Source organism: Novosphingobium sp. (genome assembly GCF_031424035.1).
Taxonomy (GTDB): Bacteria; Pseudomonadota; Alphaproteobacteria; order Sphingomonadales; family Sphingomonadaceae; genus Novosphingobium.
Genome location: NZ_JANPGP010000089.1, coordinates 1 through 52,564, shown reverse-complemented (window position 1 = coordinate 52,564; position 52,564 = coordinate 1). Strand labels below are relative to the sequence as shown.

The window sequence follows — 52,564 nt, the reverse complement described above, 5'->3', positions numbered from 1 at the left end:
ATCGCTGCTGCAGGCGATCAAGCATGACGGCGAGGTTGCGATGAGCTGCCAGTTTTCGCTGCTGGTTCGACGGGTGCGGTTGCAGCAGGCTGCTGCCTCCTTCGTGACGCCGGTGCCCGCAACGCAGGAGTGCCACTGTCCACAATTCAAATCGGGACTGTCCCGCGATGGCACGCAAGCCGCACAGAACGGGGCTTGACGAATCGCATCAAGCGTTAGCGATCAGGCAATGATATCGGGGATCAGGTAGTCCTCGATCAATGCGATCTGGTCCTTCAGCTTCAGCTTGCGCTTTTTCAGGCGGGCAATCTGCAGCTGGTCGTTGGCGCCCGCAGCAGTCAGCGCATCGATGGCCGCGTCCAGGTCACGATGCTCGATCCTGAGCATTTCCAGCCGCTTGCGCATTTCCTCTTCGGTCACGCCGCCTCAATCCCTTCACCAGTGCCGACGAAATGACCGGCGAATACGGTTAACCGCCCGCCGCGTGTCCGGGGCGATTGCTCCGGTATAGTATCGGTTACGCTTCGCAAGATAATGGTAATGTGCTTTCCTGACAATCGCACTGCAGGACAACACCGGTCCCGAGTCGGTCGGAGAGGAAATCTGCAGTGACACCCGGAGAAAACGGGGGAGCAACCAAGGAGTAGCTCATGGAACAGTCGCATGCCAGTGCACTACAGCTGAAACACGAAGGCCTCGAACGCCGCATCCAGCAGGAAATGAGCAGGCCTTTGCCTGATTTTACCGAAGTCCAGGCGCTCAAGAAGCGCAAACTCCGCATCAAAGAAGAATTGTCGCACTGATCGGCGATCTGCGGATAAGGTGGTCGGCCGGGATGGATCCATCCCGGTCGGAAACCGCAGCCATCCGTTTCAATTCCCGCCATAGTAGGCTAGCAGCGCATCATGCTTGATGCGATTGCTTCCGCACGGACCATTCTGACCCGCCTTCACGAGGTGATGGCCTCGCGCAGCGCCGCGCAGGCGAAGCTCAACACCGTGGTCGATGTGATCGGCGGCGGCCTCGATAGCGAGGTCTGCTCGATCTATCTGCTGCGTGAAGGCATGCTGGAACTGTTCGCCACCAAGGGGCTGTCGCAGGATGCCGTCCACGTCACGCGCATGTCCATCGGCGAAGGTCTGGTCGGCACCATCGCGGGCAATGTCGAAACGCTCAACCTGGCCGAGGCGACCGCGCACCCGGACTTTTCCTATCGCCCGGAAACCGGTGAAGACAAGTACCACTCCTTCGCCGGCGTGCCGATCGTCCACCGCGAACGCGCCGTCGGCGTGCTCTGCGTCCAGCACGCCGATCCGCGCCGCTATGCCGATGTCGAGATCGAGGCGCTGCAGACCGTGGCCATGGTCCTGTCCGAACTGATCTCCAGCGCCGGCCTCGTCGACGAGGAAGAGGCTTGGGGGCTTACCGCCGCCCAGTCTGGCCCGGCGCAGATGCACGGGCTGGCGCTGGTCAAGGGACTGGCGAGCGGCGTGGCGGTATTCCACCAGCCGCGCGTCACCATCGAACACACCGTAGCCGAAGATACCGAGGCAGAGCGTCAGCGCGTCTACCTTGCTTTCGACCGGATGCGCGAACAGATCGACAAGATGGCCGCGCAAGCCGAATTCGGCGGCGGCGGCGAGCATGACGAGGTGCTCGAAACCTACAAGATGTTCGCTTACGACGAAGGCTGGAAGCGGCGCATCAATGACGCGATCGATTCCGGACTGACCGCCGAAGCCGCGATCGAGCGCGTCCAGCAACACACCCGCATGCGCATGCGCCAGATCGACGATCCGCTGCTGGCCGACCGGATGCATGACCTTGAGGACATGGCCAACCGGCTGATGCGCACGGTCTCGGGCCAGCTCGGCACGGCGGCCTCCAAGGGCCTGCGGCAGGATGCGATCCTGATTGCGCGCAATCTGGGTCCGGCGGAACTGCTCGAATATGACAAGCGCCGGCTGAAAGGCGTGATCCTTGAGGAAGGCTCGCTCACCGCGCACGTGGTGATCGTCGCCCGCGCCATGGGCGTGCCGGTGCTCGGCCGCGTGCAGGGCTTGCGCGGCGTGGTGCGCGAAGGCGATGAACTTTTGCTCGATGCCGACATGGCCATGGCAACCGTGCGCCCCACACCGGCGTTGGAAGAGGCATTCAATGCCCGCTTCGCCCGCAGCCGCGAAAAGCAGGCGGCATGGGCGGCGCTGCGCGATGTCGAACCACGTACCAAGGATGGCGTGCGCGTCACCGTGATGATGAACGCGGGCCTGCGCGATGACATGCCGATGCTGGGCATGACCGGGGCTGACGGCATCGGCCTGTTCCGCACCGAATTCCAGTTCCTCGTCTCCGCCACCCTGCCCGCGCGCGAACGCCAGACCCGGCTCTATCGCGACGTGCTGGAATCGGCCGGCGACAAACCCGTCGTATTCCGCACGGTCGACATCGGCGGCGACAAGGCGCTCCCTTACCTGCGCCATGACGAAGATGGTGATGAAGAGAACCCGGCGATGGGCTGGCGCGCGCTGCGCGTCGCGCTTGAACGCGAGGGCCTGCTCAAGGCTCAGGCCCGCGCCCTGCTCGAGGCTGCCGGCGGACGCACGCTCAACGTGATGTTCCCGATGGTCTCCGAACCATGGGAATTCGATGCCGCCAAGGCCGTGTTCGATGCCCAGCTGAAATGGCTCAAGGGCCAGCGCAAGATGCTGCCGCAGGAAATCCGCTATGGCGCGATGCTCGAAGTGCCGGCGCTGGCGGAAATGCTTGACGTGCTGGCACCGAAGATCTCGTTCCTGTCGATCGGCACCAATGACCTCACCCAGTTCCTCTTCGCTGCCGACCGCGCCAACCCCAAGCTGGCCGAACGCTATGACTGGGTCAGCCCGTCGATCCTGCGTTTCATCGCGCGCGTGCTGAAAAACGTCGAGGGCAAGGGTGTGGACGTTGCCGTTTGCGGGGAAATGGGCGGTCGCCGGCTTGAGGCGCTGGCGCTGATCGGCGTGGGCGTGCGCCGCTTGTCGATCACCCCGGCATCGGTCGGCCCGATCAAGGAATTGCTGACCAAGGTCGACACGCGCGAGATCACGGAGGCCATGCAGGGCTGGCTAGCCAATCCTCCGGCCAGCATGCGCGCCGAACTGGTCGCCTGGGCCGCCCAGCGCGGGATCGACTGCGACTGAGCCAGCACCGTGTAGCGCGACTGGCCAAGCGATTGGCCGCGCGCCTGCCGCACCCTGCCGCGAAGGTCCCCGAGGTCACCTGATTGTAACATCGTTTTGCTTGACAAGACTGCGGTGCAGCCCTTGGTTACCAACTCCTTTGGTCGCAACACTAACAAAATCGGTACGGGATGTCAGAGCAGGAAGCCCAACAGCCGCAACTGCCGCTTGCAGGCGTGGGTCCGCGGTTGAAAGCGGCACGTGAACAGCTGGGAATCACTCGTGAAGGGATGGCCCAGAAAACACGCATCGCCGAACGGTTGATCGCCGCGATCGAAGCGGGGGACTGGGACGCGCTGCCTTCGCGCACCTATGCCACCGGCTTCACCCGCTCTTATGCTCGCGCCGTCGGGCTGGACGAAAAAGCGATTGTTTCCGAAGTTCGCCGCGAGATGGGTCTGGCTGAACCAGTCGAGTACCGCGCCGGCACCGCTTCGCTTGATCCGGGCGACCCTGCCCGCGTGCCGGGATCGAAGTTCGCTTGGGGCCTCGCCTTGCTGGCAATCGTGCTGGCCATCGGCGGCTACTTTGCCTTCCGCACGCTGTTCTCCCCGGCCGTTGTCCTGCCCGAAACGCTGCCGATAGAAACTGCCAGCGCCGAAGTGGTGGTAACCACCGAAGCCTCGGTTCCGGCGATCTATCCCAGCCTGGGAGCAGATGGGACCTTGCTGCCAACTGATGGATCCGGACAGACCGGACAGGCCACCGCGCCGCGCCGCGTGGAATCGCGCCCTTCAGTGCGCCCCGCGACGCGGGCATCGACACCTGCCTCGCCCACCCCGCAGCCGGCTCCCGCACCGGCCCCGGCAGCTGAGCAAGGTTCGGTTCAGCCGCCACCTTCCACCGTTTCGAACTGACCTCCTCTCGACAGGCTGGGTCTGTCAGGGTTAGAAACGTGGTTAAATCTGCCCGTTACGGGCTACCTGTCTTGGGCCAACTGACTTGGGGGCCAACTGTTTTGGGGAGCGTGCGCGCTGCGATGAAAAGCCTGTCTGCTTGGAAACGTCCGGGCCTTGCCCTGATTGCCCCGTCACTTGCCCTGTCCTTTGCGCTTAGCACGGTGCCCGCACCGGCGCAGAACACGTCGATCCAGGCCGGTGCTGATGCCCGCATCAAGAAGCTTGAGGCCGAGGTGAAGGCCCTCCAGCGTCAGGTTTTCCCGGGCGCTGACGGCAAGTATTTCCCGCCCGAAATCAACAAGCCAGCCGGTGCGGTGACAACCACCGGAACCCCGGCGACCACGCCGGTGACCGACCTGCTGACCCGCATGGATGCGGTCGAGCTGCAACTGACGCGCATCACCGCCGCCAACGAGGAAAGCGCCAACCGCATCGCCCAGCTTGAGGCAAAGCTGGCCGCACTGGCGCCTGCTCCGGCGGCGGCAACGACCGTGACGGTCCCTGCTGGAACGACCGCAGTGGTTTCGACCAGTGCTCCGGCCACAACCACACCCGCTGCGACGACACCAGCCGCCAGCTTCCCTACCCCTGCCCCGGTGACTCTCACCCGCCCGGCGGCAACCACGCCGAAGCCCGCAGCGGCAGCTGCGACCCCGGCCGCCAAGCCGGCAGCGCCTTCCGCGCAGCGCGTGGCGGCGGTCAAGGAAGTCGAAAAGCCCAAGACTGCCGATGCCGGGGATGATGAATATTCCTATGGCTACCGTCTTTGGGAAGCGAAGTTCTTCCCCGAGGCGGAGCAGCAATTGCAGCTGTTCCTGACCAAGTATCCCAAGCACCAGCGGATCAGCTTTGCCCGCAACCTGCTCGGTCGCGCCTATCTCGATGAAGGCAAGCCGCGCGAGGCGGCGCAGTGGTTCCTCAAGAACTATCAGGCCGACAAGAACGGCGCCCGCGCATCGGACAGCCTGCTGTACCTTGCCGAATCGATGCGCCAGCTCAAGGACACCAACCGCGCCTGCATCGCCCTCGCCGAATTTGGCGAGACCTTTGCCGCAGAGGCTGCCGGCCGGCTGAAGACGCAATACGAAGCCACGCGGCGCGGAGTGAAGTGCAGCTAAACCACGAAGCCGCCAGCGCCCGGTTCCGGCAATCACTTACTGCCTTGTGGCCGGGCGAGGGCAAGTTGGGACTGGCCGTGTCCGGCGGGCCGGACAGCATGGCGATGCTGCTGCTCGCCGCCGAGGCATTTCCCGATCGCATCGAAGCCGCCACCGTCGATCACCGGCTGCGGACCGAAAGCGGCGCGGAAGCGGCCATGGTGGCTGGAGTCTGCGCCGGCCTTGGCGTTCCGCACGAAATTCTCGCCGTCGAAGTCGAACCCGGCAATGTGCAATCGGAGGCCCGCACCGCGCGCTATGCCGCGCAGGCGGAATGGACCGAGCGCCGGGGCCTCACCGCCCTGCTCACCGCGCACCATGCTGACGATCAGGCCGAAACCCTGCTGCTTCGGCTCAATCGGGGCAGCGGCGCTGGCGGACTGGCTGGCATTCGCGCGGTCGGCCGCGTCCCCGGCACGCGCATCCCGCTACTGCGCCCGCTGCTTGACTGGCGGCGCGCAGATCTGGCGCAGGTCATCAACGAGAGCGGCGTAACCGCCGCCGATGATCCCTCGAACGCAGATCCGAAGTATGATCGCGCCCGGGTCCGCAAGCACCTCACGCAAGCCGACTGGCTCGACATTCCAGCGCTGGCCGCCAGCGCCGCGCACCTTGCCGACGCCGATGCCGCGCTCGATTGGGCGGCGGCGCGCGAATGGTCCGAATGCGTGACAAAGGCGCCGATGGGGCTGGTCTATCGCCCGCAGGCCCCGCGTGCGGTTGCGCTGCGCGTGATCGCCCGCGTGGTGCGCGAACTCGATGGCACCGAACCGCGCGGATCGGCTGTAGCGCGCCTGTTCGACAGCCTGGTTGCCCGCCAGCCGGCCTCGATCGGCGGTCTGGTCGCGCGCACCGGGCACGATGGCTGGTCCTTCACGAAAGCCCCCGCACGGCGGACGTGATCAGCTCTCAGTCAGCGATTGCCCCACGCCGGTCTGCTTGCCCCGCGTGACGTAAACCTTGTCTCCCACTTTGGCCAAGCCGAACAGCTTTTGCGCAAAGGGTGTCGGCACGCCGATGCAACCGTGGCTGGCATAGCCGTTTTCCACCTTGGTACCGTGGATCGCCACGCCATCGGCGGTCAGGTTCATGGTGTAGGGCATCGGCGCATTGTCATAGGTGCGCGAATGGTGATTGGCGCTTTTCCAGTTGATCGGGAACACGCCAAGCGGGGTGGGCTTTTCAGTCGTACCGAGCAACACCGCCGTCGCCGCGATTTCATAGCCGCCGCGGAACACCGAGAGCACCCGCGCTTCAAGGTCGACGGTCATCACCAGCGGGCCATCCGGCACACCGGCCTCGTCCCAGTGCCATTCGCCGTACTTGATCGGACCGGTGATCGGCAGCACGCGCTTGATGACAAAGCGCTGGTCGACCGGTGCGGGCTTGGCCGGCGCTTCTGGCGGTGCTGAGGCGATAGGCTTGGGCGGGGTGGAGGCCGGCTTCTCCAGCGAAATCAACGCCGCTCCGGCGACGACGATACCGCCAACCGCCGCAACCACTGCGCCCCAACCTTTCGCTCCCAGAACCATATCTGCGCCCATTCCTCTGTCTTGCCCAGATGATCAAACGGCAGAAGTGCCGCGAAATCCAGCCCTTCGGCTGCTGCGTCCCTATACGGGACCGGGCGTGGCGATTGGGTTAACTGCTGCGCGGTGTTGCACGTCTTGCCAAGCAGCCAGACCGGTGGCACCCCCGATGCGGGATATCGGTAGGGGCTGACGAACTTTGCGCTGCGAAATTTTTGTCGGATCGGCAGCTTTCTGGCGGGCCGCGAGCAACGATATCGCCCAAGCTCGCCGCCGCGTGCTGATTCAGGCGATGACTTTTGAAGGCGATGCCGCCGGTCTCGGCGTAGCCTCTGCCATCGCCGCGTCCACCGCCACGCAGCGCCGCGTGCTGGTCGATGATTACACCCGCCATGTGATCAACGACACGTTCCTCTCGCTGTCAAAGGACGCCGCGCTCCATGCCGAAGCGCGCTCGACATGGGACATGTTCGACAGCCTGATTGCCTCTGGCGCACAGGTGAAAGTCACCAACCCGGTCGGCGGCAATCCGTTCAACTATGTGCTGCGCAATCACCGCAAGCTGCTGGTGATGGACGATGCCGTGTGGATCGGCGGGATCAACTTTTCCGACCACAATTTCGCCTGGCACGACATGATGGTGCGGGTCGAAAGCGCAGAGGTGGCAAACTGGTTCGCCGGCGAATTCGACAAGGACTGGCACGGGAAGACGTCACCTGCACAAGCCAGCTTTGGCGAAATGGACGCCTATTCGCTCGATGGTCTGCACAATGCCGAAGGCTCGCTGCCTCTGCTGCGCCTGTTCGAAAATGCCCGCCATTCGATCGAGGTGATCAGCGCCTATCCGACTTTCCCCTTCGTCACCGCCATGGCCCACGCGGCACAGCGCGGCGTGGCCGTGTCGATCTATACGCCGCGCCCGAACAACAAGCCGATCGTGCGCGATTACCTGATGGGTGTAGCCGGGCGCAGCGGCATCCGGCTGCGGTTGCTGCCGGAAATGACCCACGTGAAAGCGGCGCTGGTCGATGGCGAGACGGTGGTTGCGGGGTCGAGCAATTTCGATTTCGTCGGCTACCGGGTCAGCGCGGAATATTACGCCGTGCTGCGCGAGGCCGGGATCGTTGCGGATTTCGAACGGCTGCTGTTCGCCCCGGCGCGGGCGAGTTCGGGCGACCCGCTGCCGCAGGACTTTTCGCGCTGGCGCTCATGGCGGGCATCGGTCGCCCTGCGCGCCGCCGATGTGCTGATCCACGGTCTGCGCCACCCGCCGCGTGTGGGCGAATGGGTGCGGCCAACCTAACCGAGACCCCGCGCAGGCGGGGACCTAAGGCGTTAACGGGCGAGGTTGCGATTGCACTCCTGAGGTCCCCGCCTGCGCGGGGATTCCGCTGGGAACTCACCCATGCGCGCCGAACTCGTTGGCGATGGTCAGGCCGATCCGCAGCGACAGCTTCCACGCCTGCTCGATCGGATCGATCGAATCGCGGTGGATCGCCTGATAGCCGCTCGCCCCGCTGTCCGGGTAATCGCTCGGCTCGCTGACCGTAAAGTCGCCTAGCGCGGGCATCGAGGTCGGGAAGGCGCGGCGCAACTGGGCGAGCGCTTCCTCGATCCGCAGGGTGAACACCATTTCCCAAACATCCTCGCGTGCGATGTCATTGGCGCGGCTGAAGCCCGGAACCGAGACGACGCGGATGAACATATGCTGGAACAGCGCCAGCCGCAGCGCCTGCGCCACGCCGAGCGAGCGGCGCATCTGCTCGCGTCCGGCCAGGGGTGCCTCATCGCCCATCGGGTCGATCAGTCGGTGCAGCTTGAGCGCATCGACCCGCAGGCGTGAGGCGAGGCGGCGGAACACGCCGGTGCGGTCATCGGTGGTGAAAGTCTCGGCCAGAAGCAGGCAGGCATCGGCGATCTGCTGTTCCCCGCCGCGATAGGGCCGGCTGGCCCAGTAGGCCGAATTGAACAGCTCGCCAAAGGCCGCGACCGTCTTGATCGAGGCGAGCGCATTGGCCGAACGGACCAGCCGCAGCATCTGCCGCCCGCGAGCGCTCGATTGCAGAAGCGCGCGGATTTCCTCGTAATTGCCCTCTGCCGCCGTGCCGAACCCGGCGATGACATTCACCGGATAGCCGAGCTGCTGGAGCACGGCGTTGTGCGGGATGGCGCGGATCTGGCGCAGGTTCATCGCCCGGTCTGCGGCAAGGTCCGACTGGCGGCGCGACTTGCGGCTGCCCGTATCGTTGAGCAACCCGAGGCCGAAGGCCGTTACGGCGCGCGGGTAGGTCGCCGAATTGAGGTGCCGCTGCTGCACCCGCCGGATGGCGCGGTAGAAATCAAGACTGAGGTCGGTGCGGCGATAGAACGGATCGACCGGCGCATCGGCATCGGCGAGGCTCGGCGCATTCTCGGCCATGCGAGTCAGCGTGGCGAGCGCCAGTTCGGGCGATCCGAAGAACAGGTAGCCATCGCCGCCCTGAAAGCTGACTTCCGGTTCCAGCCGGATGCCGGCGCGTACGAAGCGGCGGCGCGACCATGGCGAAAGCGGCCATTCGAGCCGGTCAGTGAACGATCCCGGATGGGCACCGCGGCCCATCGATTCGCCGTGGGTGTTGAAGATCAGCGCGGCCACATCAGTCATGCCATTGGCGGCCATTGCCTCGCTCAGGCGTCCCTGCAGGCGCTCGATCGCCAGCGCTGCCGGGATCTGTCCGACAAAGCGCCCGGCATCTGAAAAGCCGGTCTGGATCGAAACCCGCCCACGCGCCCGGGCATAGGCCTGATAGTGCGGCTCCGACAAAACCGCATCGAGCAGCCGCCCGCCATGTTCGAGCGCGGTTTCGGTTTCGAACAGCGGCGATACGTCGACCTTGCCGTCAACGCCGAACAGCTTGGCGAAATAGAGCGCAGCGAGCACCGTGCTCGGCTGTTCGCATTCGGCCACCAGCATGCGGATCGGCGTATCGGCATCCACATGGTGCAGGACCTGCGCCATGATCAGGAACTGGCGGATGGCGGTGCTGTTCTCGATCGCCAGCGCGGCAAGGTTCGACCGCAGCGGCTTCACTTCACCCAGCAATTCGCGCAGCCGGGCGAGTGCGGCCTGACTGTCGAGATCGAGCAGGCCTTCGGGATCGATGCGGCGGCGCACCGCGTTCTGCAGCTGCGAATTGTTCACCCGGAAGTGGACCCAGCCCATGCCCAGACCGTCGGCACGCATGGCGGCGGCAGCGGTGAGCAAGGTGCGAGCGAGCGCATCGTCTGCCTCGCCGGCGCGGTATTCCAGCTCGGTGATCATCGGTTCGAGCGAGACAAGTTTGTTACCGTGATCGGCGGTGAAGCGGTTGGCGACTTCAGACAGTGCCGCCGGGTTTGTCAGGTCCTGAGCGAAAAGCGCGCTCATCTCGGCGGCATAGGCGGCGGCGCGGTTCAGTTCCCCGGCGATGTCGCTGGCCGCATCCGCCAACATCACCGCATAGGCGGCGAGGCGCTGGGCCTTTTCGGCCAAGCGGTATCGCAGGCAGGTGTGCCAGCCGATGTCGGTACGGCCGTCCATGTCGTAGCCGACCCAGGTGGCAAAGCGAAACGGCACCGGGCGGGCGGCGCGCCACTGGTCCGGCCAGCGCCCGCGCGCGGTATCGAGCAAGTGGCCGACGATGACATCGCGCGCGGCCTGTCCATTGGCCAGCGCCTTCATCGCCTCTTCATGCTCGTAATCGAGCGTGATGGCATCGCGGTCATGCGGGGCGAGGCAGACGGTCGCCTCGCCAATGTCGCCACTAGCCGCTGCGGCGGCAACCGCGCCGCCTTGTGCGCGGCTGAGCAGAAACGTGGGGTGCGCCGTGAAGACCACATGGGCGGCGGGCCGCTGCCAGCGCGCGGTGAAAGCCTCGAAGCTGTCCGCCTGCGCCAGCGCGTCGATCGCCGCGCCGTTGGCTTCGGCCTCCACCGGGCTGATCAGCCGGTGCAGCCGCCGCGCCCGCGATTGCAGCGAATCGCATTCGAGTTCGCTGACCAGCGTGCCCACCTCGTCGAGGCTGAGCGAACCGTCCTCCAGCCGCCGCGACAGTTCGAGGCTGAGCTGGAATACCGGGTTGAACAGCGGGGTTTCCGCCGTGCGCAGGTGAAGGTGCTGAAGGCGCTCTTCCAGCGCGGCGACGGTAACTGGCCCGCCGGCGCTCATCCGCGCAGGCCTGCCGCTTGGCGGGCGGCGGCTTCGATCCTTGCCACATCAGGCGCACCCTTGGGGATCATCCACGATCCGCCGACGCAGAGCACGGCGTCGAGCGTCAGCCAGTTGGGCGCGGTTTCCGGCGTGATGCCGCCGGTGGGGCAGAACTTCGCCATGCCGAACGGCGCGGCGATGGCGGACAGCGCCTTGATCCCGCCCGAGGCCTCTGCCGGGAAAAACTTGAACCGCGTCAGGCCAAGATCGAGCCCGAGCATGATGTCGCTGGCATTGGCGGTGCCGGGCAGAAACGGCACGCCCGCCGCAATCGCCGCCTTGCCGAGATCGGCGGTCAGGCCGGGCGAGACGATGAATTCCGCCCCGGCCTCAAGCGCGGCATCGAGATCGCGCGGATTGAGCACCGTGCCCGCCCCGACGACTGCGCCCGGAACCTGCTTCATCGCGCGGATCACATCGAGCGCGCAGGGCGTGCGCAGCGTGACCTCCAGCGCGGGCAGGCCGCCGGCGACCAGCGCCTGCGCGATGGGCACCGCGTGGGCGACATCGTTGATCACCAGCACCGGGATCACGGGGGCCAGCTTCATGACCGCTTCGGGGTTGCTCACGACAAATGCTCCTGCACGAAGGCAGCGGCGGCACCGAACAGGCCCGGCTGCGGATGGGTGATCAATTTGACCGGCAATCCGGCCATCAGCGTTTCGAAGCGCCCCTTGGCGCGGAACCGGTCGGCAAAGCCCGAGGCCAGCAGGCTGTCCTTGATCCGCAGGCCAAGCCCGCCGGCGATGACCACGGCGCTCGCGCCCTGAGCCAGCGCGATGTCGCCGGCAACCGAGCCGAGCGCGAGGCAGAACCGGTCGACGGCGGCAGCGGCCAGGCTGTCTTCTCCCGACGCGCCAAGCTGCCAGATCGTCCGGTCATCAAGCGGCGAGATCGCGCGGCCTTCCATGGCGGCGAGCGTTTCATAGATGTCGACGATGCCGGGACCGGCAACCACCCGCTCCACCGAAACGCGCGAATGGCGCTGGCGCAGGCGGGCGAGGATCGCTTCCTCGATCGAATCGAGCGGGGCGAAGGCGATGTGTCCGCCCTCGGTCGCCTGCACGCGGTAACCGCCTGCCCCATCACGCCAGACATGGGCGACGCCAAGGCCGGTGCCGGGGCCGACAATCGACAGCGTGCCCTCTGCCGGCAGCGCGCCTTCCGGCCCGCAGAGGTGGACGAACTGGTCATCGGGCGCCCGCGCGGCAGCATGGCCAACCGCGCCGAAATCGTTGACCAGCGTGAAGCGGTCAACGCCGAGCTTTTCGGGGATCAGCGCCGGGCGGATGATCCACGGATTGTTGGTGAAGCGGATGACGTCTCCGCCGACCGGGCCGGCGATGGCAATCGCGCAGTCCCGCGGCAGGCTGCCACCTCTGCGCGTCGCATAGTCCTCCCACGCGGTCTGGAAGCTGGCGTGGTCGCTGGTGTGCAGCGTGACCGGCTCGCCCAGTTCAATCGCGCCGTCCGGCGACACCGAAGCGAGCGCGAAGCGTGCATGGGTGCCGCCAATATCGACGGTGACGAGATCGACCACCGCCTTAGAGCTCCGCTGCCGCAAGGACCGGAGAGGCGCCGCGCTCTGCGCCATCGGCGTTCAGGCGGTAGAGGCTGTACAGTTCGCGCCCCATGCCTTCACCCGCAGGCGGCGGGCTGGCAGGTTCGCGGCCCGACAGGTCGGCCAGAACTTCCAGGCTGCCCTTGTTGGCGCAAAGCCGCACCACGTCGCCATCGCGCAACAGGGCGAGTGCACCGCCGCCAAGTGCCTCGGGCGTCACGTGGATCGCGGCGGGCACCTTGCCCGACGCGCCCGACATGCGGCCATCGGTGACCAGCGCCACCTTGAACCCCTTGTCCTGCAGCACGCCGAGCGGCGGGGTCAGCTTGTGCAGTTCGGGCATGCCATTGGCGCGCGGCCCCTGGAAACGCACGACGACAATGACGTCGCGGTCCAGCTCGCCGGCCTTGAAGGCGGCCTGCACGCCATCCTGGCTGTCAAACACGCGGCACGGAGCCTCGATCGTCCAGCGCAGCGGATCGACGGCGCTGGTCTTGAAGGTGGCGCGGCCGATGTTGCCCTGCACCAGACGCATCCCGCCATCGGGGCTGAACGGCGCGGCGACGGGGCGCAGGATGGTGTCATCGCCGCTGGCCGCAGGGGTGTCGCGCCATTCCACCACTGTGTCCGCAAGCACCGGCTCCTGCGCATAGGCAGCCATGCCGTGCTCGCTCACCGTCAGCACATCGCCGTGGATCAGGCCTGCGCCGAGGAGCTGGGACACGACAAAGCCCATGCCGCCGGCCGCGTGGAAGTGGTTCACATCCGCCGCGCCGTTGGGATAGACATGCGCGATCAGCGGCACAACGCCGGACAATTCGTCCAGATCCTGCCAGTCGATCGTCACGCCCGCCGCCCGCGCCATGGCGGGCAGATGCATCGCATGGTTGGTCGATCCGCCGGTAGCGAGCAGGCCGACGCAGGCATTGACCAGCGCCTTTTCATCGACGACCTGCGCCATCGGGCGATAGTCCTCGCCTTTCTTGGTAATCGCGGCGAGCCGGTGCACAGCGGCGCGGGTCAGCGCGGAACGCAGCGGCGTATTCGGCGGCACGAAGGCGCTGCCGGGGATGTGGAGCCCCATCAGCTCCATCATCATCTGGTTCGAATTGGCCGTGCCATAGAAGGTGCAGGTGCCGGGCGAGTGGTAGGAGCCCATCTCGCTCTTGAGCAGCTCCTCGCGACTCGCCTTGCCTTCGGCATAGAGCTGGCGGACCTTCTGCTTTTCCTTGTTGGCAATGCCGCTGGGCATCGGACCACTGGGCACGAAGACCGCCGGCAAGTGGCCAAAGCGCAGCGCGCCCATGACGAGGCCGGGGACGATCTTGTCGCAAATGCCGAGCAGCGCCATGCCATCGAACATCGCGTGGCTGAGCGCGATGGCGGTCGCCTGGGCAATCGCATCGCGGCTGAACAGCGACAGTTCCATGCCGGTGTAGCCCTGCGTCACCCCGTCACACATCGCCGGGACCCCGCCCGCAACCTGCGCCGTCGCGCCGACTTCGCGGGCGTAAAGCTTCATCGCTTCCGGGTAGCGACCATAGGGCTGATGCGCTGAAAGCATGTCGTTATAGGCGGTAACGATGCCGATGTTCGATGCCTTGGTGAAGGCAATCGTCGCCTGATCCGCCTCCGCCCCGGCAAATCCGTGAGCGAGGTTCGAGCAGCCAAGGAACGAGCGGTTGCCGTGGGCATCACCCTCACGCGCCATCAGATCGAGATAGCGGGCGCGGCCCACCTTCGAGCGTTCGATGATCCGCTGGGTAACGCGTTCGACGACAGGGTTTAGACTACTCATGCCACGTCACTCCATCGCGCTCGGCAAGGGCAATCGCTGCCGATGGCCCCCACGAGCCAGCGTTGTAAGTCTTCGGCGTGATGCCGTGTTCGGTCCAGCCGGCGCGGATGGCGTCAATCCAGTCCCACTGGGCTTCCACTTCGTCGCGGCGGACAAACAGGGTCTGGTCGCCCTCGATCAGGTCGAGCAGCAGACGTTCATAAGCGATACGTTTGACCGGTCCGGCGAAGACGTCGCTCATCGCGATGTTCAGTTCGACCGGGCGCAGGCGGATGCCTTGCCGGTCAAGCCCGGGCACCTTGGCCATGACCTGCAGCGTGATGTTCTCTTCGGGCTGGATGCCGATCACCAGCTTGTTCGGCACGGTCTTGGCCGCCTTCGAAGCAAAGATCGAGTGCGGCACGCGGCGGAACTGGACGACGATCTCGGTCACGCGTTCGGGCAGGCGCTTGCCGGTGCGCAGGTAGAACGGCACGCCCTTCCAGCGCCAGTTGTCGACATGGGCCTTGATCGCGACAAAGGTCTCGGTGTCGCTGTCCTTGCCCAGTTCGTCGTCGTAACCCGGGACCGGCTGCCCGGAGATGGCCCCGGCGCGATACTGGCCGGTGACCGATTCCTCGCCCGCGACATAGCGCAGCGAGCGCAGGACCTTGACCTTTTCATCGCGGATGGCGGTGGCATCGAAGTTTGCCGGCGGCTCCATTGCCACCAGCGCAAGCAATTGCAGCATGTGGTTCTGCACCATGTCACGCAGCGCGCCCGAGCCATCGTAATAGCCGACGCGCGATTCCAGCCCGACCGTTTCGGCCACGGTGATCTGCACGTGATCGATGTGCGCCGCATTCCACAGCGGTTCGAACAGGATATTGGCAAAGCGCAGCGCCAGCAGGTTCTGCACCGTCTCCTTGCCAAGGTAGTGATCGATGCGGAAGGTGCGATCCTCCGGAAAGGCGCTGGCGACCGCGTCGTTGATATGGCGGCTGCTTTCGAGGTCTGTGCCGAGCGGTTTTTCAAGGCCGATGCGCACCCGGTCGCCAGCAAGGCCGCTGGCCGAGAGCCCGGCAATGGTCGGCTCGAACAGGCCGGGAGCGGTGGACAGGAAGATCGCCAGCCCCTCGCCAATCGGGCCAACCTTGTCCGCCAGCGCAGTGAAGCCGCTGATGTCGTTGGCATCGAGCGGCTGATAGTGCAGCCGGTTGAGAAACTCCGCCATCGAGCCGCGTCGCTCTGCCGGAAGGTACTTTTCCAGCGCCGCCCGCGCGAAATTGCGATAGCCGGCATCGTCGAGATCCTGCCGGGCCGTACCGATGATCTTGAGGTTGGGCGAAATCAGGCCATCCGCGCCAAGGGCGCACAGCGACGGCAGCAGCATCCGCTGGGCCAGATCTCCGGTCGCTCCGAACAGCAACAGGCTGTCAGCAGTAAATGACATTCGTGCGGGGCCCCTCGATCCGGAAGTCTGCAAGGTCATAATTGAAATGCAATCGATTGCAATCCCGCAATACCTAGCGGATTCGGGTTAGCATCGCCGTGACGATCTGGCTAGTCGCGATGCTGCGCTGCGGCACGAAAATTGTCACGCACCTAACAGGCATTGTCAGCGGACATGTCCGCCACATGGCCCCAATCTTGCGCCGCCACCTGAGATCGCCTGGCCCTTGCATTCCCCAAGACGGGGCCGGACGATAGGGCCGCGCCGCCAACCTCCGGCGGCGCGGCTCGTTTTTGTCTGCCTCGAGGCGGTGCGGAAAAACCATCCGGCTTTTCCTGCGGCACCAGCCCGCTCCCCCACCCGGCCACCCATTCCAGAATACCCTGCCGATGGGTGGCCGGGTGGGGGAGCGGGCTGGTGCCGCAAGCCCATCACGGATGTGATGGGCGCACCTAACAAAGACTCCGGGATGGGGAGCGGGATGGCACAGCAAGGAAAAGCCGGATGGCTTTTCGCACTTAACAGGAAATGTCATCAACATGACAAACCAAGTGTCTGGATGAAATCGGCCCGATGATTAGGAGCCGTTAACAAGATGACGCAGCTTGTCAGCAAGATGACAGGCTGTCAGCTTGGACGGGACTTGGGGAATCGATGGCCGGCATCAACATACTTTACGTCGAGGACGACCAGCGCGCGGCTGAGGAGGTGCAGGAACTTGCGCGCTCCAATGGCGATACGCTGATCTGGGAAAGCACGGGATCGGCCGGCCTGCTGCGCGCCGGACGGGACCGGTTCGACGTGATCATCCTTGACCGGATGCTGCCCGATCTGGACGGCATGACCATCCTGAAGCGCCTGCGCGAAAGCGGGGTCGGCACGCCGGTGTTGATGCTCTCGGCGCTGGGCCGCACCACCGACCGCGCCGAAGGGCTGGATGCCGGGGCGGACGACTACCTCGCCAAGCCTTATGAGGCCGAAGAGCTGATCGCTCGCCTGCGCGCCCTGCACCGCCGCAATTCGGGACGCGAACATGCTGCCGTCATCATCTACGGCCAGTTCGAATGCCATACCAAGGCACGCACCGCCTTTCGCGCCAACCGCCATATCGCACTCAGCCCCAAGGAGTTCGAGCTGTTCCGCTATTTCATGGAGAACGCCGGCGAAGTGGTGACGCGCGAGATGTTGCTGCGCGATGTGTGGAAGATGAATTTCGACCCGCAGACCAATGTCGTCGACGTCAACATCGGCCGCCTGCGCCGCAAGCTGGAGGAAGGCTTCGCCAGCGCGGCGCTCGAAACCATCTGGGGCACCGGCTACCGGTTGCTTGAAGGCCGGTAGCACGATGAGCGACGTCCGCTTCCGCGATTCGATCTTCGCCCGGCTGGTGGTCTGGGCGATGCTCGTGTCCGTGGGCGTGACCCTGCTGCTCTGGGCGGTGACCTATACCACGCTCGACCGGTCGAGCCGCGCGGCGCTGGTGCGCGCGGTCGATGTCGATCTGGCCGGCATGGCCGACATTCACGCCAGCGGCGGTCAGAGCGAACTGGCCAAGCGCATCGAGGACCGGCTGGCGCTCGCCACCGACGATGGCAATGCCTCGCACTATCTCGTCGCCAACAACGCCGGCCAACGGATCACCGGCGACATTGCCGCCTGGCCAAAACTGGACGCGCGGCTGTCCGAGGCGGGGTACATCACGCTGTCCGGCAATGTCCCGGCCTATGCCCGCGCCACCCAGCTCGCCCCCGATCTCAAGCTGCTCGTTGCGCGCGAATACGGCTATGATTCCGCGCTCGCCCGCCGGATCAGCTGGGCCTTCCTTGCCGCCGGAGGACTGGCCGCAGCCGTCGTAGGCCTGCTCGGCCGCTGGCGCGCCAACCGGCTGGCGCGGCGCGTCGGGCGGATCAACCGCGCCTTCCGCGAGCCTGACCAGCCCAGCCTCGAGGCCCTGGAAGAAGGCAGCGCCGAGCCTGACGAAATCGGCGAACTGACCCGCCATACCTCCGAGGCACTCGCGCACCTGCGGCGCATGGTCGGCGCGCACCGCGAGACCACCGATCAGGTCGCGCACGAACTGCGCACGCCGCTGATGCACCTCGACAACCGGCTGGTGAAGGCGCTGGCGAAGGCGCAGGACGAGGACGACCGCCGCCTGCTGAGCGATGCCCGGGCCGAGATCCGCCATGTGATTGCCCTGCTCGAATCGTTGCTCGACATTGCCACCAGCGAGGCGCGCAAGGGCGACCGGCTGGGCCTTTCACCCGTCAATCTCAGCCAGCTGGTGAACCGCATCGGCGAGCTTTACGCCGACAGCGCCGAAGACAGCGGCCACGTGTTCACCCGCTCGATCATGCCGGGGATCACCTGCCAAGGCGAGGAGATGCAGCTGACCCGGCTGATCACCAACCTGCTCGACAACGCATTCAAGTATGTGCCCGCCGGCGGCACCGTGCGCCTGTCGCTCGAACAGGGGCCGACGCTTTCGGTGTCGGACAATGGCCCCGGCGTGCCCGAGGATGAGCGCGAGCACATCTTCGACCGCTTCCGCCGTGGCCGCTCGAATATCCAGGCTGGCGAACCCGGTCGCCGCCACAGCGCCGGCCTTGGCCTTGCGCTTGCCCGCGCCATTGCCGAGCGCCACCGCCTGACCCTCAACCTCGTGCCCAGCCCCAAGGGCGCGTCCTTTGTCGTTGCTCCGGAGACCAAGTCATGAACCGAATGCACGCCCTCTCGCTCGCCGCCATGCTCACCGCCAGCGCCTGCGCATCGGCCCCGGCGGTCGGATCGTCCGAAGCCGCCGCGGGCGAACAGATTGTCGCTGTCCGCCTCGCCAATGCGCTGGCTGATGCCGCCGATGCCGAAGGGCGCGGCGACACGAAGACGCTGGCCAAGGCCGTGCAGATGATCGACGGGTCAGGATCGCACCCGCTCGAAGCCTCGCCCAGCGACCCCCTGCCGGCATGGCGCGATGCCGCGCGCGGGGAGGCCACCTCGCCCTATCGCGGTCGGCCGCTCGGCCCGGGCTATCGCAGCGGCAAGCTGGGCGTCGGCGGGCGCGAAAGCTTCAGCCAGCTGTTCCTGTCAGGCACCGGCGCGACCATCGCCCTGTCTGCCCCGACAGGCGACAAGCTGGCCCTGCGCGTGCTCGATCCGCAGGCAAAGCCGATCTGCACCGATGAAAGCGGGCGCGGCGGGCTGTGCAAATGGGTGCCGCTGTTCACCCAGCGCTACACCATCGAAGTGATGAACCGCGGCGCCGGCGATGCGCGGTATTTTCTGGTGGTGCAGTAGACCGACGAAACGCTCGGAACCTCAATCGGTCCGTCATCCTGAACTCGTTTCAGGATCCATCGCGCCTCAAGGCCCGGAGCGCGCGGAAGTAAGCTGACCGAGCCGTTGCGCCTTTTGCCGCTCCATCTGCGCGCAAGGCCAAATGGATCCTGAAACAAGTTCAGGATGACGACTAAAGGGCGGCGGCTGTAGGTCTCTTAACGCTCCTTGGTAGCGCTGAACACCAGATCCGGGTTCTTTTCCTGCTGGTAGCTGACATCCCACGCCGACCGCGCGAGGAACACCGGATCGCCGTCGCGGTCCTTGGCCAGGTTCGACATGTTGAAATCGGCGAAGGTCTTCAGCGCCGCTTCCGCCCCCTTGACCCAGCGCGCGGTATCGAAGGGTGAAGCCTCAAGCATGGCCTCAACCTTGTATTCCGCTTCCAGCCGCGAGATCAGCACTTCGAGCTGCAACTGGCCGACCACGCCGACGATCCACTGCGCGCCGATCTCGGGGTAGAACACCTGAATCACGCCCTCTTCGGACAGATCGTCGAGCGCCTTCCTCAGCTGCTTGGTCTTGGTCGGGTCTTTGAGCTGCACCCGGCGCAGGATTTCAGGCGCGAAGTTGGGCAGGCCGGTGAAGCGCACCTTGTTGGTTTCCGACAGCGTATCGCCCACCCGCAGCGTGCCGTGGTTGGGGATGCCGATGATGTCGCCCGGTTCTGCGGTGTCGGCAATTTCGCGGTCCTGCGCAAAGAACAGGATCGGCGAATGGATCGCCACGGGCTTGCCACTGCCCGATGGGGTGAGCTTCATGCCGCGTTTGAAGGTGCCGGAGACCAGCCGCATGAAGGCGATGCGGTCACGGTGCATCGGGTCCATGTTGGCCTGCACCTTGAAAATGAAGCCGGTGACTTCCTTGTTCGAAGGATCGATGGTCCCGGCGCTGCTGGGCTGCGGGCGCGGCGGCGGGGCGAACGCGGCGATGGCGTTGATCAGTTCGGCCACGCCGAAGTTCTTGAGCGCCGATCCGAAATAGACCGGTGTCAGGTCGCCGTTCTGATAGGCTTCAAGATCGAACGAGGGATAGCCACCCTGCGCCAGTTCGACCTCATCAGCGATGTTCGCCGGCAGCGGCTCCTTGTCGCGTAGCCCAAGAAATTCGCGGCTGTCACCTTCGGGCCGGGCAATCTCGCCCGTGGCAAAATCGAGCACGCCCTGAAACTCGCCGCCCAGCCCGACCGGCCAGGCCATCGGGCAAACATCGAGCGCCAGCGCATCGGCCACTTCATCGAGCGTGTCGAACGGCGAGCGCCCTTCACGGTCAACCTTGTTGACGAAGGTGATGATCGGCACCGATCGCAGGCGGCAGACCTCGAACAGCTTGCGGGTCTGCGGCTCGATGCCTTTCGCGGCGTCGATCACCATGATCGCGGAATCGACGGCAGTCAGCGTGCGGTAGGTGTCTTCGGAAAAGTCCTCGTGCCCCGGCGTATCGAGCAGGTTGAAGGTGATCCCGTCACGCTCGAAGGTCATGACCGAGGAGGTCACCGAAATGCCGCGCTGCTGCTCAATCTTCATCCAGTCCGACCGCGCCCGGCGCGCCGCGCCGCGTGCCTTCACCTGTCCGGCAAGGTGGATCGCGCCCCCCTGCAGCAGCAGCTTTTCAGTCAGCGTGGTCTTGCCCGCGTCAGGGTGCGAGACGATGGCAAAGGTGCGGCGATTGGACACGTTTGGAACAGTTCTTCAGGAGTTACGGGCGACCTGGAAGCCGGCGAAGCTCTGGCTTACCGGCATCATCTCGATCGTGTTGATATTGTAGTGCGGCGGCAGGTTGGCGATCCACACCACGCTTTCGGCAATGTCGTCGCCGGTCAAAGGATCGGCCCCGCCATAAAGCGCGTCGTGCGCTGCGCGGTCGCCGCCGTTGCGGACCATGGTGAAGCCGGTTTCGACCATGCCCGGCTCGATCGAGGTGACGCGCACCCCGGTCCCGGCAAGGTCAGACCGCAGCCCGAGCGAGAACTGGCGGACGAAGGCCTTGGTCCCGCCATAGACGTTGCCGCCGGTGTAGGGATAGGTCGCCGCCACGGACGAAAGATTGATCACTGCACCGCGCCGTTCGATCAGGCCGGGCAGCAGTTTGTGGGTGATCGAAACCAGAGCGGTGACATTGGTGTCGATCATGGTCTTCCACTGGCCCAAATCGCTCGCCTGCGCTGGCCCGGTGCCAAGCGCGAGGCCGGCATTGTTGACCAGCAAGTCGAAGCCCTCGATCTGCAACGCGGCCAGCGCCGCATCACGCGCCGCTTCATCGCGAACGTCAAACACGGCAGGGACGAAAACCTCGCCCAGTTCGCGCGCCAGTTCATCCAGCCGCGCGGCATTGCGCCCGGTGCCGACCACACGCCAGCCGGTCGCGATCAGCCCGCGCGCGCAGGCCTCTCCGATCCCGGCGCTTGCACCCGTGACCAGCGCGGTCTTCATCCGCGCAGCACCGCGCCGATGGCGGTAAGAAGGGGCCTATAGTTCAGCCAATCTGACATCTGAAAACACACTTCCTTCAATTCTCGTCATCCTGAACTTGTTTCAGGATCCATTTGGCCTTTTGCCCCGGAGCACTGCGGGAAACGAAACGGTGAGGTCAGCTCTTCAATGCACGATCCGGGCCCGGAGGCGCGATGGATCCTGAAACAAGTTCAGGATGACGGGACTAGACAATAACTCCGTTGCCTTGGGCGGTATCAGGTTCTTCCGTACCGTTCATTTTGCCTGTCGTCCGCAACACAGCGCCAATCTTTTTGGCTGCGTCGAACACTCGCTGCTGAATCGCAAGAAAGTCCTCTTCAGTGTAGCTCTTCTCGCCCGGCTGCAGCGTGACTTCGATGGCCAGCGATTTCTGCCCTTCCGGCACGCCAGCCCCGCGGAAATCATCGAACAGGCGCGCGGCGACGATGTTCGCCTTGTCCGCGCCCTTGACCATGCGGACGAGATCGCCTGCCGGCACATCAGCACCGACAAGGAACGCAAAGTCGCGCGTCACTGCCTGCAGTGCCGGGGGCGCATAGTGCGCGCGGGCGAAAGTGGCGGCGCCCTTCTTGCCGGGGATGGCATCGAGGAACAGTTCGACCATGGCCACCGGCCCATCGATGTCGAAGGCCTTGGCAGTGACCGGATGGATCATGCCGAAGCGGGCCAGCACATTCTTTGGCCCAAGCCGCAGCGTGGCCGACTGGCCGGGGTGGAACTGGGCGCCTGCCTCTCCCATAAGCTGCAGGTTGTCGACTGGTGCACCCGCTTCGGCAAGCAGGGCGAGCGCTTCGGCCTTGGCATCGAAAGCGTCGAACGGTGCGGCCTTGCCACTGGCCCAGCCGCGCGGGGACTTGTCGCCGACCAGCACCACGGCGAGCGACAGGCGCTCGTCGCTGTGGCCGCTGTCACCGCGCAGATAGCGGCGACCGATTTCGAACAGGCGCAGGCTGTCTGCGCCGCGAGCGACATTGCGGCGCGCGGCGGAAAGCAGTCCGGGCAGCAGTGACGGGCGCATGGCCTTCATGTCTTCGCTGATCGGGTTGGCGAGCGTCCACAGCTCGCCCTCGGCGAAGTGCTCCGCTTCGGCAGGCGGCAGGAACGACCATGTCACCGCCTCGTTCAACCCGCGCGCAACAGCGGCGCGGCGCAGGCGGCGTTCGAGCTTCTGGGCCGGCGTGGCGGTTGGACGGGCCACGCCATCGGTGCGCGCCAAGGGGGCGGAGGCGATGTTATCCAGGCCGTGGATGCGCACGACTTCCTCGACGATGTCAGGCGCGCCGGCTACGTCGCACCGCCAGCCGGGGGTGGTGACGGTCCACACATAATTCTCTTCGTCATTCCCGCGAAGGCGGGAATCCATCTCCGACGTTTCATCCTGGGTAAGCCTGGGAGATGGGCCCCCGCCTTCGCGGGGGTGACGAACGATTGAAAAGCCAAGGGACGTAAGAATGCTCGCCTGCCGTTCATCGGCAATCGGCACCCCGCCCAGCGTCGCGCAGAGCGAGGGATCGTAAGCCACGGCTTTCGCGCCCGAAGGCGGCGAGCCAGCGCGGATCACCTCGCTCGCCTCGCCGCCGCACAGCGTCTGGATCAGCTTGGTCAGGTGCTGCAGCCCGGTTTCGAGGAACTGTGGATCGACCCCGCGCTCGAACCGCTGGCGCGCATCTGAAGTGAGGTTGAGCTTTCGCCCGGTCGCGGCGATGTGCGCCGGATCGAAATAGGCGATCTCCAGCAGAACGTCGCTGGTTGTCTCCGAGCAGCCTGAATGTTCGCCGCCCATGATCCCGGCGATGTCGTGGACGCCAGAGTCATCGGCGATCACGGTCATGCTGGCGTCGAGCGTGTAGGTCTTCTCGTTCAGCGCGACGACCGTTTCGTCATCTGTCGCCTTGCGCGCCACGACCGCGCCGGTGAGGTTCGCCAGATCATAGGCATGGGCCGGGCGGCCATAGGCGAGCATCAGGTAATTGGTCGCATCGACCAACGCCGAGATCGGGCGTTGGCCCGCGCTCTTGAGCCGGTCCTGCAACCACTGCGGGCTCGGGCCGTTCTTCACGCCCTTGATGACGCGGCCATAGAAAGCGGGGCAGCCCGCCGGATCGTCAGTGCGGATCTCCACCGGGCAGGGGAATGTGCCCGCCACGTCGATCGTCTCGATCGGCTTCAGCGTGCCGAGACCGGCCGCAGCCAGATCGCGCGCGATGCCGTAGACGCCCATGCAGTCCGGGCGGTTTGGCGTGATCGCCACGTCGAACACCGGATCGGCGCCGTGGTAATCGGCAAAGGGCGTGCCGATGGGCGCATCGGCGGGAAGCTCGATGATGCCGTCATGATCGTCGCCGAGTTCCAGTTCGCGGGTCGAGCACATCATGCCGTTGCTCTCGACCCCGCGCACGGCGGCGACCTTGAGCACCATGCCATTGGCCGGCACCGTCGCGCCCGGCAGGCCGAGCACGCCGACTAGACCGGCGCGGGCATTGGGTGCGCCGCAGACTACGGTGAGCGGCGCGGCGCCGTTTCCGGTGTCGACGGTCAGCACTTGCAGCTTGTCCGCCTGCGGGTGCTTCTCGGCGGTGAGGACCTTGGCCACGCGGAAGCCGGCGAGCTTTTCCGCAGGGTTTTCGATGCCTTCGACTTCGATGCCGACGGCATTGAGCGCCGCCGAAATGGCTTCGACCGAAGCATCGGTTTCAAGGTAGGACTTGAGCCAGGAGAGCGAGAACTTCATGCTGGTGTCCCCACTCCGCCAGACAATGTCGGCACATCGAGCGCGCCGAAACCATAGTGCTGCAGCCAGCGCACATCGCCATCGAAGAAGGCGCGCAGGTCGTCCATGCCGTATTTCAGCATGGCGAGCCGGTCGACGCCGACACCGAAAGCGAAGCCCTGCCACTCGTCGGGATCGAGCCCGCCGAATTCGATGACCTTGCGGTTGACCATGCCGCTGCCGAGCAGCTCCATCCAGCCGTGGCCGGGCGCATCGCCCGATCCGCCCAGCACGCGGCGACCGTTTTCGATGGCAAAGCCGACGTCGACTTCCACCGAAGGCTCGGTGAAGGGGAAGTAGGAGGGACGCAGGCGCAGGACGATATCCTCGCGCTCGAAGAAGGCCTTGAGGAAGGTTTCCAGCGTCCATTTCAGGTGGCCGAGGTGGATGCCCTTGTCGATCACCAGACCTTCGACCTGATGGAACATCGGCGTGTGCGTCGCGTCCGAGTCCGAGCGGTAGACGCGGCCCGGGGCGATGATGAGCAGCGGCGCGCCCTGCTTCAGCATCGAGCGGATCTGCACTGGCGAGGTATGCGTGCGCAGCAGCATCTCGCGGCCTTCGGCGTCCTTGTCCGGGAAGTAGAAGGTGTCATGCATCGCCCGCGCCGGATGGGTTTCCGGCATGTTGAGCGCGGTGAAATTGTGCCAGTCGTCCTCGATCTCCGGCCCGGTGGCGACGGCGAAGCCCATGTCGGCGAAGATTTCCGCCAGTTCGTCCATCACCTGGCTGACCGGGTGGACCGACCCGCGCGGGGTCTGCGGGGCGGGGAGCGACAGGTCGATGCGCTCGGCGGCCAGCCGCGCTTCGAGCGCCGCGCCTTCGAGCGCCTCCTTGCGGGCACCCAGCGCCGCCGTCACGCTTTCGCGCAGCGCGTGGATCTTCGGCCCTTCGACCTGGCGTTCCTCAGGCGACATCGCGCCGAGTGTCTTGAGCAGGCCGGAAATCGAGCCCTGCTTGCCGAGAAATTCAACCCGCAGTTTCTCCACGGAATCGAGATCACTGGCCGCGTCGATGCGAGCGAGCGCTTTCTGTCCTGTACTTGCGTGGTCCACGGGGATTGCGTCCTGCTGAAACTGGTTGAACGCGGCCCTTTAGAGGGATGGGCGGCGTGGAGCAACCTGCGCGGTGGCGGGAGCAGCCTGCCGGAATGCGCGTTTCAGCTGCCGCCGCCGGCCGGCGTATCCAGCCCCTGCACCGCCTTGCCGGCAAAGCGCGCGCGTTCGCGCATCACGGCGGTCAGGATCGGCTTGTCGAGCAGGCCGTACTGGCGCGGCGACATGCCCATGAACTGTTTGAAATCACGCACGAACTGAGCCTGATCGTGGTACTGGCTATCGAGCGCGCCGATCCATTTCAGGCTGGGATCGAGGACATATTTGGCCAGGCTGCGCAGGAACCGCTGCCGGCGCAGCAGCAACTTGGGCGAAAATCCGAAGGCGCGCTGACAGACGCGGATAAGCGTCCGTTGGCTGATCCCGGCCCGCTCGACGAGCGCGGCGACGCTATCGACTTCCGGGTCGACCAAGGCCGAGTGAATGGCAAGGATGCGCGCTTCGTCTACCACGGGCAGGTGCTGGCGATCGAGGAAGAAGGCGCAGATCCGTTCCAGTTCGGCTTCGTGGTCGGCGGGGCCGCGGAAAAGCCCTTTGGCCAGATCGGAGAATTCGGTCAGCGCCGCGTCGTCATGGCCGTCAACCAGAACATCGGCCCACAGCGCGGCGTCAGTGCGGAAGAATTTCGCCCAGCCGAGCGGCAACACGCCGATGCCCCACATGCGGAAGGCGCGGTCAAAGCCGAAGCGCACGGCCTGGCTGCTGGGACCGGTGAAAAAGAACCCGGTTTCGCCGACCTGGGTGCCGGAGCGGTTTTCCGCCACCAGCTTGCCGCCATTGACGATGCGCATATTGGCCCATTCGGGGTGGAGGTAGTCGAAATGGTCGCTGACTTCGTCTGCGGAAAACTCGACACAATAGAAGGTCGTGAAATAGCGGCGCAGTTCTTCGGGTGGCCGAAAGAAAAAGGCCGTTACTCCGCCACTATGCGACACCTGTCGGTTACCCCCGGTTCTGTACAGTCTCCTTGCCCAATTGTTTCACCGCGGGCAATCGCAGCCGGGGGGCAAGCAACGAAAAAGGCGCGGAAAAAGCCGAAGCCTTTTCCGCGCCTTTTTACATGCCTTGCGGCAATCAGCCATTTCAGGCCGGCAGGGCAGCCTTCGCCTGAGCGATCACGGCAGTGAACACGCCCGCTTCGTTCATCGCCAGATCGGCCATGGTCTTGCGGTCGAGTTCGATGCCAGCCAGCTTGGTGCCGTGGATGAACTGCGAATAGGTCAGGCCTTCGGCGCGGACCGCAGCGTTGATGCGCTGGATCCACAGGGCGCGGAAGGACCGCTTCTTAACCTTGCGATCGCGGTAAGCGTACTGGCCAGCCTTTTCGACTGCCTGACGCGCAACGCGGATGGTATTCTTGCGACGGCCGCGGTAGCCCGCTGCCTGTTCAAGAAGACGCTTATGCTTGGCGCGGGTGGTAACACCCCTTTTGACACGTGCCATAGTTCAGAACTCCTCAGCTAAGCCCGTAGGGCGCCCACTTCTTGATTACCTTCGCATCAGCGTCGGAAATCGTGTCGGTACGACGGTGCTGGCGGATGTACTTGGCATTGTGGCTCATCAAACGGTGGCGCTTGCCAACTGCTCCGTGCTTGATCTTGCCGGTAGCAGTAAGCCGAAAGCGCTTCTTGACGCCGCTCTTGGTCTTCATTTTGGGCATTTTGGTCTCCTGTTCGAAAACACGTCCGACTCGCCCTGGCAGCCCTTACAGCCAGGCGAGTCATCGAATCCGTGTCGATGAAGGGGGCGCGGTTAGAGACAAACGCGCAGAATGGCAAGCCAGAGTCTGGACCCGCGGCGCGTACCGCACCCCGAAAGTGCGATCCGCTCACCTTGGCGAGCGGATCGGAACTTCAGATATCGTCGCCAAGCGCACCCTTGATCTCGCCCTTGATCTGCTGGCCCTTGCCTTTCAGCTCCTGTTGTTCGCCTTCCTTGCGGGTGGCTGGATTGTCGCTGTGCTGCTTGATTTTGCCAGCGGCTTCATTGACGTTACCTTTGACCTTGTCGACCAGCTTGCCCATTTCGATATCTCCGAGTGCGATAGGCCGAAGTGGCCGTTGCACGGGCTTCAACCGCCGCTTCGCGGTAAGGTTCCGCCTTTACCGCCAACGGTTCAGGGTTTGAGACGGATCGCGCCCAGCCAGTCCATCTTGCCAATCGCCACACCCTGACCGCGCAGGACGGCGTAGGCCATGGAAGCGTGGAAGTAGAAGTTGGGCAGCGCGAAGGACAGCAGGTAGTCCTCCACGGTGAACGGCATCCGCCGCTCGCCGAAAACGAATGCTGTGTCGTTGGCCGCGATACCGTTCACGTCTTCCGGCGTCACCGCCTTCAGCGCGGCAATCGCATCGGCAAGGGCACTGGCAAGGGCATCCAGACTGGTCGGCGCCGGCGTCATATCCGGTCCGGTCTCCCCTTTCTTCACTCCCGCGATGGCGCCGGCGGAATGCTGGATCGCCGCCATGACCTGCTTGGCAAAGGGCCACATGTCTGCCGCCAGCCGGCTGTCACACAGCTCCGCCTCAGCAGACCCTTGCACCTTGCAGTGCTCGCGCGCCTTTTCGACAAGGCCAGCCAGCGGCCCGAGGATCTGCAGGAACGACGGCACAGTGGCCTGATACAACGATAGGGTCATGGCATTCTCTCTCCTGAAAATTTTCGCGTCAGTCGCTCAGTGCGCGCAGGCCAGCGCCTCGATCACGTCCTCGACCCGCGCTGGATCGCCAAGCGCCAGCACGTGGCCGGTCGATCCGGCGTGGAGCGGATCGCCGTTCCAGTCGCACATCGTGCCACCCGCACCTTCAACCACCGGCACCAGCGCGGCATAGTCATGCAGCTTCAGTCCCGCTTCACAGACAATGTCGAGGTGGCCCGAGGCGAGCATGGCGTAATTGTAGCAATCGCCGCCCATCACCATGCGGCGATGGTCGGTCTTGGCGGCCAGCGCCATGAAGTGCCCGCCTTCGTGATCGTCGAAATAGTGCGGCCCGGTGGTCGCCAGCGTCGCATCGGCCAGACTGCGACAGGCCCGCGTGCGCACCGGATTGCCGTTAAGCGTGGTCGGCCGCCCGCTGACACCCAGCCAGCGCTCCTTCATCACCGGCTGGTCGATCACGCCCAGCACCGGCCAGCCTTCGACCACCAGCGCAATCAATGTGCCGAACATTGCGCGACCCGCCAGAAAGCCCGCCGTGCCGTCGATCGGATCAAGCACCCAGGTGCGCCCGGTCGATCCCGGCGACGCGCCGAATTCTTCGCCGTGCACGGCATCGCGCCCGGCTTCGGCCTTGAGGATGCGCCGCATCGCCTCTTCAGCGGCGCGGTCCGCCTCGGTGACGGGGGTGGAGTCCCCTTTTCGCTCGCTCTGCATGTCGGCGCGGAACCAGGGAAGGATGGCTTCGCGCGCCGCATCGGCGAGGCGAAGGGCAAGGGCAATGTCTGGCTCAAGGTTCATTGCACAGCCTCCTGCCCGCTAGGTGGGCAAGCGGTCAAGATGCAACAGGTTTGGCGCAAATTGCCAAGTTTGCCCTTTGAGAAATCTGTAAATCGATGCAATTCTAGACATGCCGGCGCGAGCGACGTCGGACCGGGGCAAAACGGGACGCAACTGGGGTATGCATAAACAGGCCATTCCGGCGATCGATGCAGCGCTGACTCCGCGGCAGGGGGTAACCCGCCTTGGCCAGCCGATGTCGTACAACCGCGCCCCGGCCTGTGATCTCGCGCCGTGGATCGGACGGCTCTATGTTACTGCGGTCGATCTGCCGCCCGATTACCGCCTCGATTGCAGCCTGCTTAACGACGTTGCGGTGATCCGCATCCAGCTGTCCGGGCAGTGGACGGCCGTCACCGGCAACGGCGTGATGGAAATGGGCAAATCGGCGTTGCTGTTCGGCCCGCAGATGAAAGCCATGCCGATCAGCGTCACCGGCAGCTTCATCTCGATCGGTTTTGCCGTGCGGCCCGGCACCGGGGCAGCGATGGGCTGGGCCAGTACGACCAACATCATCGACCGGCTGTTCCACCTTGATGATGTTGGCCTGCCGGGCACGGCGATCCTCAACCAGATCGACCCGGATGGCGATGCGGAAGACTGGCTGCTGGTGATCGAAGCGGTGCTCCGGGCAGAGGTGGCGCGGCGCAAGCTGGGCTTCCCCGATCCGATCACCTCGCGCTTCGAGGTGCTGTCCTACCGCGATCCCAACGCCCGGATTGAAGACTTTGCCAAGGACTGCGGCATTGGTCTGCGCCAGCTGGAACGCATTGTCCGGCGTGATTTCGGGATGAGCCCCAAGCAGGTCATGCGCCGCGCCCGCGCGCTCGACATGGCCGCTCACCTGCGCGGCGTGGCTGACCACGAAGAGGCCGAGCAAATCATGCTGCGCTATTACGACCAGAGCCACCTGATCCGCGATTTCACCAAGCTGTTCGGCATGAGCCCGCGCCAGTTCGTCCAGCGCCCCCTGCCGCTGATGACGCTAACGCTGGAAAACCGGCAGGCGCGCCGGCTGGAAGCGATCCACCGGCTCGAACCGGGCGCTGCGCGGCCTTGGGAGTGACGTGAGACTCGCGCCCCCGCGCAGGCGGGGGGCGGTAGCCGCTCTCCCCCCCACCTTCGTCATTCCCGCGCAGGCGGGGACCCATCTCCCACGCTGACCCACCATGGCAACATCGCATGGATACCCAGCGCCGGAGATGGGTTCCCGCCTGCGCGGGAATGACAAGCGAGCGGAATTGCGCGGGAAGGACGAGGGCGCAGGCTGGAGCAAGTGCCCGAAAGCCTTGATCGGATCGTCCTCAGCGTGAGACAAGCGGGCTGTCCTACACCGCGGCAATTTGCCACAATGCGCACTGCCCGCCTTGCGGGTGCGCTCTTTGACCTTGTCCTGTTCCCCCCGGCCGCGCCCCCAGCGCGGCTTTTGTGTATCCGGGGTTTCCCTAGGAGAATTTTCACAGCTGCGTTGCGGAGGTGTTTCATCAACTTGCATTTCCTGCAAGCGTGACTTCGGCGGTGTTAGCTGCCCGGTTGCCCGGTCAATCGAACAGGCTGGAGACCGAGCTTTCGTCGGCAATCCGCCGGATGGCTTCACCCACCAGAGGTGCGATGCTGAGCACGCGGATGCGGTCGGATGCCAGTGTCGCTTCGGTCGGTTGGATCGAATCGGTGATCACCAGTTCCTTGAGCGCCGAATTGTTCACCCGTTCAACCGCCTTGCCCGACAGCACGCCGTGCGTGAGGTAAGCGGTGACGCTGGCCGCGCCGGCTTCCATCAGCGCGGCGGCGGCGTTGCACAGGGTGCCGCCCGAATCGATGATGTCATCGATCAGGATGCAGGCGCGGCCGCGGACATCGCCGATGATGTTCATAACTTCGGACGAGCCGGGCTTGTCGCGGCGCTTGTCGACGATGGACAGCGGCACGTTCTCACCCAGCCGCTTGGCCAGCGCGCGGGCGCGGACCACGCCGCCGACATCGGGCGATACGACCATCAGCGACTGGCTGTCGTAGCGCTCCTGAATGTCCGCCGCCATGACCGGCGCGGCGGAGAGATTGTCGGTCGGGATATCGAAGAAGCCCTGGATCTGTCCAGCGTGGAGGTCCACCGCCAGCACGCGGTCGGCGCCGGCTTCGGTGATCAGGTTGGCGACCAGTTTGGCCGAGATCGGCGTGCGCGGGCCGGGCTTCCGGTCTTGCCGGGCATAGCCGAAGTATGGCGTGACGGCAGTGATGCGCGCGGCCGAGGCCCGGCGCAGCGCATCGATGCAGATAAGCAGTTCCATCAGGTTGTCGTTGCACGGATAGGAGGTCGACTGGACGACGAAGACATCCTCGCCGCGGACGTTCTCGTGAATCTCGACGAAGACTTCCTCGTCGGCGAAGCGGCGGACCGAGGCGTCGGTCAACGGCAATTCCAGATAGTCGGCAATCGCGCGGGCGAGCGGCAGATTGGAGTTGCCGGTGAGTATCTTCATGGCCTGTTCCCCTGCTGGCCCCTTTGATGCCGCGAAGCGCGAAGCCGGACCGGTTCCTGCGCCCTTAACGGCCCGGGACATGATTGCAACCGCGGTTCCGGCGCTACGGCGATAAGGTTTGGGGATAGCCGGTGTGAAAGTGGCCGAAGAAACGAGCGGAGCCGGAAGGCGAGCCCTGTGCCCGCCTCCCGGCCCGCGCGACCCGGTCAGTCCCCGATCAGGGACCGCCATCTATCGAGATGGATGGCCGGTTAGCGGCGAACGCGCCAGCATGAGTGATAGCGGCGGCCGTCCTTCCAGCGATAGCCGCAGCGCTGGGTCCAGCCCTTGTGCTTGCCCTTGCTCCAGCCCTTGTGCGCCTTGGCCGGCTGAACGCGAGTGGTCACGTGGTTATAGCCGTTGGCATTGCGAACCGGGCTGTGAAGCACGGCGCCGGCGTTCGGGTTGGCGTGAACGTTGGCATGGGCGCCAGCGTGTGTCCCGCCGCGCATGGCAGGAGGATCGGCAGAGGCAGCGCCCGATGCGGCGAGCACCATGGCGGCGATGGCGGCAGTCAGTTTCTTCATTCTGCGTACTCCTTCAAGGGTTGGCGACGCCGCATGAGGAACCGAACGCAGCGCCGCCTGTGCAGGGAAGAACGCATGAGCAGAGTAAAGGTTCTTGGCCTTCGTGTTATCTACTCGCCGCAGGCCGCTTCCACGCCACAGGAGCGATGCGCGGGATGATCACGCCCCATGCGGCCATGCCCGCCACGGCCAGCCCCGCCGCGATCAGGAAGGCAATGCGGTAATCGCCGGTCGCATCGATCGAGAAGCCGGTGACGACCGGGCTGATCATCCCGGCAAGCCCCGCAAAGCCGTTCTGCAGCCCCATCCACTTGCCGGCAGCGCGCGGTCCGGCGAGGGTCTGGCCGACCGACATGATCGAGAAATAGCCGAGCCCGTTGCTCAATCCGTAAGCCAGCAAGCCGGCAATCGCGAGTTCGGGCACGCCGGTGGCACAGGCCAGCATGCACAGCACGGCCACCACCATCGACGCCTGAACGAAGAACCGTCGCACCTTGCCCGGATCGGTGCCGCCCGCCACCAGCCGGTCTGCCATCCTGCCGAAGACCAGCCCTGACAGCGAGGCGATCACGTAAACCGCGCCGCCCAGCCAGGCCATCGTCACAATCGAATAGCCATGCTGGCGCACCAGAAACAGCGGCAGCCACGACAGCACCAGGAAGTAGGCGTAGTTGGAGAAGAAGTGCCCTAGCATCGCCCCCCACATCTCGCGCCGCACCAGCATCTCGGCAAAAGGCGGTGCAGTGTCGGGCGTGTCCGGATCAGCGTGCGGCAGCGGCTGCGGCCTCCGCACCCGCAGCCAAGGCACCAGCCACAACAACGACAGGGTGCCGAAGACGAAAAACAGCGCATGCCAGCCAAGCCAGGCCATCAGCAACCCGCCGACCAGGATGCCCACGCCATTGCCCATCATCAGCCCCACGCCGTTCCATGCGTTCGCTGTGGCCAGCCGTTCGGGCGGAATATACATCGCCAGCAGCTTTGAACTCGCCGGAAAGGCGCAGCTTTCACTCAGGCCCAGCACCACGCGCAGCACCAGCAGCGAGACGAAGCCGCCCGCGAAACCGGTGAGGATCGTGGCGAGCGACCAAACTGCCAGCCCCGCCGCCAGCACGCGGTAAGCGCCCCAGCGCTCCACCAGCCAGCCCGATGCCGCCATCCCCGGAACATAGGTCCAGAAGAATGCCGAGATCAGCACGCCCATCTCGCCGTTGGTCAGGCCGAGATCGCCCTTGATCAGCGGCGCAGCGGTGGAGAAATTTCCCCGGTCGAGCGCATTGATGAAGATCGCCAGCGCCAGCAGGATGACTACCCTGTTGGCCATCGCCCGCTGATCCCGCGCCGCGTCTGCCTGCATGCCCCGCCCTTCTCCGTCTGCCCGGAGCATGTGCTATGCGATCAGACTGCTTCCCGCCAGAGCTTTCCCGGCTCCCTGCCCTTCGGTCCACCTGCACATAGGGCGAGACACGGATGCCGGCAGTGGGTTCCTGTCACCCTGATCTTAACGCTTGGCGCCTATGAACTGCGGCATGAGGCAGGTGTTCATCTGGGCCGGCGTGGCGCTGTGCCAGTTTTCGCTGGTGATCATCGCCCGGCGTGACTGGCTGCGGCTGACGCTGCCGTCCCGCCGCGTGATCGGCCGCGTCACCGGCCACCGGATCAAGCGTGACAGCGACGGCACCGGCTTTTCCGCGACCTATGGCTTCGAGACCGAGGGCGGCCACCACGAAGTCATCGATCAGGTTATCAGCACCGTCCGACAGCCGCCCGAAGGCACGCTGGTGGAGCTGACCCATCCTGCCGGCCACCCCGACCTTGCCCGACCACCGCGACCGCTGATGTGGGCGGCGGTCTATGCCTTCCTGCTGGGATTGACCGGACTGCTGGTGGCGCTGGGGCTCGGCCTGATCGACTAGAGGAACGAAGGGACGGATCGCTCCGCCCCTTCCTTCAGACGTTGCCGGGGATCAGTTCGTATAGCTGCTGCCTGCCGTGCTGAGGTTGTCGGTGCCGTGCTTCAGCGCCGACATCTCGTCATGCCCGGCCTTTACCGATTCCCGCGCCTTGTTCACCGCATCGCGGGCCTCGGGAGCGATGTCGCCGTGGCGCAGGGCAGCTTCGAACTTCTCCTTGAGGTAATCCTCGCCGCGTTCGATCTCGGCGATGATCGCCGCGTCGTCACGGCTCGAGACCGCCTCGCGCAGCGACTGGAAAGCGCGGTGGACGGTGCCCATGACCGAGCCATCGTCCTCCGGATTGCCGCCCGCTGCGGCGACTGCCGCCTGCAGTCCGGTGATCGCCTGCTGGCGTTCACGGGCGCGGGCATTGAACAGGTCGGCATAGCGCTTGTTGTCGACGTCGCCAGCCGACTTCTGATAGCCCTCGACGCTGTCGATCAGCGTGGCGATCAGCGTGTTGAGCGTGGTCGTGGTTTCGTTGTGCTGAGTCATGTTTGCTTCCTGTTGAGCGATTTGCGCGCAGCCGGAGGGCCGCCGCTGACAGGAACTAAACACCTGACCAGCCGCGAACGTTTCCCCTGCTGGCCGCAAACACGGGGCGGCTGATCAGATTAGCGGCCGAAGCCTGATGTGACCGGCCGAGCCAGAAACCGCAGTTTTCCTGAGTTCACCGCGCTTGCGCCAAATGCAAGTTGATGAAACACACCCGCAACGCACCTATAAAGGTTTCTCAGAGTCTGCACCCACCGGGCGCGAGGGCATCATGACGGATCAGGGGCGTGTAGGAAAATGGTTTTGCCCAAGGTCATGCCGATCAGGTCTGCGATGCGGCTCGCAGACGGTGCCGTCCTCGCCGCTGCTTATTGGGGCGGAGTTTTCGCGCTGGCCTTCGTGATCGGCATCGGGCGCACGCTGTGGCTCGCGCCGCGGATCGGCGCGTTCAGCGCGGTGCTGTGCGAGGTGCCGCTGGTCCTTGCCGCATCGTGGTGGTGGGCGCGCCGGCTCCTGCAACGCCGCCCGCTGCCAAGCCGAAGCGCGGCCCTGGCGATGGGCGCCACGGCCTTTGCCATCCTGATGCTTGCCGAATGCGCGCTGGCGGTGCTGCTGTTCGGGCAGACCCCGGCGATCTGGGCGGCATCGCTGACGACCCGCGCCGGAGCGCTGGGGCTGGCGGGGCAACTGGGCTTTGCGCTGATGCCGGGCCTGGTCTGGCAGCCCCGGTCAGGCATCTGACCAGCCGCCCTGACTGCGAACACGGAGCGAGTGCAGACCATGGAGCGCGGCGGCTGGGTCTATATCATGACAAACGGCCCACACGGCACGCTCTACATCGGCGTGACGGCCCATCTGGCCGAGCGCATCACCCAGCACAAGCTCGGCAAGGGCTCGGATTTCTGCCGAACACATGGACTGACCATGCTGGTTTTTGCCGAACGCCACGCCGACATCCGCGATGCCATTGCGCGCGAAAAGGCGATGAAGAAATGGAATCGCCAATGGAAGCTGAAGCTGATTTGTGCGGCCAATCCCGAATGGCACGATCTGTCGGGTGAGATCATCGCAAACTGACCAGCACACCCGTCGCTCCTGCGGGGACGACGAGAGGATAGGTTTGCCATCCCCTACACCGTCAGGTTCGCTATCCCCCTCCCCGTCACCCCCGCGAAGGCGGGGGCCCATCCACGGCCGCGAGTCCCGGCAACCTAGCGTCGATGAGGAGAGCCCGATGGATCCCCGCCTGCGCGGGGATGACGGATCAGAGTGAAGCGAGACGGATTATTGAGGAGCAAGACCCGCCAAACTCCCCGTCACCCCCGCGAAGGCGGGGGCCCATCCACGGCAGCGAGTCCCGGCAACCTAGCGTCGATGAGGAGAGCCCGATGGGTCCCCGCATGCGCGGGGACGACGAGAGGATAGGTTTGCAATCCCCTCCCCGTCACCCCCGCGAAGGCGGGGGTCCATCCACGGCAGCGAGTCCCGGCAACCTAGCGTCGATGAGGCCAGCCCGATGGATCCCCGCCTTCGCGGGGATGACGGGTGGCTTAGTGAACCTCCGAAGCCCCCCGATCAGGGCAGCGTCACGCCCATGTAGTCCGACTTGCCCAGTTCCACGCCCGCGCCGCGCAGCAGGGCGTAGGTCATGGTGCAGTGGAAATGCAGGTTGGCGAGGATGAAATTGAACAGGAAGTCGCGGCCGACAAACTCCATCTCGCCGCGCGGGCTGGGGAGCGTGATCTGGCGCGTTTCCGCCCCTTCGAGGCTTTCGGCCGTGATGGTTTCAAGCACCGCGATGGTATCGGCGATGCGCGCCTGCAGGTCGGCAAAGCTGCCTTCCTTGTCCTCCATCGGCGCCGGCTCCCCGCCGGCGAGGCGCACCATGCCCCGGCGCGGCACATCGCAAGCGATCCGCACCTGCGAGGACAGCGGCAGCATATCGGGCACCAGCCGCATGGTCAGATAATTGGCCGCATCCGTCCCCTTGGCCTCGGCATGCGCCTCCCCCTTGGCGAGCACCCCCGACAGCGCGGTGAGCGTGCGGATGATGACGGGGATGGAGGATTCGTGGATGGAGATCATGGGGGGTTCCTGTTGGGGCGTTTGCGCGGTTTGTGGTGGAATGGGTGCATTTAAGCTTGCTCAATGCTGAGCTTCCCAGCTCAACAAAATATCATAACTACGAAATGCTCGTTCTAAATAAATCAAATAACTTTCCGAGCCATCCAATATGGTCAGTAATTTCTTTTACCCCCGCGAGTTCCATTGCTGACGTCAAAATACGGGCAGCCAAAACGCATGCGACTCCCCTAGAACTTATTTTGACTGTCAACTTAACGGTGTCTTTGCAAGTCTTTATCAGAAATTTCATTCCGACAATGATCAGATTTTCCATGGTTACACACGCAGCAAAAATTGCGTGTTTCGATGAAAACCTTTGATCGACGAGCAGAGACCGCAGGAACATTAGAGTTCTGGGGACCTCAGGCGCCGCAAATTTCGTAGTGGCCAACTGGTCCGCCGCAACCAATAGAGAGGACGACAGCGCGATAGCGTTGTCCTGAGTTAGCTCAGTCGCATCAACAAGATTATCAAAGTTCTGCCAGTCCGAAAACTTGCTAACATAACTCGTGATAAGGTCGAAGTGCATTTTCGCAGAAGAGAAGATGTCGTCAGATACTTCACCCTGCATCTCATTATGAAATTCGCCGAAAGTCTTGTTCAACAATCCAATCCGGACCGGATGTGAATTGTTTGCAAGCGAATCTTGAATAGTCTGCAAAATCGTTATGACGATTTTATCACAGTTCGTGCGGTGCAACTCATTGATAAGGTGAGACCCAGAAGTCAATATAGCGGATTTTTCTGCCAAAAGCTCTGGATTCTCAATATCGAGATCATGCGTTGTTTGGCTTCGGAGGACTAATACCCCACCGTCTGAAATCTCAAATTGGACCGGACCCATCCCTTGCGCACTTGGGACTATTGCCGGCAGTGCATCAACAAACGCTTGAAATTTGGCACCGTCAGGAAATGTTAAATCTGCTTCTTTTAAAAGAAAAGCATCAATGCTTTCATCAATGGCCTTCGCTACATCGACCACAGTAGAATTCGATGAATTTAGAGCACCCGGGAGAACCTCGAATTTTTTCACATTTTTTTGGTGCCGGTTAAATTTCGCCTTTCCGGCAATGGAGATGAAGCGCTGGTTCTCATTTAGCGCCTTCAAGCGCTTAGATACAACTTTTAGGGCCTGTAAATGATTCGGTTCAAGGCGCATTCTCGGCCCAAACGCGGTGTGCCAACTCGCATAAAATGCCTCAGATTGGTACTGAGCGTATTTCACATCTTTTATGTTGGCATCGCCATTTTGATCATTGATATCAACGTTTCGAAGCGCCTGCTTCATTAGTGAAAACGCAATTTCCAATTCAGGGATAAGACCCTCCGAAATTGCGTCTCCTAGCCTCACTCCGCCGCCACACCCGCCGCGCCAAACATATCCGGCTCGCTCGCCGCATCGACCAGCGCCTCGCCTTCGTCCCCATCATTCGCCGACTTCGCCTTCTGGCGCTTGTCGAAGCTGGACCAGACGGTGTTCCAGTCGCCCTTGGTGGCGCCCTTCGAATATTCGGTGGCGCGGGTTTCGAAGAAGTTGGCGTGTTCCACGCCGTTGAGCAGCGGGGTGAGCCAGGGGAGCGGGTGGTCTTCGATCATGTAGACCGAGGGCAGGCCGAGCTGGCCGAGGCGCCAATCGGCGATGTAGCGGATGTAGCGCTTGATTTCCTTGGCGCTCATCCCCGGGACCGGGCCTTGTTCGAAGGCGAGGTCGATGAAGGCATCTTCCAGCCGCACGGTCTTCTGGCAGCAGTCGATGATGTCTTCCTTGACCGCCTTGGTCAGGCAGCCGCGTTCGTTGACGAAGGTGTGGAACAGCTTGGTGATGCCTTCGCAGTGCAGCGATTCATCGCGCACTGACCAGGTGACGATCTGGCCCATGCCCTTCATCTTGTTGAAGCGCGGGAAGTTCATCAGCATGGCGAAGGAGGCGAACAGTTGCAGGCCTTCGGTAAAGCCGCCGAACATGGCGAGGGTGCGGGCGATATCCTCGTCCGTGTCGACCCCGAAGGTGTGCAGGTAATCGTGCTTGGCCTTCAATTCCTCATACTCGAGGAACATGCCGTATTCGCTTTCTGGCATGCCTATGGTGTCCAGCAGGTGCGAATAGGCGGCGATGTGCACCGTTTCCATGTTGCTGAAGGCGGCGAGCATCATCTTGATCTCGGTCGGCTTGAACACGCGGGCGTACTTGTCGTGGTAGCAATCCTGCACCTCGACATCGGCCTGGGTGAAGAAGCGGAAGATCTGGGTGAGCAGGTTGCGCTCATGCTCGGAAATGTTCTGCGCCCAGTCGCGGCAGTCTTCGCCCAAGGGCACTTCTTCCGGCATCCAGTGGATCTGCTGCTGGCGCTTCCAGAAATCGTAGGCCCAGGGATATTCGAAGGGCTTGTAGGTCTTGCGGGCTTCGAGAAGGGGCATGGGATCGGACCTTGAGAACAGAGAGGGAATCAGTGGGCCGCACGCGGGGCGCGGCCAAGCCATGCATAGTATCAAAAACGGCGATTCCCGCCACCGAAATGTGGCACGCGTTCCTGCGGGACTTGGCGATTATCCACAATATGTTGTGGTGGCGGCGGCAAAGGCGCGGACGGCTGCGAAGAGCGCTCGCCCGGTCCGTCGCAGGCGCGAAACGGATTGGCTCTGGCGGCGGTTGGCGGCGGAACTTTTCGGTGCTGCGCCGGGTTGATGGAGCGTTCGCCAGACACGATCCGGCGATGAACCTGACGGAGAGAGACATGACCGACCAGACCCAGCGCCCCCAGAATCCCGTACAGAACTCGGGCCAGACCTCGATGCAGAACCAGTCGCAGGATTCATCCGCGACGGGCCAGCAGCAGGACGGCACGTTTGGCCAGCGCCAGGACAACGCGCAGGGCGGCTTTGCCTCGGGCCAGCAGCAGCAGTTCGAAGCGGGCGATGCCGGCCAGTTCCGCGACCAGCTGCGTGAACAGATGGACGTGGTTGACGCCAATGGCGACCACTGCGGCACGATCGATTCAATCGATGGTGACCGCATCAAGCTGACGCGTAACGATTCGACCGACGGCCAGCACCACTATATCGAAATAGGCCAGGTTGCCGGGATTGAAGGCGGCCAGGTGCGGCTCAATTCGACCAGCCAGGCCGGTGACGCCGATTCCAACGCCGCCGACAACTTTAACGGCTGACCTTCCAAGCAAACAGTCGTCACTCCTGCCGAACCGCGCCTGAGGCGGTGACCGGCGGAGCGGAACGCCCCTTCCCAGCCGGGAAGGGCGTTTCTGCGTCTGGATCAGACCGTGCGGCCCGCGCCGACGGGATGGGCGGGCAGCGTGACGACGGCATAGCGCGCTGGCTGCGGGCCATCGTTGCGCCATGCGTGGATCACGCCGCGATCGGTGACGAGGTCGCCAGCGCGAAGGCGCACTTCGCCGGCTTCCAGTTCGAGCGTCACTTCGCCGGCCATCATCACGATGTAGTCGATGGTGTCGGTGGCGTGGGTGCTCGATCGCTCACCGGGGGCGAGGTCGATGACGAAGAAATTGCTGCCGCCGCCGTGGAACAGGTCATAGGAGAACGCGCCGGGTGCGGCATCCTCGCGCACCGAATTGTCGGCGGGGACCGAGGCCGTATGCCAGGCATAGCCGCCGCCGCCGAATTCACGCAGCGGTCCGTCGATCAGCACGCAAGACCGCCCCGCCTCATCGAGCGCGGTGACTACCCGGCGAACCGGCGGCAATGTCGCCGAAGATAGAGTCAAACCGTGCGGCCCTTGCCCACCGGATGCGCTGGCATCATGACGATGGCAGCGCGCGCGGGGGCGCCGCTGTCATTGCGCCAGCAGTGGACGATGCCGCGATCGACCAGCATGTCACCGGCGCGCAGGGTGACTTCGCCGCTCTCGGTCATGAAGACGATCTCGCCCGAAAGCATGGCGAGGCATTCGACCGTATCGGTCGCGTGCCAGAATTCGCCCATCTCGGCCGGATATTCCATCACCATGAAGCTGGCGCCGCCGGCGTGCATCTGGTCGAACGAGAACACCGGGAACGGTGCATCGGCGGGCAAGGCATTGTCGATCGGCAGCGCCGGCGCGGCCCAGACCATCGCCGCGCCGCCTGCGGAATGGGCGAGCGGCTCGTCGATCAGGATCGCCGACTTGCCGTCTTCGCCCAGTCCGGTGAGAATGCGCCGACCGCTCACTTCCAGAACCAGCCGGGCTTGAGCGCGCGGTCCTTACGATTGCGCCACATCTGGATGTAGAGCCACAGGCCGGAAAAGCTGAAGAAGATCATGGCCAGCCCCGATAGCGTGGCAATGACCGTGCCGAGCGGGCCGAAGGTTTCACCCGAGTGCAGGTGGTGCAGCAGGCCGACGTTAAGGCCGCCGGTCTTCGCCGGCTTGGGGCGGCACAGCATGTTTTCGGGGCACTTGAAACCCGCCGGAATTGCCGCCTTCCGCGCGGCCTCTGCCGCGACGTCCTTGGCGCCGAACTGCTCCTGCCAGATCGGCACCTGGCTGAGCACGCCGGTACCCGCGGTCCACAGGAGGAAGACGCCGAAGAAGACCGATAGCCAGCGATGCCATTTACGCATTGAATTGAATTCCCCGTGAGTTGCGAATGATTCGCAATAAGCCGCTGCCGGCCACGCCTGCAAGGGGGCGTGTTGTCACAAAGTGTGTCAGCGGCCCTCGGGGCCCTGCAGACGGCGTGACTCGGTCACCGGCAGGCCTGCCTCGGTCGGCACGTAAATGAGCTGTGCCTTGGTATCCTCAAGCGCCTGAATCTGCAGGTAGCGCAGGTAGCCTTCTGGCCCGCCGAGCGAATCCTGGAGGATCGTGTTCGCCTTGGCCGCGCCCGCGGCCCGGATCACTTCGGCCTCGGCCAGGCTGATCGCGCTTTCCTTCTTGGCGCGCGCTTCGAGGATGGCGACCTGGCGCGAGCTTTGCGCCTCGGCCAGCGCGGCCTCTCCGGCGAGGCGCTGCGAATAGACGCGGTACTGCGGATAGCCGAACATCCAGCCGAGCACTGCCACAACCATCAGTCCGAGCCCCACGCCAAGACAGCCAGGTTTGACTTCGGTTGCCGATGTAAAGGCCATGTTCGCGCTCCCCTAAGCAGCCCCGGCCTGCCTTACTGGCAGGCGAGGCATTCCTCGTAATCGGTCGGGCTGGCGCTGAGTTCGATCTTTGGCGCGTCGGCGGTGTTGTCCGCCTCCACCCCGCCGGCGAAGCCCGCGCGCTGCACTGACTTCGAGCGCAGGTAGTAGAGCGACTTGATGCCCTTTTCCCATGCCTGGAAGTGCAGCATCATCAGGTCCCACTTGTCGACATCGGCCGGGATGTAGAGGTTCAGGCTCTGCGCCTGATCGATGTAGGGCGTGCGGTCGGCCGCGAATTCGAGCAGCCAGCGCTGGTCGATCTCGAAGCTGGTCTTGTAGACGGCCTTTTCCTCAGGGCTGAGGAAATCCAGGTGCTGGACCGACCCGGCATTTTCGAGGATCGAATTCCACACGTTGTTGGAATCCTTCGACTTCGCCTGGAACAGCTTCTCAAGGTACGGGTTCTTGACGACGAACGAGCCAGACAGCGTCTTGTGGGTATAGATGTTCGCCGGGATCGGTTCGATGCAGGCAGACGTGCCGCCGCAGATGATGCTGATCGACGCAGTCGGCGCGATCGCCATCTTGCAGCTGAAACGCTGCATCACGCCCATGTCCGCCGCATCGGGGCAAGCGCCGCGTTCCTGCGCGAGCATCAGCGAGGCTTCATCGGCGCGGGACGCAATGTGCTTGAACATCTTGAAGTTCAGCGCCTTGGCCATCGCGCTTTCAAACGCCACGCCCTTCATCTGCAGGTAGGAGTGGAAGCCCATGACCCCCATGCCGACCGAACGTTCGCGCATCGCCGAATACTTGGCGCGGGCCATTTCTTCGGGCGCGCGGTCGATATAGTCCTGCAGCACGTTGTCGAGGAAGCGCAGCACGTCTTCGATGAAACGTTCGTCGCCGTTCCAGTCTTCCCAGGTTTCCAGGTTGAGCGAGGACAGGCAGCAGACCGCCGTGCGGTCATTACCAAGGTGGTCGCGGCCCGTGGGCAGGGTGATTTCCGAGCACAGGTTCGAGGTCGAAACCTTGAGCCCGAGATCGCGGTGATGCTTGGGCATCATGCGGTTCACAGTGTCGGAGAAGACGATGTACGGCTCACCCGTGGCGAGGCGGTTTTCGACCAGCTTCTGGAACAGGCTGCGCGCATCGATGGTCGAACGGATCGAGCCGTCCTTCGGGCTGCGCAAGTGGAATTCGGCGCCATCGCGCACGGCCTCCATGAACTCGTCAGTGAGCAGCACGCCGTGGTGCAGGTTGAGCGCCTTGCGGTTGAAATCGCCCGACGGTTTACGGATTTCGAGGAATTCCTCGATCTCCGGGTGCGAGACGTCGAGGTAGCAGGCGGCCGAACCACGGCGCAGCGAGCCTTGCGAAATCGCCAGCGTCAGGCTGTCCATCACGCGCACGAAAGGAATGATGCCGCTGGTCTTGCCGTTGAGGCCTACGGGCTCGCCAATGCCGCGAACATTGCCCCAATAGGTGCCGATGCCGCCGCCCTTGCTGGCCAGCCAGACGTTCTCGTTCCAGGTGTTGACGATGCCTTCAAGGCTGTCATCGACCGAATTGAGGTAGCACGAGATCGGCAGGCCGCGCCCCGTACCGCCATTCGACAGCACCGGGGTGGCCGGCATGAACCACAGCTTCGAGATATAGTCGTAAATGCGCTGGGCGTGGTCCTGATCGTCCGAATAGGCATCGGCGACGCGGGCGAACAGGTCCTGATACTTTTCGCCGGGCAGCAGGTAGCGATCGTCGAGCGTGTCCTTGCCAAACAGGGTCAGCAAGGCATCGCGCGACGTGTCCGTCACGATGGTGAAGCGGCGCGCCTGAATGGAATGCGAGTCTTCCTTGGGCTTCTTGGCAGCCTTGGCCACCTGCGTCAGGGCACCAGCCAGCGCCTCTGCGCCGAGCTTGTCGACCAGCGCCTCGCTTCCAGCATCGCTCTTGTCTGTCATGGGCACCGCCGGTTGGGCCTCCCTTATCGTCGTCTCAGCGAGATCCACGTTTTCCATCACATCATTGTCCGACACGGACGTGTCCCCGTTCCTGAAATCCACTATGCCTGCCCCTGTTCAAACCGTCCGGCCGCGACATTCGCGGCAAACCAAGTCCACTGCTTGCGGACCGAATCGAAGGGCAAACCCCCTTCTACCAGCCTCGCCCAATCTTTGGGAGAACAAAAAGGGAAAGCTTTTCCCCAGCCTTGTCCCCCGTTGCGCCCCTACGCACTATCGTTCTGCCCTTGACTCGGACCGAATCCACCCGTTCACGCCGAAATCAACGGCTTGCGATGAATCTAGGTCTTGTGGGTACCCCCGAGTGCCGAACCACTACTGATAGTGCCTCATCCTGAATCGCGCGCAAGAGGGTAAATGCCGGCCTAACCCGCAACCGGCAGGGCTTGAGGCCTCTCCACAGCTTTTTGCGATGCGGCGACGCGCGGGAAATCCAAGGTTGGCGAGCCGCGCAAGAGTCAAAGTGCGGCCGGCAACTTTTTTTCTCCACATCGACGAAGCGAGTCCTGCTTGCGCCCAGTTGAATCGGCACTTGTCGGCGCGGCGCGCGTTATGACTGGCGCAACGCAGCGATTGCCGTTGCCGATGGGCGCCATGCGGGTTAGCCCTTGGTCATCGGGCAGGCTCAGGCCCTGCCCAACAAGGACGGGAGAACATTTCCATGCTGAATATCATTTCCTATGCCATCGTCGGCATCATCGTCGGTGCGCTCGGGCGCTTTTTCTATCCTGGCGAAGTCCAGATGGGCCTGCTGTGGACGATGATCCTGGGCATCGCCGGTTCGCTGCTGGCGGGCATGGTCACCAACCGCGGCAAGTCGGGGCTTAACCGGGCGGGCATCCTCGCCTCGATCCTCGGCGCCATCGTGCTGATCTTCCTGGGCCGGATGCTCAATCTCGGCGGCTGATCTGCCTACGAAAAACCTAACGGATTAAGTCACCTGCTCCCCATGTCCGGGGCGTGGACAGCGCGGCCTCTTTAAGAGAAGCTGCGGCCACGAATCACCTCGGGATGGGGGGCATATATAATGCGCGCGCGCTGGATTGTTTCGCTGCTGGCCGTCGCCGCGCTGCCCTTCGCCGCGCAGAGCGACACCACGCCGCAAGTCATCATGGCCACAACGGGCACCGGCGGCCCATCTGCTGCCGGGGGGGCGGGCGGCGCGGTTGAGCGCTTCACCCTGCGCTATTCCGAAAGCATGGTGCCGCTCGGCGATCCCCGCGCCACACCCGCCGCCACGAGCGATTGCCCGGTTCCCGCGACTGGCCGCTGGGTCGACCAACAGACCTTCGTGCTCGATTTCGCCAAGCCGCTGCCCGGCGGCCTCTCATGCAAGGTCACCCTGCGCGGGCAACTGGCAACCCTGCGCGGCGTCAGCGTGGGCGGCAGCACCAGCTTCCCGATCGAAACCGGCGGGCCATCAGTGCGCGCCGTGCTCGCGCCCGGCAGCGACGGTAACATTGACGAGGACCAGGTGTTCCTCGTTGCCACCAATGTCCGCGCCGATCCGGCCTCGGTCGCCGCCAAGGCCAGTTGCGCGGTTGACGGCATCGGCGAGGCGGCAGCGGTTGACGTTCTGCCTGCCGACACCGTGGGCCGCGTGCTTGAAGGCATGGGCGAGGACAACTGGACCCGGCGCAACTTCCTTGAGGAGGCTGGACTGCCCGCCAAACTTCCCGCCGATGCCGCCTCGCGCACCGCCGCGCTGGGCAATGTCATGGCGCTGAAATGCCGCCGCCCGCTGCCGCCTGAGCGCGACATGGCGCTGGTCTGGCCCAAGACGATCTCCGGTGCCGGCGGCAAGCTTGCCGGAACCGACCAGCGCTTTGATTTCACCGTGCGCAAGGCCTTCGCCGCCAGCTTTGACTGCGGCCGGGTCAACGCCAGCGCCGGGTGCAACCCGGTCACCCCCGCTTATGTCCGCTTCACCGCGCCGATCGCCCGCGACAAGGCCATGGCGGTGCGCCTGCGCATGGCTGACGGCACCATGATTGCGCCGAAGCTCGATCCTGACACGCGCGGCAATTCCGAGCTGTCCGATCTCGAATTCCCCGGCCCCTTCCCCGCCGCCACGGCTGCGCAGGTAATCCTGCCGGCGGGCGTGCAGGACCTGTCTGGCCGCAGTCTGTCGAACGCCACGCGCTTTCCGCTGGCGGTGCGCTTCGATGCCATGCCGCCGCTGGTCAAGTTCGCCGCGCAGTTCGGCATTGTTGAGGCGAGCGAGGGCCTGCTCCCCGTCACCGTGCGCGCGGTCGAGCCGGACCTGATCGGCAAGGCGACCGCGATCGACGGCCGGTCTGCCCGGATCGCCGATGATGACCGGGTGATCGCCGAATGGCTGCGCAAACTCGATAAGTCGACGCGGCGCGATTACGAATGGATCGAGCTCAAGGACGGCACTTCGAAAGCGATCAACCACACCGGCGAGAAGCCGCTGCTGAAGCCCGCAGAGGGCACCGCGCTGAAACTGCCGCTGCCCGGCAAGGGCAAGGACTTCGAAGTGATCGGCGTGCCGGTGAAGGCCAAGGGCTTCCATGTCGTCGAATTCGCCAGCCCCGCGCTGGGCCGTGCGCTTCTGGGACGCAACGTGCCGCGCTATGTCCCCGCCGCCGCGCTGGTCACCGACATAGCGGTGCATTTCAAGTGGGGCCGCGAAAGCAGCCTTGTCTGGGTGACGAGCCTGTCCACCGGCAAGCCGGTCGAAGGCGCCAGTGTGCGGATCAGCGATTCGTGCAGCGGCAAGCTGCTCGCCAGCGGGACAACCGACAAGGCGGGAGCATTGTTTGCGCGGGCGGGCCTGCCCGAACCCGAAACCAGCGGCGGCTGCGGCGAGGATGAGAACCATCCGCTGATGGTCTCGGCCCGCGCGAACGGCGACATGAGCTTCACGCTGACCACGTGGAACAACGGCATTTCACCCTATGATTTCGACCTGTCGTTCGGCGTCAATGCCAGCAACGAGACCATTCATACGATCATGGACCGGTCACTCGTGCGAGTGGGCGAGGCGGTTCACTTCAAGCACGTGCTGCGCAAACCCATTGGCCCCGGTTTCACTTATGCCAAGGGCTTCACCGGCAAGTTCGTGCTGCGCCACAATGGGTCCGAAACCGAATTCAGCCAGCCGGTGACGGTCGATGCCATGGGCTCGGGCGAGAACGCGTGGACCGTGCCGCAGGGCGCGCCGCTCGGCACCTATTCGTTGCGCTTCGAGGTCGACGGCCGGACGATCTATTCGAGCCAGGACGTGCGCGTCGACGAATACCGCCTGCCGACCATGCGCGCCAGCGTGACCGGACCAGAGCAGCCGCTTGTCCAGCCAAAATCCGTCCCGCTGTCGCTGTTCGTCGGCTACCTTTCGGGCGGCGGCGCAGGCGCGCTGCCGGTAACGCTACGCACCGAGTTCAACAGCTGGGGCCGCGCCCCGAAGGGCTGGGAGGCCTATGAATTCGGCGGTGCGCTGGTGAAGGAAGGCGTGCGCCCACTCTCCATCGAGGGCGAGGGCGAAGTGTCCGAACCGCTGCCCTATTCGCAGACGCTCCCTGCCACGCTCGGCGCTGATGGCACCGCCAGGACGGCGGTCGATGTCAGTGCAGCGATCAATCAGACCGTCTCGCTGATGGTCGAAATGGATTACCCCGACGCCAATGGCGAAACGCTCACCGCCGGCCGCCGCGTGACGCTCTATCCCAGCGCGGTGCAGCTGGGCATGAAGACCGATGGCTGGCTGATGCGGTCAAGCGAACTGCGGCTCAACTTCGCCGCGCTTGACCTGACGGGCAAGCCGCTCTCTGGCCAGATGGTCAAGGTGGAGCTGTTCTCGAAACAGACCATCACCGCGCGCCGCCGACTGATCGGCGGCTTCTATGCCTACGACAACCAGGAGAAGGTCGAGCGAATCAGTGCAGGCTGCACAGCTTCGACCAATGCCCAGGGCAAGGCCGACTGCGTCATCGATGCGGGCGTTTCGGGCGAAGTCACCGTGGTCGCCAGCACCACTGACCGCGAAGGCCGCGTCGCGCGCTCCTCCCGCTCGGTCTGGCTGGCCGGCGCGGACGAATGGTGGTTCGGCGGCGACAATGGCGACCGCATGGACGTGGTGCCCGAAAAGACCGCCTATGCCGCCGGCGAAACCGCGCGGCTGCAGGTTCGCATGCCTTACCGCGAGGCGACTGCGCTGGTCACGGTCGAGCGTGAGGGCGTGCTGTCGAGCTATGTCACCGAACTGTCAGGCAAGGACCCGGTGGTCGAAGTGAAGATGCCCGCCGCCTATGCGCCGAACGTCTATGTCTCGGTCATGGCCGTGCGCGGGCGAGTGACCGGCGCGCGGCCGTGGTTGACCGAAATGGCGCAGAAGCTGGGCCTGCCCTTCACCAGCGAAGGCGTGCCGCCCACGGCCACCGTCGACCTTGCCAAGCCCAGCTACCGCATCGGCATGACCGAACTGAAGGTCGGCTGGGAAGGCCACAAGCTCGCCATTGATGTGAAGCCTGACAAGGAAGCTTACGGCGTGCGCGAGAAAGCCTTCGTGAAGGTGACCGTGCGCGATCCCTCGGGCAAGCCCGTGCCCAGCGCCGACCTTGCCTTCGTGGCAGTCGACGAGGCGCTGTTGCAACTGATGCCCAACGATTCGTGGAAGCTGCTCGACGCCATGATGGGCGAGCGCAGCCTTGAGGTGGCGACATCGACCGCGCAGATGCAGGTCGTCGGCAAGCGGCACTACGGCAAGAAGGCCGTGGCGGCGGGCGGCGGCGGCGGCGATGCCTCGGGCGTCAACCGCGAGAATTTCCAGCCGGTGCTGCTGTGGAAGGGCCGCGTCGCGCTCAATGCCAAGGGCGAGGCCGTGGTCGAAGTGCCGCTGTCCGACGCGCTCACCCGCTTCCGGCTGGTTGCGATTGCGACGGATGGCGCGCAGCTGTTCGGCACTGGCGAAAGTGCGATCCGTACCCGGCAGGAGCTTGCCGTCTATCCCGGCCTGCCGCCGCTGGTCCGCACCGGCGACACCTATGACGCGGTGTTCACCCTGCGCAACGGGCAGGACAAGCCGATGACCGTCACCGCCAAGCCGCAGGTCGAAGGCGGGATCAAGGTCGGCGGCGCGCAGACCGTGACGATCCCGGCCGGCGGCGCAGCGCGGGTGCGCTGGTCGGTCATGGCACCCGATGCCCCCGGCGCGCTCAAGTGGACGGTCGAGGCGAAGAGCAAGGACGGCAAGTACCGCGATTCCGTCGTCGCCATGCAGGAGGTTGCCCCCGCCGTGCCGGTCGAGGTCTGGGCCGCAAGCTTGTACCGCGTTGGTGAGGGCACGCCGCCCTCGATCATGGTGCCGCAGGGCGCGCTGCCCGGCGGCTTTGTGGACATTGCGCTGAGCGACAGCCTCGCCCCGCCGCTGGGCGGCGTGCGCGATTACATGCGCGCCTATGCCTACAATTGCTTCGAACAGCAGCTGTCGCGCATCGTCGCGACGGACAATCTGGCGGCATGGGAGGCGCTCTCCGCCGCGATGCCGACCTACCTCGATGGCGACGGACTGCTGCGCTACTGGCCGGTCGCCAGCATGCGCGGATCGACCGAACTGACCGCCTATACGCTGGCGATCACTTCGGCGGCGGGCCTCAAGATCCCCGAGGAATCGCGCGCCAAGATGGTCGCTGGGCTCAAGGGCGTGGTCGAAGGCCGCGTCAACCGCGACCGGCCCTTCGCTGCCGACGAACGGCTGGTACGCGTCGCCGCGCTTTCGGCACTCGCCCGCGCCGGGGCTGCCGAGCCGGGCCTCGTTGCCCGCATCGACATGGTGCCGGCGCAAATGCCCACCGGCACGCTGGCCGACTGGATCGTGACACTCGACCGCCTGCCCAAGGCCCCCAAGGCGGCTATGCTCAAGGCCGCCGCCGAGGGCGAACTGCGCAAGCGGCTGGTCTATGAAGGCACCCGGCTCGATTTGTCCGACGCCAATAAGGCGCCGTGGTGGATGATGGTCAGCGCCGACGAGATGGCGATCAAGGTCCTCGATGCCTCACTCGGCAAGGCCGATTGGCAGGCCGAGGCTCCGAAGTTGATGGTCGGGATCGCCAGCCGCCAGCAACGCGGTCACTGGGATACCACCCCGGCCAATGCCTGGGGTGCGGTCGTGGTCCGGCGCTTTGCCAAGCTCTATCCGGCGAGCGCGATCGCCGGAACGACCACGCTGGGCCTCGGCGGCAAATCACTGGCGGTGCAATGGCCGCGCAGTGCCGATGCACTGCCGTTGCGCCTGCCGCTGGTGGCGGGGCCGATGGCCATGACACAGAGCGGCGGGGCCGGCCCATGGGCGACAGTAAGCGTCCACGCCGCCGTGCCGCTGCGCGAACCGCTGATGGCCGGATACCGCCTCGCCCGTGAAGTCACGGTGGTTTCGGCGCGCGAGAAGGGCAAGCTCACCGCTGGCGATGTCGTGCGGGTGAAGCTGACCGTTACCGCCACCGCCGACCGCACCTGGGTGGTACTCGCCGATCCGCTGCCACCGGGAGCGACGGTCATGTCAGGTCTCGGCGGCCAGTCCTCCATGCTGCGCGGCGGTGAAAACAGTTCGAGCGAAGGCACTTGGCCCGCCTATGTCGAGAACGCGAAAGACAGCTGGCGCGCCTATTTTGACTGGCTGCCGCGCGGCACGACGACGGTCGAATACACCGTGCGGCTCAACGGCTCGGGCCAGTTCACCCTGCCCCCGGCGCGGGTAGAGGCGATGTACGCACCTGCAATCCGCGCGCAACTGCCGGTCGGGGCGATGACGGTGTGGGGTGGGTGAAATGCTCCCTCCCGCCACCTTCCCCCGTCATCCTGAACTCGTTTCAGGATCCATCGTGCCTAACGCCCGGCCCTGTCATGAGGCGTGCGACGGCTCCGTTGCATGCCCAGTCGCAACGCTGGACGTGGGGCGAAATGGATCCTGAAACGAGTTCAGGATGACGACACTGATAGGTTGGTTCGCATTGCATGAGTTTCGTTGCCCGCCTCCTCTCCCGTTTCACCGCATGGGTTGCGCGCACCGAGGATGCGCTGTGGCCGCACGTGCGGCGCATGGGTGCGCGGCTGCGGCACTGGCGCGACTGGCTCTGGCCCAAATTGCGGGTGATCGGCTGGAAGCGCGGGCTGCTGGCTTTGCCGATCGGCGCGGCGCTGTGGCTCTATGTCGCCACGCTGCCGCCATCACCGCCCGACTTCGATGACCTAAAGGTCGAATGGAAGGCCAGCGACGCCTGGCTTTATGATCGCGACGGTGCGCTGCTCGACGAAGTGCGCGTCGATTTCACCATGCGGCGGCTGGCATGGATGCCACTCGCCGAGATGGGCGACCCCCTGCGCGCGGCGGTGATCCATGCCGAGGACCGCCGCTTTGCCAGCCATGGCGGGGTGGACCTGCTGGCGCTCGGATCATCGATCCGCACCCGGATCGAAGGCGGGCAGGCGCGCGGCGCATCGACCATCACCATGCAGCTCGCCGCTTTTCTTGCGCCCGAGATCGCCCGCCCCGGCGCACGCGGCTGGCGCGACAAGCTGCGCCAGATGCGCGCCGCCTGGGCGCTTGAAAGCAAGTGGGACAAGGACGAAATCCTTGAAGCCTATCTCAACCTCGCCCCGTTTCGCGGCGAGGCGCAGGGGGTGGCGGCGGGCGCGGTGACACTGTTCGGCAAGGCACCGGGCAAGCTCGATCGGCGCGAGGCGGCGGTTATGGCGGCGCTGCTGCCCGATCCCGCTGCGAGCCCCGGCCGCGTAGCCGCGCGCGCCTGCCGCCAACTGGGCGAGGCCGATTGCACGACGATAGAGGCGCTCGCCGCCAACATCGCCGCGCGCGGCCGGATGAAGGCGCAGGACCCCGACCTTGCCCCGCACCTCGCCGGCAAGCTCCTCAGCGAACCCGGTATGCGGGTGAAGACGACGATCGAGCCGCGCGTCCAGCTCGCCGCCACCCAGGCGCTGCGCCACCAGTTGCAAGGCCTCGGCCCGACCCGCGTGCGCGACGGGGCGGTGGTGGTGGTCGACAACGCCAGCGGCGAAGTCCTTGCCTATGTCGGCGGGGTGGGCCTTGGCTCAACCGCTTCCAATGTCGATGGGGCGGATGCGGCGCGGCAGGCGGGATCGACGCTCAAGCCGTTTCTCTATGCCCAGCTGATCGAGCGCAAATGGCTGACCGCCGCCTCGATCCTGGACGATTCGCCGGTCCAGCTCGACACGGCATCGGGCCTCTATGTGCCGCGCAATTACGACAATGCCTTCCTCGGCCCGGTGTCGGTGCGCCGCGCGCTGGCCAATTCGCTCAACGTGCCTGCCGTGCGCGCGCTGCTGCTCGATAGGGTGCAGGACTTCCGCGACCGGCTGTGGGACCTCGGCTACAACGGGCTGGAGGGCGACGGCGCCTATTACGGCTTCAGCCTGGCGCTGGGATCGGCGGAAGTGACGCTGCTCGAACAGGCCAATGCCTATCGCACGCTGGCCAACGGCGGGCGCTGGTCGGCCTTGAAGCTGCGCGCCGAGGACGCCGGCAGCGAACCCCGGCAGGTGATCGACCCGGCCGCCGCGTGGATCGTCGGCGATATCCTCTCCGACCCTTCCGCCCGCGCCGGCACTTTCGGCGTCGATTCCGCGCTGCGCCTGCCGTTCTGGGCGGCGGCGAAAACCGGCACGTCGAAGGGCATGCGTGACAATTGGTGCGTCGGCTTTTCGGACCGCTACACCGTCGCCGTCTGGGTCGGGAACCTTGAGGGGGATTCGATGCGCTCGGTCTCAGGCACCAGCGGCGCGGCCCCCGTCTGGCGCGACGTGATGCTGGCGCTTCATGCCGGCAAGCCCGGC

At 64.8% G+C, this 52,564-nt stretch carries 47 protein-coding genes; 18 read left to right on the top strand and 29 right to left on the bottom strand.

What is annotated here, in order from left to right; genetic code table 11:
• A partial coding sequence (locus RMO89_RS13065) for a hypothetical protein (RefSeq protein WP_310533608.1) occupies positions 1 to 199 on the top strand: 199 nt, incomplete at its 5' end.
• Positions 200 to 222: 23 nt separating this feature from the next.
• Here RMO89_RS13065 and RMO89_RS13060 read toward each other — a convergent pair.
• On the bottom strand, positions 223 to 420 hold the full coding sequence (locus tag RMO89_RS13060; RefSeq protein WP_310533607.1) for a DUF465 domain-containing protein: 198 nt from the start codon (positions 418 to 420) through the stop codon (positions 223 to 225).
• Between the two features lie 230 nt (positions 421 to 650).
• On the opposite strand from RMO89_RS13060, the gene RMO89_RS13055 reads away from it, so the two are divergent.
• The 5 genes from RMO89_RS13055 to tilS all read left to right on the top strand — a co-directional run bounded on the left by RMO89_RS13055 (position 651) and on the right by tilS (position 6,176).
• Entirely contained in the window at positions 651 to 803 is a 153-nt protein-coding gene (locus tag RMO89_RS13055; protein WP_310533606.1) for a DUF465 domain-containing protein, read from the top strand.
• 102 nt (positions 804 to 905) lie between these two features.
• Entirely contained in the window at positions 906 to 3,179 is a 2,274-nt protein-coding gene (ptsP, locus tag RMO89_RS13050; protein ID WP_310533605.1) for a phosphoenolpyruvate--protein phosphotransferase, read from the top strand.
• A gap of 170 nt (positions 3,180 to 3,349) precedes the next feature.
• Positions 3,350 to 4,075 carry a helix-turn-helix domain-containing protein gene (locus RMO89_RS13045; protein ID WP_310533603.1) on the top strand — a complete coding sequence of 242 codons (726 nt, stop codon included), beginning with the start codon at positions 3,350 to 3,352 and terminating at the stop codon, positions 4,073 to 4,075.
• Positions 4,076 to 4,197: 122 nt separating this feature from the next.
• Complete coding sequence (locus RMO89_RS13040; RefSeq protein ID WP_310533602.1) at positions 4,198 to 5,235, top strand: hypothetical protein; 1,038 nt, start codon at positions 4,198 to 4,200, stop codon at positions 5,233 to 5,235.
• Positions 5,226 to 6,176, top strand: a complete 951-nt coding sequence (tilS, locus tag RMO89_RS13035) for a tRNA lysidine(34) synthetase TilS (protein WP_310533601.1) — start codon at positions 5,226 to 5,228, stop codon at positions 6,174 to 6,176. The genes RMO89_RS13040 and tilS overlap by 10 nt, the downstream gene beginning before the upstream one ends.
• Here the strand turns inward: tilS and RMO89_RS13030 are convergent, their stop codons facing one another.
• On the bottom strand, positions 6,177 to 6,806 hold the full coding sequence (locus RMO89_RS13030) for a L,D-transpeptidase family protein (RefSeq protein WP_310533599.1): 630 nt from the start codon (positions 6,804 to 6,806) through the stop codon (positions 6,177 to 6,179). It lies immediately after the preceding gene.
• A 196-nt stretch (positions 6,807 to 7,002) separates the two neighbouring features.
• Between RMO89_RS13030 and RMO89_RS13025 the strand changes: the two genes are divergently transcribed.
• Entirely contained in the window at positions 7,003 to 8,106 is a 1,104-nt protein-coding gene (locus RMO89_RS13025) for a phosphatidylserine/phosphatidylglycerophosphate/cardiolipin synthase family protein (protein WP_310533598.1), read from the top strand.
• A 96-nt stretch (positions 8,107 to 8,202) separates the two neighbouring features.
• On the opposite strand, the gene RMO89_RS13020 is transcribed toward RMO89_RS13025, so the two are convergent.
• Genes RMO89_RS13020 through zwf form a run of 5 tightly spaced genes read right to left on the bottom strand, consistent with a single transcriptional unit; the run spans position 8,203 to position 15,822 of the window.
• Positions 8,203 to 10,989 (bottom strand): phosphoenolpyruvate carboxylase, encoded by a 2,787-nt coding sequence (locus RMO89_RS13020; RefSeq protein WP_310533596.1) that lies wholly within the window; start codon positions 10,987 to 10,989, stop codon positions 8,203 to 8,205.
• Positions 10,986 to 11,579, bottom strand: a complete 594-nt coding sequence (gene eda, locus RMO89_RS13015) for a bifunctional 4-hydroxy-2-oxoglutarate aldolase/2-dehydro-3-deoxy-phosphogluconate aldolase (protein ID WP_409035553.1) — start codon at positions 11,577 to 11,579, stop codon at positions 10,986 to 10,988. The genes RMO89_RS13020 and eda overlap by 4 nt, the downstream gene beginning before the upstream one ends.
• A gap of 17 nt (positions 11,580 to 11,596) precedes the next feature.
• On the bottom strand, positions 11,597 to 12,625 hold the full coding sequence (locus RMO89_RS13010; protein WP_310533593.1) for a glucokinase: 1,029 nt from the start codon (positions 12,623 to 12,625) through the stop codon (positions 11,597 to 11,599).
• Complete coding sequence (gene edd / locus RMO89_RS13005) at positions 12,576 to 14,390, bottom strand: phosphogluconate dehydratase (RefSeq protein WP_310533591.1); 1,815 nt, start codon at positions 14,388 to 14,390, stop codon at positions 12,576 to 12,578. Before edd ends, RMO89_RS13010 begins: the two co-directional genes overlap by 50 nt.
• Positions 14,383 to 15,822, bottom strand: coding sequence for a glucose-6-phosphate dehydrogenase (gene zwf, locus RMO89_RS13000; RefSeq protein ID WP_310533590.1), 1,440 nt, complete (start codon positions 15,820 to 15,822; stop codon positions 14,383 to 14,385). Before zwf ends, edd begins: the two co-directional genes overlap by 8 nt.
• A gap of 654 nt (positions 15,823 to 16,476) precedes the next feature.
• On the opposite strand from zwf, the gene RMO89_RS12995 reads away from it, so the two are divergent.
• From RMO89_RS12995 to RMO89_RS12985, 3 genes are read left to right on the top strand one after another with little or no spacing between them, the layout of a single operon-like run.
• Positions 16,477 to 17,163 (top strand): response regulator transcription factor, encoded by a 687-nt coding sequence (locus RMO89_RS12995; RefSeq protein WP_310533589.1) that lies wholly within the window; start codon positions 16,477 to 16,479, stop codon positions 17,161 to 17,163.
• A 4-nt stretch (positions 17,164 to 17,167) separates the two neighbouring features.
• On the top strand, positions 17,168 to 18,538 hold the full coding sequence (locus RMO89_RS12990; RefSeq protein WP_310533588.1) for a HAMP domain-containing sensor histidine kinase: 1,371 nt from the start codon (positions 17,168 to 17,170) through the stop codon (positions 18,536 to 18,538).
• On the top strand, positions 18,535 to 19,116 hold the full coding sequence (locus RMO89_RS12985) for a hypothetical protein (protein ID WP_310533586.1): 582 nt from the start codon (positions 18,535 to 18,537) through the stop codon (positions 19,114 to 19,116). Before RMO89_RS12990 ends, RMO89_RS12985 begins: the two co-directional genes overlap by 4 nt.
• 197 nt (positions 19,117 to 19,313) lie before the next feature.
• Here the strand turns inward: RMO89_RS12985 and RMO89_RS12980 are convergent, their stop codons facing one another.
• The 10 genes from RMO89_RS12980 to RMO89_RS12935 all read right to left on the bottom strand — a co-directional run bounded on the left by RMO89_RS12980 (position 19,314) and on the right by RMO89_RS12935 (position 28,971).
• The gene (locus tag RMO89_RS12980) at positions 19,314 to 20,831 is read right to left on the bottom strand and encodes a peptide chain release factor 3 (protein ID WP_310533585.1); all 1,518 of its coding nucleotides are present in this window, start codon (positions 20,829 to 20,831) and stop codon (positions 19,314 to 19,316) included.
• Between the two features lie 15 nt (positions 20,832 to 20,846).
• Positions 20,847 to 21,587, bottom strand: coding sequence for an SDR family NAD(P)-dependent oxidoreductase (locus tag RMO89_RS12975; protein WP_310533584.1), 741 nt, complete (start codon positions 21,585 to 21,587; stop codon positions 20,847 to 20,849).
• Between the two features lie 226 nt (positions 21,588 to 21,813).
• Complete coding sequence (pheT, locus tag RMO89_RS12970) at positions 21,814 to 24,360, bottom strand: phenylalanine--tRNA ligase subunit beta (protein WP_310533583.1); 2,547 nt, start codon at positions 24,358 to 24,360, stop codon at positions 21,814 to 21,816.
• Positions 24,357 to 25,454: a phenylalanine--tRNA ligase subunit alpha gene (gene pheS, locus RMO89_RS12965; RefSeq protein ID WP_310533582.1), complete on the bottom strand. Its 1,098-nt coding sequence runs from the start codon at positions 25,452 to 25,454 to the stop codon at positions 24,357 to 24,359. The genes pheT and pheS overlap by 4 nt, the downstream gene beginning before the upstream one ends.
• A gap of 104 nt (positions 25,455 to 25,558) precedes the next feature.
• On the bottom strand, positions 25,559 to 26,449 hold the full coding sequence (locus RMO89_RS12960; RefSeq protein WP_310533581.1) for a helix-turn-helix domain-containing protein: 891 nt from the start codon (positions 26,447 to 26,449) through the stop codon (positions 25,559 to 25,561).
• A gap of 148 nt (positions 26,450 to 26,597) precedes the next feature.
• A complete protein-coding gene (rplT, locus tag RMO89_RS12955; protein WP_310533580.1) occupies positions 26,598 to 26,957 on the bottom strand; it encodes a 50S ribosomal protein L20 in 360 nt (119 codons plus the stop codon).
• Between the two features lie 13 nt (positions 26,958 to 26,970).
• Entirely contained in the window at positions 26,971 to 27,174 is a 204-nt protein-coding gene (gene rpmI, locus RMO89_RS12950) for a 50S ribosomal protein L35 (protein WP_310533579.1), read from the bottom strand.
• A gap of 193 nt (positions 27,175 to 27,367) precedes the next feature.
• A complete protein-coding gene (locus RMO89_RS12945; RefSeq protein WP_310533578.1) occupies positions 27,368 to 27,538 on the bottom strand; it encodes a CsbD family protein in 171 nt (56 codons plus the stop codon).
• 92 nt (positions 27,539 to 27,630) lie between these two features.
• Positions 27,631 to 28,152 carry a DUF1993 domain-containing protein gene (locus RMO89_RS12940; RefSeq protein ID WP_310533577.1) on the bottom strand — a complete coding sequence of 174 codons (522 nt, stop codon included), beginning with the start codon at positions 28,150 to 28,152 and terminating at the stop codon, positions 27,631 to 27,633.
• 36 nt (positions 28,153 to 28,188) lie between these two features.
• Positions 28,189 to 28,971: an inositol monophosphatase family protein gene (locus RMO89_RS12935; protein WP_310533576.1), complete on the bottom strand. Its 783-nt coding sequence runs from the start codon at positions 28,969 to 28,971 to the stop codon at positions 28,189 to 28,191.
• A gap of 160 nt (positions 28,972 to 29,131) precedes the next feature.
• Here RMO89_RS12935 and RMO89_RS12930 point away from each other — a divergent pair, with 160 nt between their 5' ends.
• Entirely contained in the window at positions 29,132 to 30,076 is a 945-nt protein-coding gene (locus RMO89_RS12930; protein ID WP_310533575.1) for a helix-turn-helix domain-containing protein, read from the top strand.
• A 475-nt stretch (positions 30,077 to 30,551) separates the two neighbouring features.
• On the opposite strand, the gene RMO89_RS12925 is transcribed toward RMO89_RS12930, so the two are convergent.
• The 3 genes from RMO89_RS12925 to RMO89_RS12915 all read right to left on the bottom strand — a co-directional run bounded on the left by RMO89_RS12925 (position 30,552) and on the right by RMO89_RS12915 (position 33,380).
• Positions 30,552 to 31,490 carry a ribose-phosphate pyrophosphokinase gene (locus RMO89_RS12925; RefSeq protein WP_310533574.1) on the bottom strand — a complete coding sequence of 313 codons (939 nt, stop codon included), beginning with the start codon at positions 31,488 to 31,490 and terminating at the stop codon, positions 30,552 to 30,554.
• Positions 31,491 to 31,741: 251 nt separating this feature from the next.
• Positions 31,742 to 32,056 (bottom strand): hypothetical protein, encoded by a 315-nt coding sequence (locus RMO89_RS12920; protein ID WP_310533573.1) that lies wholly within the window; start codon positions 32,054 to 32,056, stop codon positions 31,742 to 31,744.
• A 106-nt stretch (positions 32,057 to 32,162) separates the two neighbouring features.
• The gene (locus RMO89_RS12915; RefSeq protein ID WP_310533572.1) at positions 32,163 to 33,380 is read right to left on the bottom strand and encodes an MFS transporter; all 1,218 of its coding nucleotides are present in this window, start codon (positions 33,378 to 33,380) and stop codon (positions 32,163 to 32,165) included.
• A gap of 205 nt (positions 33,381 to 33,585) precedes the next feature.
• Here RMO89_RS12915 and RMO89_RS12910 point away from each other — a divergent pair, with 205 nt between their 5' ends.
• A complete protein-coding gene (locus tag RMO89_RS12910; protein ID WP_310533571.1) occupies positions 33,586 to 33,972 on the top strand; it encodes a hypothetical protein in 387 nt (128 codons plus the stop codon).
• Between the two features lie 51 nt (positions 33,973 to 34,023).
• Here the strand turns inward: RMO89_RS12910 and RMO89_RS12905 are convergent, their stop codons facing one another.
• Positions 34,024 to 34,506: a PA2169 family four-helix-bundle protein gene (locus RMO89_RS12905; RefSeq protein WP_310533570.1), complete on the bottom strand. Its 483-nt coding sequence runs from the start codon at positions 34,504 to 34,506 to the stop codon at positions 34,024 to 34,026.
• 315 nt (positions 34,507 to 34,821) lie between these two features.
• Here RMO89_RS12905 and RMO89_RS12900 point away from each other — a divergent pair, with 315 nt between their 5' ends.
• Together RMO89_RS12900 and RMO89_RS12895 are read left to right on the top strand one after the other, a co-directional pair.
• Complete coding sequence (locus RMO89_RS12900; RefSeq protein ID WP_310533569.1) at positions 34,822 to 35,247, top strand: hypothetical protein; 426 nt, start codon at positions 34,822 to 34,824, stop codon at positions 35,245 to 35,247.
• A 39-nt stretch (positions 35,248 to 35,286) separates the two neighbouring features.
• Positions 35,287 to 35,583 carry a GIY-YIG nuclease family protein gene (locus RMO89_RS12895; RefSeq protein ID WP_310533610.1) on the top strand — a complete coding sequence of 99 codons (297 nt, stop codon included), beginning with the start codon at positions 35,287 to 35,289 and terminating at the stop codon, positions 35,581 to 35,583.
• A 498-nt stretch (positions 35,584 to 36,081) separates the two neighbouring features.
• On the opposite strand, the gene RMO89_RS12890 is transcribed toward RMO89_RS12895, so the two are convergent.
• The 3 genes from RMO89_RS12890 to RMO89_RS12880 all read right to left on the bottom strand — a co-directional run bounded on the left by RMO89_RS12890 (position 36,082) and on the right by RMO89_RS12880 (position 39,048).
• Positions 36,082 to 36,591 (bottom strand): DUF1993 domain-containing protein, encoded by a 510-nt coding sequence (locus RMO89_RS12890; protein ID WP_310533568.1) that lies wholly within the window; start codon positions 36,589 to 36,591, stop codon positions 36,082 to 36,084.
• Between the two features lie 97 nt (positions 36,592 to 36,688).
• Positions 36,689 to 37,918 (bottom strand): hypothetical protein, encoded by a 1,230-nt coding sequence (locus RMO89_RS12885; protein WP_310533567.1) that lies wholly within the window; start codon positions 37,916 to 37,918, stop codon positions 36,689 to 36,691.
• A gap of 59 nt (positions 37,919 to 37,977) precedes the next feature.
• A complete protein-coding gene (locus RMO89_RS12880) occupies positions 37,978 to 39,048 on the bottom strand; it encodes a ribonucleotide-diphosphate reductase subunit beta (protein ID WP_310533566.1) in 1,071 nt (356 codons plus the stop codon).
• 317 nt (positions 39,049 to 39,365) lie between these two features.
• Here RMO89_RS12880 and RMO89_RS12875 point away from each other — a divergent pair, with 317 nt between their 5' ends.
• Complete coding sequence (locus RMO89_RS12875; protein ID WP_310533565.1) at positions 39,366 to 39,797, top strand: DUF2171 domain-containing protein; 432 nt, start codon at positions 39,366 to 39,368, stop codon at positions 39,795 to 39,797.
• A gap of 104 nt (positions 39,798 to 39,901) precedes the next feature.
• Here RMO89_RS12875 and RMO89_RS12870 read toward each other — a convergent pair whose 3' ends face one another.
• The 5 genes from RMO89_RS12870 to RMO89_RS12850 all read right to left on the bottom strand — a co-directional run bounded on the left by RMO89_RS12870 (position 39,902) and on the right by RMO89_RS12850 (position 43,672).
• The gene (locus RMO89_RS12870; protein ID WP_310533563.1) at positions 39,902 to 40,369 is read right to left on the bottom strand and encodes a cupin domain-containing protein; all 468 of its coding nucleotides are present in this window, start codon (positions 40,367 to 40,369) and stop codon (positions 39,902 to 39,904) included.
• Entirely contained in the window at positions 40,366 to 40,812 is a 447-nt protein-coding gene (locus RMO89_RS12865; RefSeq protein WP_310533562.1) for a cupin domain-containing protein, read from the bottom strand. Before RMO89_RS12865 ends, RMO89_RS12870 begins: the two co-directional genes overlap by 4 nt.
• Positions 40,809 to 41,204 carry a PepSY domain-containing protein gene (locus tag RMO89_RS12860; RefSeq protein ID WP_310533560.1) on the bottom strand — a complete coding sequence of 132 codons (396 nt, stop codon included), beginning with the start codon at positions 41,202 to 41,204 and terminating at the stop codon, positions 40,809 to 40,811. The genes RMO89_RS12865 and RMO89_RS12860 overlap by 4 nt, the downstream gene beginning before the upstream one ends.
• Before the next feature lie 87 nt (positions 41,205 to 41,291).
• Positions 41,292 to 41,711 carry a membrane protease subunit gene (locus tag RMO89_RS12855; RefSeq protein WP_310533558.1) on the bottom strand — a complete coding sequence of 140 codons (420 nt, stop codon included), beginning with the start codon at positions 41,709 to 41,711 and terminating at the stop codon, positions 41,292 to 41,294.
• 32 nt (positions 41,712 to 41,743) lie between these two features.
• Positions 41,744 to 43,672, bottom strand: a complete 1,929-nt coding sequence (locus RMO89_RS12850) for a ribonucleoside-diphosphate reductase subunit alpha (protein WP_409035552.1) — start codon at positions 43,670 to 43,672, stop codon at positions 41,744 to 41,746.
• Positions 43,673 to 44,393: 721 nt separating this feature from the next.
• On the opposite strand from RMO89_RS12850, the gene RMO89_RS12845 reads away from it, so the two are divergent.
• The 3 genes from RMO89_RS12845 to pbpC all read left to right on the top strand — a co-directional run.
• A complete protein-coding gene (locus RMO89_RS12845; protein WP_310533556.1) occupies positions 44,394 to 44,639 on the top strand; it encodes a GlsB/YeaQ/YmgE family stress response membrane protein in 246 nt (81 codons plus the stop codon).
• Positions 44,640 to 44,759: 120 nt separating this feature from the next.
• Positions 44,760 to 50,519, top strand: coding sequence for an MG2 domain-containing protein (locus RMO89_RS12840; RefSeq protein ID WP_310533554.1), 5,760 nt, complete (start codon positions 44,760 to 44,762; stop codon positions 50,517 to 50,519).
• A gap of 188 nt (positions 50,520 to 50,707) precedes the next feature.
• The coding region (gene pbpC, locus RMO89_RS12835) for a penicillin-binding protein 1C (RefSeq protein ID WP_310533553.1) at positions 50,708 to 52,564 on the top strand (1,857 nt) is incomplete at its 3' end.

Coding starts and splice junctions, on each gene's coding strand:
- rplT (WP_310533580.1), bottom strand. CDS start 26,957: ATGGCACGTGTCAAAAGGGGTGTTACCACCCGCGCCAAGCATAAGCGT.
- RMO89_RS12900 (WP_310533569.1), top strand. CDS start 34,822: ATGCCGATCAGGTCTGCGATGCGGCTCGCAGACGGTGCCGTCCTCGCC.
- RMO89_RS12860 (WP_310533560.1), bottom strand. CDS start 41,204: ATGCGTAAATGGCATCGCTGGCTATCGGTCTTCTTCGGCGTCTTCCTC.
- RMO89_RS12850 (WP_409035552.1), bottom strand. CDS start 43,672: ATGACAGACAAGAGCGATGCTGGAAGCGAGGCGCTGGTCGACAAGCTC.
- RMO89_RS12840 (WP_310533554.1), top strand. CDS start 44,760: ATGCGCGCGCGCTGGATTGTTTCGCTGCTGGCCGTCGCCGCGCTGCCC.
- edd (WP_310533591.1), bottom strand. CDS start 14,390: ATGAGTAGTCTAAACCCTGTCGTCGAACGCGTTACCCAGCGGATCATC.
- RMO89_RS12880 (WP_310533566.1), bottom strand. CDS start 39,048: ATGCCCCTTCTCGAAGCCCGCAAGACCTACAAGCCCTTCGAATATCCC.
- eda (WP_409035553.1), bottom strand. CDS start 11,579: ATGAAGCTGGCCCCCGTGATCCCGGTGCTGGTGATCAACGATGTCGCC.
- RMO89_RS12920 (WP_310533573.1), bottom strand. CDS start 32,056: ATGAAGAAACTGACTGCCGCCATCGCCGCCATGGTGCTCGCCGCATCG.
- RMO89_RS12910 (WP_310533571.1), top strand. CDS start 33,586: ATGAGGCAGGTGTTCATCTGGGCCGGCGTGGCGCTGTGCCAGTTTTCG.
- RMO89_RS12990 (WP_310533588.1), top strand. CDS start 17,168: ATGAGCGACGTCCGCTTCCGCGATTCGATCTTCGCCCGGCTGGTGGTC.
- RMO89_RS12940 (WP_310533577.1), bottom strand. CDS start 28,152: ATGACCCTATCGTTGTATCAGGCCACTGTGCCGTCGTTCCTGCAGATC.
- RMO89_RS13040 (WP_310533602.1), top strand. CDS start 4,198: ATGAAAAGCCTGTCTGCTTGGAAACGTCCGGGCCTTGCCCTGATTGCC.
- RMO89_RS12895 (WP_310533610.1), top strand. CDS start 35,287: ATGGAGCGCGGCGGCTGGGTCTATATCATGACAAACGGCCCACACGGC.
- RMO89_RS13030 (WP_310533599.1), bottom strand. CDS start 6,806: ATGGTTCTGGGAGCGAAAGGTTGGGGCGCAGTGGTTGCGGCGGTTGGC.
- RMO89_RS12985 (WP_310533586.1), top strand. CDS start 18,535: ATGAACCGAATGCACGCCCTCTCGCTCGCCGCCATGCTCACCGCCAGC.
- zwf (WP_310533590.1), bottom strand. CDS start 15,822: ATGTCATTTACTGCTGACAGCCTGTTGCTGTTCGGAGCGACCGGAGAT.
- ptsP (WP_310533605.1), top strand. CDS start 906: ATGCTTGATGCGATTGCTTCCGCACGGACCATTCTGACCCGCCTTCAC.
- RMO89_RS12915 (WP_310533572.1), bottom strand. CDS start 33,380: ATGGCCAACAGGGTAGTCATCCTGCTGGCGCTGGCGATCTTCATCAAT.
- pheT (WP_310533583.1), bottom strand. CDS start 24,360: ATGAAGTTCTCGCTCTCCTGGCTCAAGTCCTACCTTGAAACCGATGCT.
- RMO89_RS12845 (WP_310533556.1), top strand. CDS start 44,394: ATGCTGAATATCATTTCCTATGCCATCGTCGGCATCATCGTCGGTGCG.
- RMO89_RS12885 (WP_310533567.1), bottom strand. CDS start 37,918: ATGAAGCAGGCGCTTCGAAACGTTGATATCAATGATCAAAATGGCGAT.
- RMO89_RS12975 (WP_310533584.1), bottom strand. CDS start 21,587: ATGAAGACCGCGCTGGTCACGGGTGCAAGCGCCGGGATCGGAGAGGCC.
- RMO89_RS13010 (WP_310533593.1), bottom strand. CDS start 12,625: ATGGCGCAGAGCGCGGCGCCTCTCCGGTCCTTGCGGCAGCGGAGCTCT.
- RMO89_RS13020 (WP_310533596.1), bottom strand. CDS start 10,989: ATGAGCGCCGGCGGGCCAGTTACCGTCGCCGCGCTGGAAGAGCGCCTT.
- RMO89_RS12905 (WP_310533570.1), bottom strand. CDS start 34,506: ATGACTCAGCACAACGAAACCACGACCACGCTCAACACGCTGATCGCC.
- RMO89_RS12875 (WP_310533565.1), top strand. CDS start 39,366: ATGACCGACCAGACCCAGCGCCCCCAGAATCCCGTACAGAACTCGGGC.
- rpmI (WP_310533579.1), bottom strand. CDS start 27,174: ATGCCCAAAATGAAGACCAAGAGCGGCGTCAAGAAGCGCTTTCGGCTT.
- RMO89_RS12925 (WP_310533574.1), bottom strand. CDS start 31,490: ATGAAGATACTCACCGGCAACTCCAATCTGCCGCTCGCCCGCGCGATT.
- RMO89_RS13055 (WP_310533606.1), top strand. CDS start 651: ATGGAACAGTCGCATGCCAGTGCACTACAGCTGAAACACGAAGGCCTC.
- RMO89_RS12930 (WP_310533575.1), top strand. CDS start 29,132: ATGCATAAACAGGCCATTCCGGCGATCGATGCAGCGCTGACTCCGCGG.
- RMO89_RS12995 (WP_310533589.1), top strand. CDS start 16,477: ATGGCCGGCATCAACATACTTTACGTCGAGGACGACCAGCGCGCGGCT.
- RMO89_RS12890 (WP_310533568.1), bottom strand. CDS start 36,591: ATGATCTCCATCCACGAATCCTCCATCCCCGTCATCATCCGCACGCTC.
- RMO89_RS12945 (WP_310533578.1), bottom strand. CDS start 27,538: ATGGGCAAGCTGGTCGACAAGGTCAAAGGTAACGTCAATGAAGCCGCT.
- RMO89_RS12855 (WP_310533558.1), bottom strand. CDS start 41,711: ATGGCCTTTACATCGGCAACCGAAGTCAAACCTGGCTGTCTTGGCGTG.
- RMO89_RS13045 (WP_310533603.1), top strand. CDS start 3,350: ATGTCAGAGCAGGAAGCCCAACAGCCGCAACTGCCGCTTGCAGGCGTG.
- RMO89_RS12935 (WP_310533576.1), bottom strand. CDS start 28,971: ATGAACCTTGAGCCAGACATTGCCCTTGCCCTTCGCCTCGCCGATGCG.